The sequence below is a fragment of the Kitasatospora sp. NPDC058478 genome, assembly GCF_042720345.1.
Lineage (GTDB): Bacteria > Actinomycetota > Actinomycetes > Streptomycetales > Streptomycetaceae > Kitasatospora.
On record NZ_JBHXML010000003.1, the window covers coordinates 1 to 56,169 of the forward strand.

52 protein-coding genes and 4 pseudogenes (1 of these 56 only partly in view) are annotated in these 56,169 nt (G+C 71.2%); 25 read left to right on the plus strand and 31 right to left on the minus strand.

Annotated features, from left to right (window positions below; genetic code table 11):
* The 3 genes and pseudogenes from ACFWPT_RS02130 to ACFWPT_RS02140 form a co-directional block, all read left to right on the plus strand.
* Positions 1-1,718, plus strand: a pseudogene (locus ACFWPT_RS02130) (hypothetical protein); the annotation flags it as partial.
* Positions 1,719-1,939: 221 nt separating this feature from the next.
* Positions 1,940-2,890 carry a DsbA family protein gene (locus tag ACFWPT_RS02135; protein ID WP_380478829.1) on the plus strand — a complete coding sequence of 317 codons (951 nt, stop codon included), beginning with the start codon at positions 1,940-1,942 and terminating at the stop codon, positions 2,888-2,890.
* Between the two features lie 237 nt (positions 2,891-3,127).
* Positions 3,128-4,006, plus strand: a complete 879-nt coding sequence (locus ACFWPT_RS02140; protein ID WP_380374388.1) for a DsbA family protein — start codon at positions 3,128-3,130, stop codon at positions 4,004-4,006.
* Positions 4,007-4,055: 49 nt separating this feature from the next.
* Here the strand turns inward: ACFWPT_RS02140 and ACFWPT_RS02145 are convergent, their stop codons facing one another.
* Complete coding sequence (locus ACFWPT_RS02145) at positions 4,056-4,529, minus strand: STAS domain-containing protein (RefSeq protein ID WP_380478831.1); 474 nt, start codon at positions 4,527-4,529, stop codon at positions 4,056-4,058.
* Between the two features lie 166 nt (positions 4,530-4,695).
* Positions 4,696-5,025: a helix-turn-helix transcriptional regulator gene (locus ACFWPT_RS02150; protein ID WP_380478833.1), complete on the minus strand. Its 330-nt coding sequence runs from the start codon at positions 5,023-5,025 to the stop codon at positions 4,696-4,698.
* 406 nt (positions 5,026-5,431) lie between these two features.
* Here ACFWPT_RS02150 and ACFWPT_RS02155 point away from each other — a divergent pair, with 406 nt between their 5' ends.
* On the plus strand, positions 5,432-7,576 hold the full coding sequence (locus ACFWPT_RS02155) for a catalase (RefSeq protein ID WP_380478835.1): 2,145 nt from the start codon (positions 5,432-5,434) through the stop codon (positions 7,574-7,576).
* Between the two features lie 140 nt (positions 7,577-7,716).
* Here the strand turns inward: ACFWPT_RS02155 and ACFWPT_RS02160 are convergent, their stop codons facing one another.
* The 11 genes from ACFWPT_RS02160 to ACFWPT_RS02210 all read right to left on the minus strand — a co-directional run bounded on the left by ACFWPT_RS02160 (position 7,717) and on the right by ACFWPT_RS02210 (position 16,638).
* Positions 7,717-8,175: an SRPBCC family protein gene (locus tag ACFWPT_RS02160; RefSeq protein ID WP_063352569.1), complete on the minus strand. Its 459-nt coding sequence runs from the start codon at positions 8,173-8,175 to the stop codon at positions 7,717-7,719.
* A gap of 121 nt (positions 8,176-8,296) precedes the next feature.
* Positions 8,297-9,106 (minus strand): YhjD/YihY/BrkB family envelope integrity protein, encoded by an 810-nt coding sequence (locus ACFWPT_RS02165; RefSeq protein ID WP_079136563.1) that lies wholly within the window; start codon positions 9,104-9,106, stop codon positions 8,297-8,299.
* Positions 9,107-9,362: 256 nt separating this feature from the next.
* Entirely contained in the window at positions 9,363-9,788 is a 426-nt protein-coding gene (locus ACFWPT_RS02170; protein ID WP_380478838.1) for an ATP-binding protein, read from the minus strand.
* Between the two features lie 145 nt (positions 9,789-9,933).
* Positions 9,934-10,299 carry a hypothetical protein gene (locus ACFWPT_RS02175; RefSeq protein ID WP_380374374.1) on the minus strand — a complete coding sequence of 122 codons (366 nt, stop codon included), beginning with the start codon at positions 10,297-10,299 and terminating at the stop codon, positions 9,934-9,936.
* A gap of 130 nt (positions 10,300-10,429) precedes the next feature.
* The gene (locus tag ACFWPT_RS02180; RefSeq protein ID WP_380478840.1) at positions 10,430-12,754 is read right to left on the minus strand and encodes a PP2C family protein-serine/threonine phosphatase; all 2,325 of its coding nucleotides are present in this window, start codon (positions 12,752-12,754) and stop codon (positions 10,430-10,432) included.
* Complete coding sequence (locus tag ACFWPT_RS02185; RefSeq protein ID WP_380478842.1) at positions 12,751-13,317, minus strand: response regulator; 567 nt, start codon at positions 13,315-13,317, stop codon at positions 12,751-12,753. Before ACFWPT_RS02185 ends, ACFWPT_RS02180 begins: the two co-directional genes overlap by 4 nt.
* A gap of 185 nt (positions 13,318-13,502) precedes the next feature.
* Positions 13,503-13,880, minus strand: a complete 378-nt coding sequence (locus ACFWPT_RS02190; protein ID WP_380478844.1) for an STAS domain-containing protein — start codon at positions 13,878-13,880, stop codon at positions 13,503-13,505.
* 37 nt (positions 13,881-13,917) lie between these two features.
* Positions 13,918-14,076 carry a hypothetical protein gene (locus ACFWPT_RS02195; RefSeq protein ID WP_380374365.1) on the minus strand — a complete coding sequence of 53 codons (159 nt, stop codon included), beginning with the start codon at positions 14,074-14,076 and terminating at the stop codon, positions 13,918-13,920.
* A gap of 103 nt (positions 14,077-14,179) precedes the next feature.
* Entirely contained in the window at positions 14,180-15,169 is a 990-nt protein-coding gene (locus tag ACFWPT_RS02200; protein WP_380374363.1) for a SigB/SigF/SigG family RNA polymerase sigma factor, read from the minus strand.
* A gap of 416 nt (positions 15,170-15,585) precedes the next feature.
* Entirely contained in the window at positions 15,586-16,071 is a 486-nt protein-coding gene (locus ACFWPT_RS02205; protein ID WP_380374360.1) for an ATP-binding protein, read from the minus strand.
* Between the two features lie 12 nt (positions 16,072-16,083).
* Positions 16,084-16,638 carry an STAS domain-containing protein gene (locus tag ACFWPT_RS02210; RefSeq protein ID WP_380478846.1) on the minus strand — a complete coding sequence of 185 codons (555 nt, stop codon included), beginning with the start codon at positions 16,636-16,638 and terminating at the stop codon, positions 16,084-16,086.
* 347 nt (positions 16,639-16,985) lie between these two features.
* On the opposite strand from ACFWPT_RS02210, the gene ACFWPT_RS02215 reads away from it, so the two are divergent.
* The 3 genes from ACFWPT_RS02215 to ACFWPT_RS02225 all read left to right on the plus strand — a co-directional run bounded on the left by ACFWPT_RS02215 (position 16,986) and on the right by ACFWPT_RS02225 (position 19,721).
* Entirely contained in the window at positions 16,986-18,128 is a 1,143-nt protein-coding gene (locus ACFWPT_RS02215) for an AI-2E family transporter (RefSeq protein WP_380478848.1), read from the plus strand.
* A gap of 183 nt (positions 18,129-18,311) precedes the next feature.
* The gene (locus tag ACFWPT_RS02220; protein ID WP_380478850.1) at positions 18,312-18,842 is read left to right on the plus strand and encodes a hypothetical protein; all 531 of its coding nucleotides are present in this window, start codon (positions 18,312-18,314) and stop codon (positions 18,840-18,842) included.
* A 153-nt stretch (positions 18,843-18,995) separates the two neighbouring features.
* Positions 18,996-19,721, plus strand: coding sequence for a dienelactone hydrolase family protein (locus tag ACFWPT_RS02225; protein ID WP_380478852.1), 726 nt, complete (start codon positions 18,996-18,998; stop codon positions 19,719-19,721).
* A 400-nt stretch (positions 19,722-20,121) separates the two neighbouring features.
* Here the strand turns inward: ACFWPT_RS02225 and ACFWPT_RS02230 are convergent, their stop codons facing one another.
* Positions 20,122-20,721: a cysteine hydrolase gene (locus tag ACFWPT_RS02230; protein ID WP_380478854.1), complete on the minus strand. Its 600-nt coding sequence runs from the start codon at positions 20,719-20,721 to the stop codon at positions 20,122-20,124.
* Positions 20,722-20,905: 184 nt separating this feature from the next.
* On the opposite strand from ACFWPT_RS02230, the gene ACFWPT_RS02235 reads away from it, so the two are divergent.
* Entirely contained in the window at positions 20,906-21,841 is a 936-nt protein-coding gene (locus ACFWPT_RS02235; RefSeq protein WP_380478856.1) for a LysR family transcriptional regulator, read from the plus strand.
* A gap of 107 nt (positions 21,842-21,948) precedes the next feature.
* Here ACFWPT_RS02235 and ACFWPT_RS02240 read toward each other — a convergent pair whose 3' ends face one another.
* From ACFWPT_RS02240 to ACFWPT_RS02250, 3 genes are all read right to left on the minus strand, one after another.
* A complete protein-coding gene (locus tag ACFWPT_RS02240; protein WP_380478858.1) occupies positions 21,949-22,377 on the minus strand; it encodes a hypothetical protein in 429 nt (142 codons plus the stop codon).
* 273 nt (positions 22,378-22,650) lie between these two features.
* Complete coding sequence (locus ACFWPT_RS02245; RefSeq protein ID WP_380478860.1) at positions 22,651-23,112, minus strand: nuclear transport factor 2 family protein; 462 nt, start codon at positions 23,110-23,112, stop codon at positions 22,651-22,653.
* A gap of 322 nt (positions 23,113-23,434) precedes the next feature.
* Positions 23,435-24,481, minus strand: a complete 1,047-nt coding sequence (locus ACFWPT_RS02250) for an alpha/beta hydrolase family protein (RefSeq protein WP_380478862.1) — start codon at positions 24,479-24,481, stop codon at positions 23,435-23,437.
* A gap of 291 nt (positions 24,482-24,772) precedes the next feature.
* On the opposite strand from ACFWPT_RS02250, the gene ACFWPT_RS02255 reads away from it, so the two are divergent.
* On the plus strand, positions 24,773-25,192 hold the full coding sequence (locus ACFWPT_RS02255; RefSeq protein ID WP_380478864.1) for a VOC family protein: 420 nt from the start codon (positions 24,773-24,775) through the stop codon (positions 25,190-25,192).
* 74 nt (positions 25,193-25,266) lie between these two features.
* On the opposite strand, the gene ACFWPT_RS02260 is transcribed toward ACFWPT_RS02255, so the two are convergent.
* Complete coding sequence (locus ACFWPT_RS02260) at positions 25,267-26,187, minus strand: LysR family transcriptional regulator (protein ID WP_380370966.1); 921 nt, start codon at positions 26,185-26,187, stop codon at positions 25,267-25,269.
* Between the two features lie 130 nt (positions 26,188-26,317).
* Between ACFWPT_RS02260 and ACFWPT_RS02265 the strand changes: the two genes are divergently transcribed.
* Positions 26,318-27,919 (plus strand): bifunctional 3-(3-hydroxy-phenyl)propionate/3-hydroxycinnamic acid hydroxylase, encoded by a 1,602-nt coding sequence (locus tag ACFWPT_RS02265; protein ID WP_380478866.1) that lies wholly within the window; start codon positions 26,318-26,320, stop codon positions 27,917-27,919.
* A gap of 12 nt (positions 27,920-27,931) precedes the next feature.
* Here ACFWPT_RS02265 and ACFWPT_RS02270 read toward each other — a convergent pair whose 3' ends face one another.
* The 4 genes from ACFWPT_RS02270 to ACFWPT_RS02285 all read right to left on the minus strand — a co-directional run bounded on the left by ACFWPT_RS02270 (position 27,932) and on the right by ACFWPT_RS02285 (position 29,807).
* Positions 27,932-28,327, minus strand: a complete 396-nt coding sequence (locus tag ACFWPT_RS02270; protein WP_380478868.1) for a hypothetical protein — start codon at positions 28,325-28,327, stop codon at positions 27,932-27,934.
* 334 nt (positions 28,328-28,661) lie between these two features.
* Entirely contained in the window at positions 28,662-28,931 is a 270-nt protein-coding gene (locus ACFWPT_RS02275) for a hypothetical protein (RefSeq protein ID WP_380478870.1), read from the minus strand.
* A 265-nt stretch (positions 28,932-29,196) separates the two neighbouring features.
* Positions 29,197-29,568, minus strand: a complete 372-nt coding sequence (locus tag ACFWPT_RS02280; RefSeq protein WP_063352546.1) for a hypothetical protein — start codon at positions 29,566-29,568, stop codon at positions 29,197-29,199.
* Positions 29,565-29,807, minus strand: a complete 243-nt coding sequence (locus tag ACFWPT_RS02285; RefSeq protein ID WP_063352545.1) for a plasmid mobilization protein — start codon at positions 29,805-29,807, stop codon at positions 29,565-29,567. The genes ACFWPT_RS02280 and ACFWPT_RS02285 overlap by 4 nt, the downstream gene beginning before the upstream one ends.
* Positions 29,808-30,784: 977 nt before the next feature.
* Here ACFWPT_RS02285 and ACFWPT_RS02290 point away from each other — a divergent pair.
* The 3 genes from ACFWPT_RS02290 to ACFWPT_RS02300 are packed head-to-tail and all read left to right on the plus strand — an operon-like array spanning position 30,785 to position 33,890.
* The gene (locus ACFWPT_RS02290; protein ID WP_380370956.1) at positions 30,785-31,888 is read left to right on the plus strand and encodes a bifunctional DNA primase/polymerase; all 1,104 of its coding nucleotides are present in this window, start codon (positions 30,785-30,787) and stop codon (positions 31,886-31,888) included.
* On the plus strand, positions 31,885-33,489 hold the full coding sequence (locus ACFWPT_RS02295) for a phage/plasmid primase, P4 family (RefSeq protein ID WP_363373991.1): 1,605 nt from the start codon (positions 31,885-31,887) through the stop codon (positions 33,487-33,489). Before ACFWPT_RS02290 ends, ACFWPT_RS02295 begins: the two co-directional genes overlap by 4 nt.
* Positions 33,486-33,890: a DUF6009 family protein gene (locus ACFWPT_RS02300; RefSeq protein ID WP_063352543.1), complete on the plus strand. Its 405-nt coding sequence runs from the start codon at positions 33,486-33,488 to the stop codon at positions 33,888-33,890. The genes ACFWPT_RS02295 and ACFWPT_RS02300 overlap by 4 nt, the downstream gene beginning before the upstream one ends.
* A 78-nt stretch (positions 33,891-33,968) precedes the next feature.
* Here ACFWPT_RS02300 and ACFWPT_RS02305 read toward each other — a convergent pair whose 3' ends face one another.
* Complete coding sequence (locus tag ACFWPT_RS02305) at positions 33,969-34,517, minus strand: hypothetical protein (RefSeq protein ID WP_380478872.1); 549 nt, start codon at positions 34,515-34,517, stop codon at positions 33,969-33,971.
* A 240-nt stretch (positions 34,518-34,757) separates the two neighbouring features.
* A complete protein-coding gene (locus ACFWPT_RS02310) occupies positions 34,758-36,263 on the minus strand; it encodes a hypothetical protein (RefSeq protein WP_380478874.1) in 1,506 nt (501 codons plus the stop codon).
* Between the two features lie 2,697 nt (positions 36,264-38,960).
* On the opposite strand from ACFWPT_RS02310, the gene ACFWPT_RS02315 reads away from it, so the two are divergent.
* The 3 genes and pseudogenes from ACFWPT_RS02315 to ACFWPT_RS02325 all read left to right on the plus strand — a co-directional run bounded on the left by ACFWPT_RS02315 (position 38,961) and on the right by ACFWPT_RS02325 (position 41,530).
* Positions 38,961-39,242, plus strand: a complete 282-nt coding sequence (locus ACFWPT_RS02315) for a hypothetical protein (protein WP_380370950.1) — start codon at positions 38,961-38,963, stop codon at positions 39,240-39,242.
* 757 nt (positions 39,243-39,999) lie between these two features.
* Positions 40,000-40,370 (plus strand): annotated as a pseudogene (locus ACFWPT_RS02320) (IS5/IS1182 family transposase); the annotation flags it as partial.
* A 980-nt stretch (positions 40,371-41,350) separates the two neighbouring features.
* Positions 41,351-41,530, plus strand: a complete 180-nt coding sequence (locus tag ACFWPT_RS02325) for a hypothetical protein (RefSeq protein ID WP_380370947.1) — start codon at positions 41,351-41,353, stop codon at positions 41,528-41,530.
* A 713-nt stretch (positions 41,531-42,243) separates the two neighbouring features.
* On the opposite strand, the gene ACFWPT_RS02330 is transcribed toward ACFWPT_RS02325, so the two are convergent.
* Complete coding sequence (locus ACFWPT_RS02330; protein ID WP_380478876.1) at positions 42,244-43,536, minus strand: MFS transporter; 1,293 nt, start codon at positions 43,534-43,536, stop codon at positions 42,244-42,246.
* A gap of 79 nt (positions 43,537-43,615) precedes the next feature.
* Positions 43,616-44,209, minus strand: a complete 594-nt coding sequence (locus ACFWPT_RS02335; RefSeq protein ID WP_063352539.1) for a transcriptional regulator — start codon at positions 44,207-44,209, stop codon at positions 43,616-43,618.
* A gap of 546 nt (positions 44,210-44,755) precedes the next feature.
* Here ACFWPT_RS02335 and ACFWPT_RS02340 point away from each other — a divergent pair.
* The gene (locus tag ACFWPT_RS02340) at positions 44,756-46,033 is read left to right on the plus strand and encodes a M4 family metallopeptidase (RefSeq protein WP_380478878.1); all 1,278 of its coding nucleotides are present in this window, start codon (positions 44,756-44,758) and stop codon (positions 46,031-46,033) included.
* A gap of 413 nt (positions 46,034-46,446) precedes the next feature.
* A complete protein-coding gene (locus ACFWPT_RS02345) occupies positions 46,447-46,749 on the plus strand; it encodes a hypothetical protein (RefSeq protein ID WP_380370936.1) in 303 nt (100 codons plus the stop codon).
* 117 nt (positions 46,750-46,866) lie between these two features.
* Here the strand turns inward: ACFWPT_RS02345 and ACFWPT_RS02350 are convergent, their stop codons facing one another.
* A complete protein-coding gene (locus tag ACFWPT_RS02350; protein WP_380478880.1) occupies positions 46,867-47,235 on the minus strand; it encodes a hypothetical protein in 369 nt (122 codons plus the stop codon).
* Positions 47,236-47,247: 12 nt separating this feature from the next.
* On the opposite strand from ACFWPT_RS02350, the gene ACFWPT_RS02355 reads away from it, so the two are divergent.
* The 3 genes from ACFWPT_RS02355 (at position 47,248) to ACFWPT_RS02365 (ending at position 50,018) form a co-directional block, all read left to right on the plus strand.
* Complete coding sequence (locus ACFWPT_RS02355) at positions 47,248-47,580, plus strand: alpha/beta fold hydrolase (RefSeq protein ID WP_380478882.1); 333 nt, start codon at positions 47,248-47,250, stop codon at positions 47,578-47,580.
* 516 nt (positions 47,581-48,096) lie between these two features.
* Positions 48,097-48,735 carry a ParA family protein gene (locus ACFWPT_RS02360; RefSeq protein WP_279634975.1) on the plus strand — a complete coding sequence of 213 codons (639 nt, stop codon included), beginning with the start codon at positions 48,097-48,099 and terminating at the stop codon, positions 48,733-48,735.
* Positions 48,735-50,018, plus strand: coding sequence for a ParB/RepB/Spo0J family partition protein (locus ACFWPT_RS02365; protein ID WP_380478884.1), 1,284 nt, complete (start codon positions 48,735-48,737; stop codon positions 50,016-50,018). Before ACFWPT_RS02360 ends, ACFWPT_RS02365 begins: the two co-directional genes overlap by 1 nt.
* A gap of 115 nt (positions 50,019-50,133) precedes the next feature.
* Here ACFWPT_RS02365 and ACFWPT_RS02370 read toward each other — a convergent pair whose 3' ends face one another.
* Together ACFWPT_RS02370 and ACFWPT_RS02375 are read right to left on the minus strand one after the other, a co-directional pair.
* Positions 50,134-50,814 (minus strand): hypothetical protein, encoded by a 681-nt coding sequence (locus tag ACFWPT_RS02370; protein ID WP_380478886.1) that lies wholly within the window; start codon positions 50,812-50,814, stop codon positions 50,134-50,136.
* Positions 50,815-50,964: 150 nt separating this feature from the next.
* Positions 50,965-51,218, minus strand: a pseudogene (locus tag ACFWPT_RS02375) (hypothetical protein); the annotation flags it as partial.
* 306 nt (positions 51,219-51,524) lie between these two features.
* Here ACFWPT_RS02375 and ACFWPT_RS02380 point away from each other — a divergent pair.
* The 4 genes from ACFWPT_RS02380 to ACFWPT_RS02395 all read left to right on the plus strand — a co-directional run bounded on the left by ACFWPT_RS02380 (position 51,525) and on the right by ACFWPT_RS02395 (position 55,240).
* The gene (locus tag ACFWPT_RS02380) at positions 51,525-52,007 is read left to right on the plus strand and encodes a hypothetical protein (RefSeq protein ID WP_380478888.1); all 483 of its coding nucleotides are present in this window, start codon (positions 51,525-51,527) and stop codon (positions 52,005-52,007) included.
* Positions 52,008-52,270: 263 nt separating this feature from the next.
* Positions 52,271-52,498, plus strand: a complete 228-nt coding sequence (locus ACFWPT_RS02385; protein ID WP_380370922.1) for a hypothetical protein — start codon at positions 52,271-52,273, stop codon at positions 52,496-52,498.
* Between the two features lie 232 nt (positions 52,499-52,730).
* Positions 52,731-54,536, plus strand: a complete 1,806-nt coding sequence (locus tag ACFWPT_RS02390) for an ABC transporter ATP-binding protein (protein WP_380478890.1) — start codon at positions 52,731-52,733, stop codon at positions 54,534-54,536.
* A gap of 62 nt (positions 54,537-54,598) precedes the next feature.
* The gene (locus ACFWPT_RS02395) at positions 54,599-55,240 is read left to right on the plus strand and encodes a nucleotidyltransferase domain-containing protein (RefSeq protein ID WP_380478892.1); all 642 of its coding nucleotides are present in this window, start codon (positions 54,599-54,601) and stop codon (positions 55,238-55,240) included.
* A 97-nt stretch (positions 55,241-55,337) separates the two neighbouring features.
* On the opposite strand, the gene ACFWPT_RS02400 is transcribed toward ACFWPT_RS02395, so the two are convergent.
* The gene (locus ACFWPT_RS02400; RefSeq protein ID WP_331744967.1) at positions 55,338-55,910 is read right to left on the minus strand and encodes a dihydrofolate reductase family protein; all 573 of its coding nucleotides are present in this window, start codon (positions 55,908-55,910) and stop codon (positions 55,338-55,340) included.
* A 146-nt stretch (positions 55,911-56,056) separates the two neighbouring features.
* Positions 56,057-56,169, minus strand: a pseudogene (locus tag ACFWPT_RS02405) (hypothetical protein); its annotated part runs 105 nt beyond the window's last position; the annotation flags it as partial.

The following is a 56,169-nucleotide window of genomic DNA, read 5'->3' on the forward strand; positions in this document are numbered from 1 at the left end:
GGCCCGGCGGTAGCGGCCCCTGGGCCGGCGTCACCACCCTCCCGCCCGGCGGCACCGCCTACTGGCGCATCACCGTCACCAACACCGACGGCGTCGACATCAACGGCATCACCCTGACCGACACCGTCACCCCGGCATGCGCCACAGCCGCCGGCACCTTCAACCTGACAGCAGGAGCCAGCAAGCAGATCTACTGCAACCTCCCCAACGTCACCACCTCGACCACAAACGTGGTGACGGCCACCTTCCCGGGGCCGGGCGGCACACCTCCGATCACCACACCGCCGTCGGAAGCAACGGCCAACGTTCCGTCGCTGGCCATCGTCAAGGAGGTCTGCACCTCGGCAACCGCCGCCGACTGCGGGCCCGGCGGCAACGGCCCCTGGACCGGCATCACCACCCTCCCGCCCGGCGGCACCGCCTACTGGCGCATCACCGTCACCAACACCGGTGCGGTCCCGGTCAACGACATCACCCTGACGGATGCCGTGACCCCCGCGTGCGCCACAGCGGCAGGAACGTTCAACCTGGCGGCGGGAGCAAACAGGCAGGTCTTCTGCAACCTCGCCAACGTCACCAAGCCCACCACCAACGTCGTCACCGCGACCTTCCCCGGACCCGGCGGCACCCCCATCACCACACCGCCGTCGGAAGCGACCGCCAACGTTCCGTCGCTGGCCATCGTCAAGGAGGTCTGCACCTCGGCAACCGCCGCTGACTGCATCGAGGGTGGTAACGGCCCCTGGGCCGGCGTCACCACCGTTCCGCCCGGCGCCACCGCGTACTGGCGGATCACCGTCACCAACACCGACGGCGTCGACATCAACGGCATCACCCTGACGGATACCGTCACCCCGGCATGCGCCACAGCCGCCGGCACCTTCAACCTCGCAGCAGGAGCGAACAAGCAGATCTTCTGCTCCAGCTCGCACCTGACGGAGTCGACGACGAACACCGTCACGGCCACGTTCCCCGGTCCCGGTGGGACGCCCATCACCACCCCGCCCTCCGAGGCCACGGCGAACGTTCCCTCGCTGGCCATCAACAAGGAGGTCTGCCAGTCCGACGTCCCCGGCAACTGCGCCGAGGGCGGGTCCGGTCCGTGGGGCAAGGAGACCACTCTCCACAAGAACGACGGCAAGGAGGACTGTGACCGCGACAAGTGCAAGGCGTACTGGCGGATCACCGTCACCAACACCGGCACGGTCGACATCAGCGGCATCACACTGAACGACCAGCAGGAGGCCTCCTGCGTCGCCGCTGCGGGGACGTTCAGTCTGGCCTCCGGGCAGGAGAAGAGGTTCTTCTGCTCCAGCGTCATCACGGAGGACACGACCAACACCGTGACGGCCTCCTTCCTGCCGCCGAACGCCGCGCCGGGTACCCCGCCGATCACCACTCCCCCGTCCTCCGCGATCGCACGCTGCACCCCGCCCTGCGACAGGGACAAGTGCAACGAGCACAAGCCCGAGCCGGGTGACGGCCACGGCCACGGCGGTCACGGCGACGGGATGGAGGTCGGCCACGGACCGGAGCCGGCCGGCTACCCGCAGCCGGGTGGCGGCAACGTCTCCGGCCCGAACGGCGGGGTCCTGCCGCACACCGGCGCCGCTGTGGTGCCCTTCACCCTCACGAGCGCGCTCCTGGCGGGCCTCGGCGCCCTGCTGGTCGTGGTCGTCAGGGTTCGGCGGAACCGGAAGGGAGTGAGGAGCGAGTGATCGCAGCCTGACCGGGGTCTGATCGGCCCCGACCGGTGGCCCGGGAACACCCGTTTCCGGGCCACCGCCCTGTCGTGGCGTTGCTGCGTTCGCATAATTGCTGATTGACGATCGGTACGGTGAGCAGCTCATCGCTCTGCTCATGTCTATAAACGGGGGGGGGAACAAGGCAATCACTCGACATCCGGCCGTCGAGTGTCGAACCGATTGGAACGAATCCCATGGCCTTCTGGGACGACGAGGATGTCCCCAATCCGACAGATGACTCCCCCGCGCCGTCCGATCGGCGGCAATCCGTCCGGACCGGGTCGGCGCACCGGACCCGCAAGCGCGTCCTGCTGGCCGTCACCGTGGCGGCCGTGGTCGTCGGCGGCGGATTCCTGTTCCGTCCGGGGTTCGGACCCGACCACGCCGAACCCCCGTCCGGGTCCAGCGGGGACTCGATCCCGGTCGGCTACCAGCAGGCACCCGCCACGCTGGTGGTCTACGAGGACTACGACTGCGCCGCCTGCCGGAAGTTCGCCGAGCGGTTCGACCCGACACTCCGCCAGCTGGTCGCCGAGAATCGCCTGGTCATCCAATACCACCCGGTGACGACCGACGGCCGCAAGACCTCGGCCCAGGCCGCCAACGCGGCGGCGTGCGCCCAGGACGCGGGAAAGTTCACCGCCTTCCGCGAGGTGCTCGTCGCGGAAGGCAAGCAGGATCCGGACGCGAAGCAGGACCTGCGCTCGCTCGCCGACCGGGTGAGCGAGCTGCGGTCCGCGGCGTTCGACCGGTGCGTCGACGACGGCACGCACGCGGGCTGGGTGAGCCGCGAGAGCGGCACGTTCGCGAAACAGTTCCACACGGACGCACCGGTGGCCGTGCTCAACGGCGACCGGGTCGAAATCGACGGTGACGGGGCTGCCACCAAGCTGTGGAAGACGGTCGAGGACCTCGCGCTGAAGGACCCTGGCTTCCACCCGCCGGTGAGCACCCCGTCGCACCCGCGCGCCTCGACGGGCCCGGCCGCCACCGCCTCGGGCTCGGCGCACGCGGCCTCCTCCGCCTCGGCAGCCTCCTCCGCCTCGGCGTCCGCCTCGCCCAGCAGGGCGAGGACGGCCGAAGCGTCCGGGCGTACGGCGGCGGCTTCCGGCGCCAGGGAGTCATCACACGCTTCCGACGACTGACGACCAGTCGCCCCGGCCGTTGTCGCGCGACGGAACACCCCCGCCCGGTTCAGCGCCGCGCGTCACTCCCGGTCAGGACCGACCCGGCGGCTGAGGGCCACTACGAGACGGCGGCCCGGAGTAATTCTTCCGGTGGACGCGGAAGGGCGGAGAGGTATTCCGTCCCCTCCGTGGGCAGAACTCGCACCGAATAATTCGGGTTCAACGTTCAGAAACCAACCAGCGAACGAGGGGAACATGAGCCGGGCAAATCGAAATGGAAAGCTGATTGCACATGAGCGCAGGCGCGCGGAACGCGCGGCACGGGAAATTCTCGCGAAGCGTCGACGCCGTTTCATGGCATTCGGCCTCGTGCCCGCCGTCGTGACCTCTGCGGTGATCACAGGGGTCGTCGTGCAGACGTACCGGTCCCAGGACGACCGGCCCGCCCTGGCGCCCCTCGGAACCGTGGCCGGAGGCAAGGCCATCGAGGTGGGGGCGGAGAAGGCTCCGGCCACCCTGGAGGTCTACGAGGACTTCCGCTGCCCCGCCTGCCAGGCGGCCGAGGCGCGCCTCGGCGAGGTACTGCAGAAGTACGTGCAGTCCGGACGGCTGCGCCTGGAGTACCACCCCCTCGCGGCCATTGACGCCGGCCTTGGCGGGAAGGGTTCGCTGCGAGCGGCCAACGCCGTCGCGTGCGCGCAGGACCTGGCCAAATTCGCCCATTACCATGCCGTCCTCTTCTCCAACCAACCCGAGGAGAAGAACGACAGGTTCGCCGACCGTGCGGAACTCCTTCGGCTCGCCGAAAATGTCCCCGGACTGCGGACACCGGCTTTTGAGCAATGCGTCAACAAGGGAACGCACGAGGCTTGGGTGCGCACTGTCACGGAGGAGTTCCGCGACCACGAATTCCGGGGGACGCCGGCCATGCTGCTCAACGGCAAGCAGCTCGACGGGCATGCCGGTGGGGCCATGGCCTCGAAGGAGGCGTTCGAGGGCGCGGTGCTCGAAGCCGTCGCCGAGGCCGGCGGGCCCTCACCGTCGCCCTCGGCGTCACTCCCCTCTTCGCCTGCGCAGCCGCCCGAGCATGCGGCCCGTCCGCGTTCGACGCCGAGTTCGGCCCCATCGCCCTGATCCGTACCGGCAGGCCCGCGCCAGGGGGGAGGGGGGAGTCGGCGTGTGGCTATGGGTCTGCGTTCTCGGTGTGCGGGGAGTCGGCGGGGCGTTCGGTGGCGGCGGGGGTGAAGAGGCCGGTCGTCTCGGTGATCGCGAGCAGGCGCTCGACCTGGGTGCTGGCCGCGGTGATCGCGAGGGTGCGGTCGGTGCGGTGCGCGGTGCTGCGCAGGCCCAGCAGGAGGTTGAGGCCGGAGCTGTCGCAGAAGGGGACGGCGGACAGGTCGACGTCGAGCCCGGTGCCGCTGGCCCGCAGCGCGCGTCCGAGGGTCTCGTCCAGGCCGCCGACGACGTCGAGGTCGATCTCGCCGCGGACCGTCGCACGGACCCGGTCCCCTTCGACGGCGAGCCGGACCAGCAGGCCCTTGGCGACGTGCAGGTCCGCGGGCAGGCTCCCGTCGGCCGGGGGTGGCGGGGGCGGCGCGGGGGATGGAGGAGTCGGGGTCGGGGCAGCGGGACGCGCCACGGGCGGCTTACCGCGCATGGTCTCTTCTCCTGCCTGTGAGCCATGGGACGACATCTCCAGCGTCTGCCGAATCCCTTCTCACGTCAACCAATACGTGAACGGAAATTCGTCAATGGCAATGCGTGCAATCGGGTTCGGCCATGCGTGCCATCGGGGTGTCATCGGCCTGTCATCGGCGGCGTGGTCAGCGCAGCAGGACGGCCAGTAGCTCCGCCAGCGTCGGGCCGCTGTCGGCGGGGTGGCGCAGCTGCTTGCCGTCGATGACGCGGTAGACGTTCGAGCGCCCGACCCGGTGGTGGCTGAGATAGCCCGCCTCTTCGAGGTCGACGATGATCCGCTGGACCGCTCGCTCGGTCAGCAGGCAGCTGGTCGCGACGTCGCGCACCCTGATGCCCGGGTCCCGGGCGATCTGCACCAGGACGCGCGCGTGATTGGTCAGGAACGTCCACTGGCGCCCGATGGCCGGCTGTTCTTCCACGCCCTCAGGATAGGGCGGTCGCGTTGGCTGAGACATGAGAGGAATTCGCGTGCTCCTTCCCGCTTTTCGTGGTCGCGGCGCGGTCTCGCGCACGGCCTGCATCCGCTCTCCGATCTCCCCCCTTGTGGTCCTCCCGGTGGTCCTCCCGCAACAGGACGATGGCATCGTTCGACATTGCCCGTCTCCTCACTCAGAGGCTTCCCCTCCCGACTCCGGCGTGTCCCCCGCTGCCCCTGTGCCAAACACCGCACTCAAACACCGCACTCAAACACCGCGCTCAAACATCGCGCGCCTCTGCCGAACACCGCTGACCTCCTGCTTCGGCGCCGACGGCCGCTCGCGCGCGGTTTGCCGGGCCGCCCATCGGGCAGCCGCCCCGCCGACACGAGCCGGGGCCGACGGCCCGGCCGCCCCGCGCCGTTCCCAGGACGGAGACCGCGACATGCCCATCAACCCCGAAACCCCCCAGCCCGAGCCGCCCGCCGACCCCGGACCCGACGCCAAGGACACCACCGACGCCAAGGACGCCGCACTCGACGCCTTCCGCGCCCCGGACCCGGACGGCCCGCTCACCACCGACCAGGGTGTGCGCGTCGACGACACCGACAACTCGCTCATCATCGGCGACCGCGGCCCCACCCTGCTGGAGGACTTCCACCTCCGCGAGAAGCTCACCCACTTCGACCACGAGCGCATCCCCGAACGCGTGGTGCACGCCCGCGGTGCCGGCGCCTACGGCTTCTTCGAACCGTACGAGTCGCTCGCCGGGTTCACCTGCGCCGACTTCCTCCAGGAGGCCGGGCGCCGCACCCCGGTGTTCGTACGTTTCTCGACCGTGCAGGGACCGCGCGGCTCCGCCGACACCGTACGGGACGTCCGCGGCTTCGCCACCAAGTTCTACACCCGGCACGGGAATTACGACCTGGTGGGCAACAACATGCCGGTGTTCTTCATCCAGGACGCCGTCAAGTTCCCGGACTTCGTCCACGCGGTGAAGCCCGAACCGCAGAACGAGATCCCCACCGGCGCCTCCGCGCACGACACCTTCTGGGACTTCTGCTCGCTCCAGCCCGAGTCCACCCACATGCTGATGTGGGTGATGTCCGACCGGGCGATCCCGCGCAGCTACCGGATGATGCAGGGCTTCGGTGTGCACACCTTCCGCCTGGTGAACCGGGACGGGCGCGGCACGTTCGTCAAGTTCCACTGGCGGCCGCGGCTCGGCGTCTGCTCCCAGGTGTGGGACGAGGCCCAGGTCACCGCCGGGCGGGATCCGGACTTCCACCGCCGGGACCTGTGGGAGGCGATCGCGGCGGGGGACTTCCCCGAATGGGAGCTCGGTGTCCAACTGGTCACGGCGAAGGACGAGTTCGCCTTCCCCTTCGACCTGCTGGACCCGACGAAGCTGATCCCGGAGGAACTGGTGCCGGTGCGTCCGGTGGGGCGGATGGTCCTCGACCGCAACCCGCAGAACTTCTTCGCCGAGACCGAGCAGGTGGCCTTCCACACCGCCAACATCGTGCCCGGGATCGACTTCACCAACGACCCGCTGCTCCAGGGCCGCAACTTCTCCTACCTGGACACCCAGCTGATCCGCCTGGGAGGCCCCAACTTCGGCCAGCTGCCCGTCAACCGCCCGCTGGCCGACGTACGGACCAACCACCGCGACGGCTACGGCCAGCAGGCCATCCACCCGGGGACGAGCTACGCACCGAACTCGGTGGGCGGCGGCTGCCCGTTCACCATGGGCGGCGGCCACCTGCCGGAAGGGGTGTTCCAGCACTACCAGCAACGGGTCAACGGCAGGGCGATCCGGCGGCGCAGCCCCAGCTTCGCCGACCACTACAGCCAGGCCGCGCTGTTCTGGCGCAGCATGGCGGGCTGGGAGCAGCGGCACATCATCGCCGCGTTCGCGTTCGAGCTCGGCAAGGTGGGCGACGAGGAGGTGCGGCGCCGGATGGTCGGCAACCTGGTGCGCGTGGACCCCGACCTGGCGGCGGAGGTCGCCCGGCGCATCGGCGTGCCCGAACCGCAGCCGTCACCCGGAGACCGGGCGGCAGCGAAGGGCGGCGAGGCGGCGGGCCCCCGGGTCTCCCCGGCGCTCAGCCTGGAGAACCTGCGCGGCAGCGGCATCCGTACCCGCAAGGTCGCCGTGCTGGCCGCGCCCGGGGTCGACGGCGGCCAGGTGCGGGCCGCGCACGAGCGGCTGGGCGCGCAGGGCGCCGTCGTGGAGACGCTGGCCGCGCACGGCGGTCACGTGGCCGCCCGTGGTGGTGACCCTCTGCCGGTGGACCGCCCGCTGCCCACCACCGCCTCGGTGCTGTACGACGCGGTGGTGGTTCCGGACGGCGCCGGGCCCGCGCTGGCCGCCGATCCGGACGCCGTCCGCTTCCTCGCCGAGGCGCTGCGCCACGGCAAGCCGGCGGCGCTGCTCGGCTCCGGCGTCGACCTGGCCCGGGCGGGCGGTTACGACGCGCCCGGGAGCCTGGCCGGCGTCGCGCTCCACGACCCGCAGGAGCCGGCGGATCCGGCCCTGTGGGACGGCTTCGCCCGGCTGGTCGAGCGGCACCGCTTCCCGGACCGCTGACCCCGCAGCGGCGCCACTTCCGTGCCCGTGCCCGCCGGCGGGGCACGGGCACACGGCGGCCCCGACCGTTCGAGCCGGGGCCGCCGCCAGGGGGGTGCGGTCAGGGGGGCGTGATCAGGGGACGTGGACCGTGACGGGGCTCAGCCGGGGGTGATCCGGCCGCGCCAGCCACCCTCCTCCCGGCCCTGGTCCTCGATGAAGTCCTTGAAGCGCCGGAGGTCCCCCTTGACCCTGCGGTCGACCATGCCCAGCATGTCGCCGGTCTTCTCGGCCATCCCCTCCGGCTGGAAGTTGATGGCCAGGTTGATCCGGGTGTGCCGGTCGTCCAGTTCCTGGAAGGTGACGACGCCCTTCTGCCGCACGTCGCCGTCCGTCGTGCGCCAGGCGATCCGCTCGTCGGGCAGCTGGTCGATGATCTCGGTGTCGAACTCGCGGGTGACGCCGCCGATGCTGGTCCGCCAGTGGTTGTGGCGCTCGTCCAGCTGGGTCACCGCGTCGACGCCCTCCATAAAGCGCGGGAACTCCTCGAACTGGGTCCACTGGTTGTACGCGGCGTGCAGCGGCACGTCGACGTCGACCGTCTCCTTCACCATGCTCATCTGGGGCCTCCTCACGTGTACGGTGGCCGAGCCTTTCCCGGCCGCCCGCGCGCCTGCCCGCTGCGCCGCGCCCTAACCCACCCGCACGCCGTAGCACCGGCCACCCGGCCTGGCGCCGGCGCTACGGCGTGCGGCGGGCCTGGACCACGGCGCGCCCGGCCAGCGCGCCGCCGTAGACGGTGTAGCCGACGCCGATCAGCCAGGACTGGACGATCAGTACCGTCCCGACCGTCCCGTAGGAGACCGCGTTGGACACCAGCAGCGGCGCGAAGACCAGCCGGGAGAAGAGCCGCAGGCCCGCCAGCGCCACCATGGTCGCGACGGCTCCGGGCAGCAGTTGCCTCGGCGGGACGCGTCCGGCGAGCAGCAGGTGCTGGAGCCACCAGAACAGCAGGAGGCCGCCGACGGTCGTGACGGCGATGCGGAAGGAGGGCTGGACGGCCGAGTGGTGCCAGGGCATGCCGCTGGAGGCGGCCAGCACGATGTACCCGATCAGCCCGGCCAGGCCGAGGGTCTGGCGCCAGACCGCGTGCCACGGGCCGCGGTCGAGCTCCCACACGCGCTCGTAGACGCCCTGGACGGACGCCATCAACGAGACCCCGAAGACCGCCAGCGCGGCCAGGCCGAAGCCCGTGGTCGTGCTGAGCACCTGGCCCCGGGAGGCGAAGAGCCGGTGGACGGCGTCGGCGCCCGGCCCGCTCAGGCCGAGGCCGTCGGTGATCCACTCGGAGATCCCGCTGCCGCGCGAGGGGAAGGCGGCCGCGATGACGATCAGCAGCGGCACGAGGGTCACGAAGAAGAGCGCCGCGAAGGCCATCGAGCGCTGGAGCAGTTCGATGGTGCGGCCGTGTTCCCACACGCCGACGACGGCCGCCCGCAGGACCTGCCACCAGCTGCGGGCGATCTCCGTCAACCGGCTGCGGCGGCGCACGCCGCTCAACCCAGGACGCCGCGCGGCGACGGCGACGGCGGGGACGGGGACGGGGACGGCGACGGTCGGTTCACGGCCACTGGATCCTCGCTGTGCTCGACGCCCACGGACGGACCTGCCCCGTCAGGATGCCACCGCGCGTGGCGCGTCCGGCGCTCCGGCGTCGCGACCGGCACCCGGTGGCGCCGGGTGGCCGCGCGCGGACACCGCTCCTCCCGGACGCGGAACACCCGCCCGGCAGGCCGCCGACAGACCATCAGCTCGCGGCCAGCCGCAGGTCGCACCACACCGTCTTGCCCGTCCCCGACGGGTGCCAGCCCCAGCGCAGGGTGAGCCGGCTCAGCAGGAACAGGCCGAGGCCTCCCGATTCGTCCGGGGGGTGCGGGGGCCGGGGCAGCGGCGGGCGCGGGCTGGCGTCGCTGACCTCGATCCGCAGCCGGCCGGTGGCGCGGATCAGGAGCAGCGTCCCGGGCTCGCCGGCGTGGCGCAGGGCGTTGCCGACGAGTTCGGAGACCAGCAGGACGGCGTCGGCGACCAGCAGCGGGTCGCCGACGTCGGCCAGGAACTCGGCGGTGAAGGCCCGGGCGTCGGCGGCCGCCCCGGGGTGGGCCCGGAGCGGCAGCCGCTGCGCCCACGGCCTCGTGGGGAGCGGGCGTCCGGCGGAAGGCCGTGGTCCGGTCATGCGGTCGCGTCCTTCCCCGGCCCGGTGAGGGGCCCGTGGTCGTCGTGGGATCGGCTCCGGGGGCGTCGCCGCCTCAGTGGCCGAACAGGTGGCGGATCCGGCCGCCGCGCGGGGGCTCGACCGGTAGGCCGACGTCCTGGCCGCCCTACTGGGCGGGGCGTTCCTCGGGCGGCGCGGGCTGCTCGCCCCCGTCGGGCGGGAGGGGTCGCTCGGGCGGGTCCGGCCGCACCACCGGCTGGGACCGCTGGTGGGCCGCCCGGTGCGCGGCCGGCCGGACGGGGCGTCGGGTTCGCCGGGACCGCCGGACCGTCAGGACCATCAGGGCCAGGCCCAGGCAGAAGAGCAGGGCGAGGGCCAGCCCGGCGAGGAAGATGCCCAGGCTGTCGAGCGCCGGCAGGCGGATGCCCAGCACCGTCGCCTGGTAGTCGGGCCCGCCGGAGAGGTTGTCCGCGATCAGCAGTCCGGCGAAGGCACCGGCCGCCGCCATCAGCAGGAGTCCTAGCAGCAACATGGGGAGTCCTCTCCGTCGTCCGGTTCCGGTCGCCCCCGCAGGGCCGCGCCTACCCGGGCGGGCCCGTGCCTAACGCCGCGCTTCGCGGGCCTGCTCAGGGCGAGGGGACCGGGGTTCACGCGGCAGGGGGCTACCGGCTCTGGACGGCGATCAGGCAGGTGTCGTCGTCGGTGTCGGCGGGGCTGAGCTCCAGCAGCCGGTCGAGGTAGCGCTCCAGGTCGGGGCCGGGGGCTCCGGCGGCGCGGATCAGCTGGTCGACGGACTCCTCGACCGGGCGGTCCCGGCGTTCGACCAGGCCGTCGGTGTAGAGGACCAGGACGTCGCCCGGCGGCAGGTGGGCGGTGTGCTCCTCGTACCGGGCGTCGTCCAGGGCGCCGAGGAGCACGCCGTGCGGCAGCGGCAGCACCTGGGCGCCGTCCGCTCCGACCAGGATCGGGGGCAGGTGCCCGGCCCGCGCCCAGCGCAGTTCGCCGACGGCCGGGTCGATGAGCACGCAGACGGCCGTCGCGGTGATCTGGCCGGGTTCGCGCAGGGCGACGGTGTTGGCCCACTCCAGCATCCGGGCCGGGCCGGCCCCGGTGACGGCGAGGCCGCGCAGCGCGTGCCGCAGGGCGACCATGCCGGTGGCCGCGCCGACGCCGTGCCCGGCGACGTCCCCGACGGTGAGCAGCACCCGCTTGTCGGGCAGCAGCAGCACGTCGTACCAGTCGCCGCCGACCCGGTCGTGCTGGGCGGCGGGGCGGTAGCGGACGGCGGCGCGCAGGCCGGCCGGGCCGAGCGGGGGCGGAGCGGCGGGCAGGAGGGCCTGCTGGAGCCGCAGCGCCAGTCGCTCGCTGTCGGCGGTCTCCTGCTCGCTGTCGGCCAGGCGTGCCCGGGTGGCGCCGAGTGCGACCTCCGTACGGTGCTGGGCGGACACGTCGTGGAAGGCGCCGCGCACCCCGGTGAGCCGGCCGTGGTCGTCGAGGAGAGGCTCGGCGATCACCCGGGTGTACCGGTGGGTGCCGTCCTGGTCGGCCAGGCGGACGACGGCGGAGGCGGTCCGGTGCCGGCGCTGGACGGTGTCCAGCAGGCGCCGGATCGCGGGCTCGTCGTCGGGGTGGGCGTGCCGGGCGAGCTGGGCCAGCGGGACCGGGTCGGTGTCGGGCGGCAGCCCGTAGATCTCGTGCAGGCCGTCGCTCCAGCGGATCCGGCCGTCGGCCGGGCACTCCTCGAACCCGGCCACCCGGGCCAACCGCTGGGCCTGGCGCAGCAGGGCGCTCTGCTCGGCCTCACCGGCCCGCGCGGTCTCCGTCTGCCAGCCGACCAGCACGCGGCCGCCGACGGGGGCCGCCGCGAGCAGGACGGTGGCGGGAAGCGCGAGTCCGCCCTGCTGGAAGACCAGCCGGACCCGCTCGCCGGGCAACGGGACCCCGGTCTCGTGCACCCGGATCAGCCGTTCGAAGAGGCCGCCGGCGCACGCGGCCGGGTAGACCTCCAGGAGCGAGGTGCCCTCCAGCGTGTCCCGGGGGCGGCCCAGTGGATCGCGGAAGTGCGCGTTGGTCCGCAGGAGCGTGAAGTCGGCGACCTCTCCTCGGCGGACGACCGGCTCCAGCAGCAGGGCCGGGGTGGGCAGGCCCTCCAGGAGGGCGGTGTCGTCGCCGGGCGGGACGGGGACGGGGGTGGGGGCGGCGTCGGCGTCGGCGTCGGCGTCGGCGTCGGCCAGGAGGGTCGCGCAGAGGTCGGCGAGGGCGTGGAGCCGACGGCGTTGGGGCCCGCCGAGCACGGGGGCGGGGGCGGGGGCGGGGGCGGGGGCGGGCCACAGGACCTCCAGCGCGCCCCGGCGGCGGCCTGCGTCGATCAGCGGGAGGACGGCCCGGGCCGAGCCGGCCCCCACCGACGGGCCTGCGGCCTCCGGATCGCCGGGCCACAGCTCCGCGCCGCCGACCACGACGCGCTGGGCCGGGGTGGGGACGCCGGGTGGCACCCGGCTCCAGGCGTCGGCCTCGGCAGCGGACAGCCCGGCGTGCGCGGCGAGGGCGAGCACACCACCCGGCAGCCGCAGCCACAGCGCGACGGCGTGCGCGCCGAGCGCATCTGCCGTCTGCTCCAGGACGGCTTCGGCGACGCCTTGCAGATCAGCGATGGCGGCCAGCGCGGGCGTCACGGGTTCGGCTGTGCCCGCGAGCAGCCCGGGTGCCTGGCCGGGTGGCTGGCCAGGTGGCTGGCCGGACATCCCGGCGATGTCGGCGGCCAGGGCCGCCACGGGCACGGCGGCCTCCCGGGCGAGCCTGGCGAGTCGGGCGGCGGCTTCGGCGGGGAGCAGGCCGAGGCGTTCGGCCAGGATCCCGGTGGCCAGGTCGACGACGGCGCGGGCGCGGGCGTCGGCTTGCACCCGGGCGGCGGTGCTCTGGAGCCGGCGCACGGTTTCGGCGAGGGCCCGGGCCGTGGTGTCCGAGGGCTCGTGCCCGGCGGTCATGGCGTGTCCAGCCAGTGCCGCATCCGGCCGAGCAGGTGTCGGGTGTCGACGGGTTCGGTGACGTGGTCGTCGGCGCCGGCGGCGAGGCTCTTGTCCTGGTCCCCCGGCATGGCCTTGGCGGTGACGGCGATGGCCGGCAGGCGGGCGAAGCGCTCGTCGGCGCGGATGGCGGCGATCGCGGTGTAGCCGTCGAGGCCGGGCATCATCACGTCCATCAGCACGAGGTCGGTCTCGGGGCGGGTGCGCAGCAGGTCGAGCCCGGCGCGGCCGTCGGGGGCGTGCAGCAGGCGCTTCCAGGTGCCGGAGACGCCCTCGACCCGGGCCCGGCCACCGAGCCGGCCCTCGCTGCCGACCTCGCGGGCGATCCTGGTCACCTCGCCGGCGAACGCGGACGGCTGGTCGACCATGGTGTTGAAGATCGTCGCGATCTCCCCGAGCACGCCGGGCCGCTCGGGCGCGGGCCGGGTGGCGAAGTCCCCGTCGCGCACGGCGGTCAGCCCGGCGCGCAGATGCCGCAGGGCCTGCTCGGCCGGATCGGCGCCGGGTGCCGGCCGCTCGTCCATCCGTTCCACCGCCCGGGTCCGCCGCACGCCCGGGGTGCCCGACCGGGCGCCCCGACCCCGGGGCGGCGGGCCGCCGCCCTGCTCCCACTGTGCCACCGGAGGGCGAAGGGCGACAGGCAGGACAGGTGTCGGTCCGACGGGCCGAGGCCCGGGGCCCGCGCGGCCCGGGGCGACGGGCCGCGCGTTCACTCCGGTGGCGCGTCCCGCAGCACGAAGACCTCGACGGCCCCGGTCAGTTCGAGCATCCGCAGGACCAGCGGGCGGGGGCGGGCCAGTTCGATCCGGCTGCCCTCGGCGGCCGCGCGGGCGTGGGCCCGGAGCATCGCGTTGAGCCCCGTGGAGTCGCAGAACTCCAGGCCCGCGCAGTCGAGCACGATGACGGTGAGGGGCACGGCCAGGGCCGCGTCGAGGGCCGTGTGCAGGGCACCGACCGAGTCGAGGTCGAGTTCGCCGTCCAGCGCGAGCACGGTGCCGCCGGCCCACGGCCGGGCCCGTGCGGTGAACCCGCCCGGCCCCGGGGCACCCGGCGCCGGGGCACGGCCGGTCGGTGGTCGGCGGGTCATGGTGTCGGCTCCTTCCGTTACCGGCCGGTCGGGCGGTTCACGCCGTACGGTACGCATCCGCTCGGGCGGGTGCGGGGCGCAGCCCGTGGCCGGGGGCGCCGCCCGCGCCGGGGGTGACGGTGCCGCCCGCCGGGTCGGGGGCGCCGTCGAAGGGCAACCGCTCGACCCGGACGTGGTCGGAAACCTTCGGAGACACGGTGTTCCTCCTTCATCACGCTTCATCACGCTTCGCCCAGGGCGGCCCCCCGCAGCGCGGCTATCCGCTGCGGGGGGCCGGAAACGCCCGGGAGGGAGGGAAATCAGCGCGGCGCCTCGGGTTCAGCGGCTCCCTCGTCGTCCGCTCCACAGTCGTCCGCTCCACAGTCGTCCGCTCCCTCGGGTTCGGCCGGACCTGCGGGTTCGTCCGCCCAGCCGGGGGCGTCGCGGTCCTCCAACTGCTCGCGCAGGCTGGTGAGGGTGGCGGTGAGCAGGCGGGAGACATGCATCTGGGAGACGCCGATGCGCTCGGCGATCTCGGACTGGGTCCAGCCGTCCCAGAAGCGCAGCTTGAGCACCGTCTGATCGCGGCACGACAGTCGGGCGAGCAGGGGGCGCACGGCGGTGCGGAACTCCGCGAGTTCGATGCCGGGGTCGCAGGCCCCCAGGCGGTCGAGCATGGCGCTGCCGCTCTCGTCGAGGTCCTGCTCGCGCGGCGCGTCCAGCGAGTCGGGCCGGTAGACGCGGCCGGCGACCAGGCCCTCGGTGGCCTGCTCGACGGTGATGTGGAGGTCCTCGGCGATCTCGTCGGGGTGCGGGAGGCGGCCGAGTTCCTGCTCCAGCCGGTCGGATCCGCGGGCGACGGTCAGGTACAGCTCCTGCATGCCGCGCGGGACCCGGACCGGCCAGGAGGTGTCGCGGAAGAAGCGCTTGATCTCGCCGGCGATGGTGGGGATGGCGTAGGTGACGAACTCGACGCCGCGCTGCGGGTCGTAGCCGTCGACGGCCTTGATCAGGCCGATCGTGCCGACCTGGAGGATGTCGTCCATGTCCTCGGCGCGGTGCCGGAAGCGGGCGGCGATGAAGCGCACCAGTGGCATGTTGAGTTCGATGATCGTGCCGCGCACGTAGCTGTACGCGTGCGTTTCGCGGGCGAGTGCGGCCAGGCGCTCGAACAGCGTGTCGCTGAGTTCGCGCGCCTCGTACTTGCCCATCGCGCGCAGTTGCGCGTCCGTCGGGCGGGGTGGCACGTCGGGCGGCAGGCCGGACGGCGGGGCGGCCGTCCGGTCGGTGGGGCGACCGGTTTCCATCATGGTGGACACGGTGGCTCTCTCCTGGGGCATCGGGGCGAACGCCCGGCACCGCGAGCGGCTCGCGCCGAACGCGACGGGGCTGCTTTCCGGAGGACCTGTGCCCGGCTTCCGTCGGGCGACGGTCCCGGTGGCACCCGGCGAGGGTGCGGACGCGACTGGCTGCGATCCACGGCCGCGTCATGCGTTCTCTACCCGACACACGACTTCCAATTCATGCTTTGGGCGGTTTATTACCTTATCTACGGGTGCACGCGCATGCCGACCACGCCGGTCAGGATGACCATCCCGACTCCCCCGGGCCCGGACACCGAGCCGCCCCCCACCCGAACCCCGCCCCGAAGCCGGGCGAGGACCCCGACCCGAAGCCGCCGCCCCAGCCGCACCCCGGTCAGACCTGACCCCCTGTTCCCGGGGGGTCAGAGCTGGAGGGCGCCGGGATCCACCGGGGGCGCGACCTCCAGCCAGACCAGCTTCCCCTCGCCCTCGGGCAGGCAGCCCCAGTCGCGCGCCAGCCGGTCCACCACCCGCAGGCCGTGGCCGCCGGGACGGCCCGGGTCCGCGAACGGGCGCAGCCGCGGCGCGGCCGGGCTGGCGTCCGAGACCTCCACCCGCAGCCGCTCGCCGTCCCAGCCCAGCCGCAGCTCCCGGGGACCGCCGGGCGCGTACAGGCACGCATTGGTGACCAGCTCCGACACCATCAGCAGCACGTCCTCCGCCGCCGCCAGCCGCCCGGCATCCGGCGCGGGCAGCCAGTGCCAGGCGAGCAACGCCGCACGGCTGAAGTCCCGGGACCGCTGGACCGCGCTCTCACTGCCGGCCAGTACGAGCCGCCTGGTCCGGTCGGAGCCGCTCGGCCGCTGGCCGGAGTCCTTCGGCAACGCTCCCTCCCCGGAGCTCTTCATGCCGGGTTCTCCTCACTCCACGTCGTCGCAGCCGCGCTGCGGCGGGTCCGCGGTCTTCAGAGCGGCGTCGAGGTCGGGGTGGATGCGCAGCACCGTATCGGCCTCCGTGATCGCGAACAGCCTCGCCACCACGGGCCTCGGACCGGCGAGTTCCAGCCGCAGGCCGGCCGCCTCGGCGTCCAGGCGTGCGCGCAGCAGCAGGTTCAGCCCGGTGGAGTCGCAGAACCTCAGGCCGGTGAGGTCGACGACGATCCATTCCTCGCCCCCGGCCACCGGACGGGACAGCGCCGTCCACAGCCCGTTCGCGCTGCCATGATCCAGTTCGCCTTCGACGGAGACCACCCGCGCGCGGCCCTCCCGGCGCACCGCGACGCGAAGGCCGCCGGGTTGCTGCTCGGCCGGCCGTGGCAGGGCAGGCTCCCGGTCCGTTCGCGGCGGAGTCCTGTCGTCCCGACCGCCGTCCCGCGCGGCGGTTCGGGTCGCGCGTCCGGCCCGGGCCGGACGGACCGCCGCCCCGGGCAGGTCTGCCCCGGGCAGGGCCGGGCTCACCACCCGCTCCTCGTCCATGCCCCGCGTGTGCCCGCAGCCGTGGTGGCTACACGTGTGCTGGCGTTCTCCACCGTCGGGCACGTCGGCCTGTTCCTGACCGCCGCGGCAGCTGTGAACGCGAGCGTTTCCGGCCCACCGGCTGCTTCTTGCCCGTCGATCGTTTCCGGCCCGCCGACCGTTTCCGGACCCTCGCCCGTTTCCGGCCCGTCGGCCCGGGTAGCCGCGCGACGCCGGACGAAGCCCGGCAGACGCCAGGGAGGCCGCCCGTGCGAGTGAACGGCACGAGACCGGCCCGGCGGCGCCACCCGACCCGGGTGGTCCTGCCCCGGGCGCGCCCCGTCGTGTCCGGCGGGTCCGGAGGCCGCGTGCCGGCCGGGCTGCGGACCGCCGCCGGGTACACCTGGCGGCTGCTCCTGCTCGGGGTGGCCGCCTACCTGGCCGTCTCCGTCCTCGGCCAGCTCCAGATGCCGGTCATCGCCGTGTTCCTGGCGCTGGTCATCACCTCGGTCCTGCGGCCGCTCGTCGACCTGCTGGCACGGGCGCTGCCCCGCTCGATCGCCGTCCTGCTGGTCCTCGTGTGCGCCATCGTGGTCGTGGGCGGCGTTCTCGCCCTGGTGGGGACGACCGTCGCCGGCGAGTGGGGCCGGCTGGGCACCGAACTGCGCGGCGGCCTCGGGCAGATCGACCACCTGCTCGCCGGCGCCCCCTTCCACCTGCGGGCCGGCACCGTCACCGACCTGCGCGCGAAGCTCGGCGAGTTCATCACCGCACACCGCTCGGCGCTGCTCAGCACCGCGCTCAGCGGGGCGAGCCGGGTCGTCGAAATGCTCACCGGGCTGGCGCTCGCGGTGTTCTGCTCGGTGTTCTTCCTCCACTCCGGCGACCGGATGTGGTGCTGGGCGCAGCACCAGCTCCCGGCCCGGTCACGATCTGCCTGGAACCGCGCGGGGCACGCCGCGTGGCGCACCTTCGCCGGCTACACCCGGGGTGTGCTGATCGTGGCGGCGACCAACGCGGTGCTGGTCGGCATCGCGCTGGTCGTCCTGCGGGTGCCGCTCGTGCTGCCACTGATCATGTTGGAGTTCGTCGCGGCGCTCGTCCCGCTGATCGGCTCCCCCATCGCGCTGGCCGTCGCCGCGCTGGTCGCCCTGGCGGCCCGCGGCCCGGTGGTCGCGCTGCTGGTGCTCGGGCTGATCGTGGTCATCGGCCAGATCGAGGGCCATCTGCTGCACCCGCTGGTCATGGGCTGGTCCGTCCGGATCCACCCGGTGGCGATCGCGCTGTCGGTGATCGGCGGCGCCGTGCTGGCCGGTGTCCTCGGCGCGGTGGTGGCGGTGCCGGTGGTGTCGGTCGCCTGGGCGGTGATCTGCGAACTCCGCGACCACGGCCCACCACCCCGCCCGGGTCCACGCACCGGCCCCCCAACGGCACACCACGGGCAGCCGCACCGCCAACACGACGAACGCCGCCCCCCGCACCGACCCGCCCCCGGCCGGGGCCCCCGGTGATCGGACTGATCACACCACGACGGCCCGAAGGGTCGGATCTGCGCCGGGATTGCACGCGGCCCGTTCCCTTCCGGGCCGGGCGTCGTTGAGCAGGTGATTGACGTGATCCGGCCCGGACGGTCCGCGCATTGCCAAGTGACCCGCCCAGGGCTCGACCCATTGGCATGACGAGGGAGACTGACGATGAAGCTGAGTGTTCGACGCGGGCTGCTGGCGGCGGCCGCCACGGTCGGGCTGATCCTGGTGGCGGCCGCGCCGCAGGCCACGGCGGCCGGCCCGCAGCACCCCGCCTCCACCACCAGTACCGAGCAGGCGGGCGGGCAGCGGGTGGCGCCGGGGGACCCGGTCCGCGACGGGAGCCCGGACTCCGCGGTCGACCGGGTCGCCGACTTCTACGGCGCCTACATCGACGCCGTCTCCGACGGCACCGACAACCTGTCGGACGGCCTGCGCGCCCACTACCTCACGGCGGACTTCCAGCAGCGACTGGCCGCCTGGGAGCAGGCCAACCACGCCGACGGCGTCCTCCGCGCCCAGGACGTGCCCACCCACTGGGAGGTGCGGTACCACGACTCCGGAGCCGGCCACCTGTTCACCGTCGTCACCCTCACCTGGGGCACCGGCCCCAACGCCGGGCACACCAAGCTGGCCGTGCAGAGCGACCTGAGCACCAAGCTCATCTCGGACATCGAGGACGCCCCGGCCGGGTACTGACCCGACTCCCGCCGACTGCCGTCCGTGGTGGGACCGGCCCCCGAGCCGGTCCCACCACTGCCATCGCCGCATCGTCCGAGGTACACCCGCGCCGTTCTGCCGCCGGCGAAAAACCGGCCCGACCGGGCTCGACGCTCACTACAGTCCGGTCCCATGACGACGGTTACCACGCGCACGGTCGAATACCCGGCCGACGGCCTCACGATGATCGGGCACCTCGCGCTCCCGGCCGGTACCGGCCGCCGACCCGCGGTCCTGGTCGGGCCCGAGGGGCCGGGGCTGAACGACTTCCAGCGCCGCCGGGCCGACGCCCTCGCCGAACTCGGCTACGTGGCAATGGCCTTCGACATCAACGGCGGGCGCTGGTTCACCGACCCGCAGGAGATGCTGGCGCACGTCACTCCCCTGCTCGCCGACCCCGACCGGATGCGCGGCATCGGCCACGCGGCGCTCGACGTGCTGCGCGCCGAACCGCGGACCGACCCCGACCGGATCGCCGCCATCGGCTACGGCACCGGCGGCGCGATCGCCCTAGAACTCGGGCGCGCGGGCGTCGACCTGCGCGCGATCGGCACGGTCAACGCCCTGACCACGGGCCGACCGGGCGAGGCGGCGCGCATCCGCTGCCCCGTCTGGGCCGGGGTCGGATCGGAGGACCCGATCATGCCGCCCGCGCAACGGGACGCGTTCGCCGCCGAGATGCAGGCCGCGGGCGTCGACTGGCGCCTCGTGGTCTACGGCGGCGCGCTGCACGCCTTCCACCACCCGACGGTCGGCCACGCCGTGCTCCCCGGCGTCGGCCACCACCCCCGGCACGCTCAGCGCGCCTGGCGCGACATCGTCGCCCTGCTCACCGAGTGCCTGCCCGTAACGGAGTGACCCGGCCGTACCGGCGACGTGCGTCTCGGAACTGCTCGGTCCACCTCCTCTCGTTTTTCGTTCGCCTGGCCACGTTGCCCGACCTGCCGATGTACAGCACCGGATGACCGACTGCCCCCGCGTCCACCCAGACATAGATGCCCGATCCGGTCACCTCGTCCGCGCTCTCCGGCCCGATCGCCGCACGTATCGTGCCGATGTCCATGCACCCCTCCCAGGTCTCACGAAGGACGCCGACTGTACTGATCGGCCCCGGCGTACTGACAGCCGGGGCCGACCGACGTCCCCTGGCCGACCTGCCTGCCCCGACCGCGGCGGGCACCTCGGCGGGGCCACACCGTTGCCGGCGCCCACGACCGTGACCCGCACGAACTCGACTCGACCGGCTCGACGGTTCGAATCAACCGGTCCGGAGCAGGGCGCGCAGCTCGGCGGTGCCGATGATGTGGGCCCGCGAGGGGAGGACCTTCTGCAGCAGGGCGTCGTGGGCTTCGGTGTCCGGGTCGGTGACGCCGTCGGACAGGACGTAGAGGCGGTAGTCGCGGTCGGCCGCGTCGAGGACGGTGGACAGGACGACACCGCTGGTACTGACGCCGGAGACGACCAGGGTGGTGATGCCGCGCTCGCGCAGCTGCTGGTCGAGGTCGGTGGTGGACATGCCGCCGAAGCGGGTCTTGCGCACGACGAGGTCGTCGTCCCGGGGGGCCAGGCGCTCGTGGATGGCCGTGGCAGGGTCCTCGTGGTGCATGACGCGGTGTCGGGCCAGCGGGGCGAAGGACTTGTTGGTGGCCGGGATCGCGTCCCAGTCGGCCTCGGTGAAGCCGACGCGTACGTAGGCGACGGTGCCGCCGCTTGTGCGGACATCGGCGATGGCCGCTTCCACACGGTCGAGCAGGGCTTCCCGGCCTCCGCCCTCGGACAGAGCGGCCAGGATCGCGGGCTGGCAGTCCAGGACGAGCAAAGCGGTGTGCTCGGGGTCAAGTGCGGGGGCGGTACTCACGCGAGTGTTCTCCTTGCTTGGCGGCACCCGGTCGGTGCGGGGACACGATTCGGCGGACCGACAGCCACTCCCACCGCACAACCGATCGGCGATCGGAAGCATCAAAGTGCGCCTCATCCCCGGGGATCAAACAACCCCAGGACCATCAACCCACAACCACCAGTTGTACCTATAGAGTGCCGCCATGGACCTCGACACCGTTCGGACCTTCGTCGCCGCCGCCGACGCGGGGCAGTTCCAGGAGGCCGCCGCCGAGCTGGCCGTCACCCAGCAGGCCGTCTCCAAGCGCATCGCCGCGCTGGAGCGCAACCTCGGCGTGCGGTTGTTCACCCGCACCGCGCGCGGGGCCGAACTCACCATCGACGGGCAGGCGTTCCTGCCCCACGCGCGCGAGCTGCTGCGCGCCGCCGAGCGCGCGGTCGAGTCCGTGCGCCCCGGCCGCCGTCCGCTGCGCGTCGACGTGATCAACTCGCGCGGCGCGGCGTCGGGCCTGATGCGCGGCTTCCACCACGCGCACCCCGAGATCGACCTCGACGTGATGATGCTGTTCGAGATCGAGACGGCCGTCACCGCCATCCGCTCCGGTGCTATCGACGCGTCCTTCCGCGCCGTCGTCGCGCCCGGCCGGCCCCTTCCCGAGGACATCGAGTCCGTCAGGGTGATCGACGAACCGCTCCAGCTCCTCACCGGTCCCGCCCACGCCCTGGCGGGTGCCCGGTCGGTGACCGTCGCCCAGCTCGCCGGGCACCGGATCTGGATGCCCGGCATCGTCCCCGGTACCGAGTGGGGCGCCTACTACGACGACCTCGTCGCCGAGTTCGGCCTCACCATCGAGGCGACCGGCCCCAACTTCGGCTCCGACGCGCTCCTCGACACCATCGCCGACACCCCGGCCCTGGCCACCTTCATGGGCGAGCACACCCGCCTCGCCTGGCCCGCCGACCACGGCCTGCGCCGCATCCCGGTGACCAGCCCGACGCCCGTCTACCCGCACTCACTCCTCTGGCACCGCGACAACCCCCACCCGGCCCTGACCACCCTCCGCACCCACCTCGCCGCCACCACGACCGGCCACGACGCCGCCGACACCTGGACACCGGACTGGGTGCGCCCCCACTGAACGCCACCGCAGTTGGTTCCCACGTCCGGCGCCGGGCGGTGCGGTGGCCGCTCGGGAGCGGGACCGCACCGCCCGACGCCGGGGGGCTGTGGGCCGAGGGCCGTGGGTCAGCGCACGGTCACGGTGAACACGGGGGAGGCGACGTCTCCGCTGACGATGCGCAGCTCGTTCAGGCCCTTGATGCCGAGCTTCACGCCGAGCAAGTAGGAACCGTTGTGGTTGGTGGGGACGGAAGCCGGCAGGGTGACCCACTTGCCGTGCTGCTTCTGCTGCAGGGTCACCTTGGTGCCCGCCTTGAGGCCGGTGGTGGTGCCGTTGACCCGGAACAGCTGCCAGGCCTGGACGGACGTGACGGACGGCTTGGCGGTGATGCCGGCCTGCGCGGCGGCCTGCTGCGCCGTCGCCTGCTGCGTGGTGGACGCGGGGTAGGCGGTCGGGGCGGCCGCCATGGCGGCGGTGCCCGCCAGCCCGAGGGAGAGCACGGCGACGGTGGTCACGGCGGCCAGGCGCAGGGAGTTCCGCTTGGAGACGATCACGGGTGCCCCTTTCAAGGGGAGGTGATTGCTCGGCCCGAAGAGCACGGTCGGCGCGATTCGGGCTCTGTCATCTGTAGGGACGCCGCGCTCCACACTTCGGTTGTGAGCAGATCGTCACCGCCTTGTAACAGTCGGCGATGCCTCGGAGTTCCCAACACCCGCGCACACGAGCGGAATTGGCGCATCCTCTTCTGCGAACGCGACGGCCCCCTCGACGACCCGCGTGGGCCGCCGGGCAGCCGTCCCTGGGTGAACAAGTCCGAAGTCAGGCTCTCAGTGACGGTCGCCGAGGCTGGCGACCACCGCGGCCAGTCGGTCCATGGCGTGGGCTACGCCGAGCCCGTCCATGTAGTCGCGGACGTGCACGATCCGGCCGTTGCGGACCCGGATCACCAGGAGGCCGGGAATGCTGAAGGTCTGGCCGGTTGTGGTCACGGTCCCGGTGACGACCTGCTCGACGGTGATCACCTCGGGGTCGGTGCTCTCGTGCACGGCGACTTCGCGGATCTCCTGCGGTTGCGCCGGGCTTGCGCCCCAGGCCGCCCGGTAGCCCGCGCGGATCCCTTCGCGACCCTCGTAACACGCCGGCATGCCGGGGAAGAGGAACGGGAACTCGTGGACGGCGTCGACGGTGTAAAGATCGGCCAGGTCGTCCGCTGACTTGTCGAGCATCGCCCGCTGGTAGCGGGCCAGGACCTCACGAGGGCCAGGGCTGGCGGGGGTGGTATCCGGCATGGCGCTTGAGCTCCGTTCGGTCAACGCAGGGCTGAGCTCTTTCGAGCGATGGGCCGGGACTTCGGGCGCACGGATGCGACGAAGGCCCCCAAGACCCGGTTGTGACACCCGACTTGGAGACCCGCTTGACCGCACTCTACGTGAAGATCGACGCCGAGATCGGAGGAACGCGACGGATGGGACGACCGCCCCGGTCGAGAGTGCCGTCGTCGTGCTGGAGTGCGCGGTGCATGGACGCACCGTCCGCAGCGGGCAACCCTACGACAACCACCAGTGGCCTGATGAACGTCAATGCGAAGGCCACGGCCGCGCCGGCCCGCCCCTACCGACACCGCGCCAGCCAGGTCGCGATCTCATCCACCACCGCCGGCTCCACGTGCCCCGGTCGCGCGTATTCGGCCGGGGTCGCACGGCCACTGCCGGGGAGGAAGAGGTGGTTGGCGTCCTGGTGGATCCTGATCGCCACCTCGGGCCGGTCCGCCAGGGCGGCCTGCCAGCGCGTCAGATCGTCGGCGACGGTGACCTGGTAGTCCCGGCCGCCCTGGAGGATCAGCATCGGGCGGGCGAGTGCGGCCGCCGTGGCCACCGGGTCGTACGCGCGCAGGTCGAGCCAGTAGGCGGCGGAGAGTCCGAATGGCAGCAGCTCCGACGACGTGTCGGGCATGAGTTCGGGGCCCGCCACCAGCGCGGCCTGTCGGGCCAGCGCCGCCACCGCGTCGTCGATGCCCGGGCCGGGGGCGAGCGCCGCGAGGTGGCGGGCCACCCGGACGGCCGCCTCGTGCATCGGCTGGGCGTCCGCGGCGAGCAGCACCAGTCCCGCGATCGACGGGTCGGCGGCGGCGATTCGGGGCGCCACCTTGCCACCCATGCTGTGGCCGACCAGGTGGATCCGGTCCGCGGCCACCCCGGGCTGTCGCCGGAGCAGTTGGACGGCGGCGAGCGCGGGCGGCAGGTACTCGTCGGCCATGGTGAAGTCCGAGGGCAGGTGGTCCGGGTGCGCGAAGGTGGCCTTGTCGAAGCGCAGCACGGCCACCTGTCGGCTGGCGAGCCCCCAGGCGAGGTCCTTGAGCGGCTTGTTGGGGCCGCTGCTCTCGTCCCGGTCGAACGCGCCGCCGCCGCTGAGCAGTACGACGGCGGGCCACGGTCCGGGGCCGGCGGGCAGGCTCAGCGTGCCGGGTACGGCGAGCGGACCGGCGCCGAGCCGGACTTCCCGTTCGGTGAACCGGGCCTGGTCCGCGTAGGGCGGCGGCTGCCACTCGGCGCCGTCGTCCTGGGCGAGCCGCAGACCGTGCAGCAGGCCGTCGGCGCCGACCGACGTGACCACGGTGAAGCTGCCGTCCGCGCAGGTCACCGGGATTCGGACGCGCACCGGGTCGGCTTCTCCGGGCCCGCTCACCGGCTCCCCGATCGCCCTGACCCCTCCCCGTCCCGCGGCCTCGGCCGCCCAGGCGAGCCGCAGCGCTTCGGCGGATACGGCAGCGCGCAGAGGAGGTACGAACAGTTCCACGGTCTCGGCGAAACTCTCCGCGCGCAGTAGCGCGGCGAAGTCCCGGGTGAGCCGAGCCGGGGCTCGTGGCGAAAGCGCCGGTGCTGCCCAGTCGGTACTGTCCGGCCGCAATTCGGTAGCGGACCGAGCGGCGCTTCGGGCAGGCTCGCGTGCATGGTCTCGGTGTTGCAGAACGTGGCGATCGACTGTGCGGATGCCTACGGGCTGGCTCGGTTCTGGAGTGAGGTGCTCGGTCATCCGCTGCACCCGGAGGACGGCCCGGGTGATCCGGAGACCGCGGTGATGCTGCCGGAGGGCCAACTGTTGTACTTCCACCAGGTGCCGGAACCGAAGACGATCAAGAACAGGGTCCACCTGTGCCTGCGTCCGGAGACCACGCGCGAGGAGGAGGTCGAGCGGCTGCTGAACCTCGGGGCCACTCTCGTCGACGATCGCCGGGAACCCGATGGTGCCGGCTGGGCCGTCCTCGCGGACCCTGAGGGCAATGAATTCTGTGTTCTCCGCAGTGCGTCCGACCGCGCGGCGATGTCTTCCTGCGACTCCCCCGCGCAACGGCCGGCTGCCCCGCAGTAGCTGGTCACAGCCGTTCGTTGACGGCCGGGACGACGTGGTGGTCTCCGAGCAGTGACGCGGTTCTCACGTCCGGTTCAGTGCAGCGTGGCGGCGAGCGGTCGGACGGCTTCCAGCACGTGGCGGCGGAGCCACCGGGACGCGGGATCGTCGTCGAGTCGGCGGTGCCAGCGCAGTTCGATGTCGGCCGCCGGCATCTCCAGCGGCACCTTGTACCACCGGAGGGGCACCTGTCGTTCGACGAGGTGCTCCGCCACCACCCGGGGGCCGAGGCAGATGACGTCCCCCTCCAGCGCCATCAGGGCCGCCACGGCGAAGGAGGGAACCACGGCGACGACGCGGCGGGAGCGGCCCAGGCGGTGAAGTGCCTCGTCCAGCGGCCCGTGCGCGAGGCCTCGGCGGGAGGCGGAGATGTGCGGGTGGGCGCACAGGTCGTCCACCGTCAGCCGTGCTGCCTGGCCCAGGGCGGAGTTCGCCGCCACCACGGCGACGAAGTGGTCGGAGAACAGCGTTCGCGCGCGCACGTCCGGAGGGGGCGGGTCGGCGACGCCGATGTCGAGGTCGAGCGAGCCGTCGCGTAGCCGGTCGGGTTCCTTGGAGTCCTGGGCGACGAACCGCAGGCGGACCTCGGGTGCCTCGGCGGCGATCCGGTGCGTGAGGCGGGGTGCGAGCACGGGGCTGAGTCCGTCGTTGACCCGGATGGCGAAGGTGCGCCGCCACGATCGCGGGTCGCTTCCCGCAGCATCCACCCGGAGTTCGGCCGCGGCCTCCAGCAGCGCCTTGACCCTGGCGGCCGACCGCTGGGCGAACGGGGTGGGTACGAGGCCCCGGCCGGCGCGCACCAGGATCTGGTCGTTCATCGCCCGTCGCAGCCGGCCCAGGGCCCTGCTGGTGGCCGGAATGGACAGGTGAAGGCGCGTCGCGGCCGCGGACACGCTGCCTGTGTCCATCAACGCGTCGAACACGCGTAAGAGGTTGAGGTCCAACTGGTCGGCCACGGACGCCCCCTTCGTTTGCGTCTGACGCAAACTCCCTGTGCAAAGCATGCATTAGACATCGTGTCAGGGGCGTTCGAAACTGACGTCGTGGCCACCACACCCTCCGTCCCGTCCACGAGGAGCTGCGGACATGCCGAACACCAGGCACCCTGAGAACCGGACGCCGTCCCCTAGTGAAGCCACCGAATCCGCCGAAATCGCCGTAGTCGGCTGCGGGCCGGTCGGCATGACGCTCGCGGCCCTGCTGGGCAAGGCCGGGCACTCGGTCGTGGTGCTCGAACGCTACCCCGGCCTGTACGGCCTCCCCCGGGCCGCCAGCTTCGACGGTGAGATCATGCGCGCGCTGCAAGGGCTCGGACTCGTCGACGAACTGGCGCCCACCCTGCGGACACAGGACGCGTACGAGTGGCGCAACGGGGCGGGTGACCTCCTCATCCGACAGGTGTTCCGCAACGTCGGCGCCAGCGGTTGGGCCGACCTCTACCAGTTCCACCAGCCCGACCTGGAGACGGCGCTGCACTCGCTGTGCACCTCACTGCCGAGCGTCGACCTCCGTTTCGGCACGACGGTCACCGGCCTGTCCCAGGACCGTGACCAGGTCACCCTGAACACGTCGAACGGTGCGACCTTCGCGGCGCGCTACGTGATCGGCTGCGACGGCGGGAACAGCTTCGTACGGAACGCCCTCGGCGTCGAGCAGGACGACCTCGGCTTCTCCGAACCCTGGCTGGTCTGCGACTTCGCCCTCCGGCGCCCCGCGGCCGACTTGGGACTGCCGTCGATGCTGCAGATCGGCGATCCCGAGGGACCGACCACCGTCATCACCACCGGTGCCGAACGCCAGCGGTTCTGCTTCCTGCTCGACGATGACGACGACCTCGGGCGGGAACGTGCGGCGGACGGTGTGTGGTCCCGCGTAGGCCGCTACCTGTCCCGCGACGACGCCGACATCGCCCGCACCGCCACCTACACCTTCCAGTCGCTGGTCGCGAGGCGCTGGCGGGACGGCCGGGTCCTGCTCGCGGGCGACGCCGCACACCAGATGCCGCCCTTCCTGGGGCAAGGACTCTGCTCCGGGATACGGGACGCACTCAACATCGCCTTCAAGCTGGATCTCGTGCTGCGCGGAGTCCGGGGCGCCGAGGTGCTCGACACCTACCAGAGCGAGCGGGAGCCGCACGTGCGCGGTGTGACGGCCACGAGCATGGAACTCGGCCGCCAGCACACCCTGCGGGACCCGGTGCTCGCCCGCGAGCGCGACCGCACGCTGATGGCCCACCGACGCGCGCTCCGGGAGCCGGACCGGATCCGGCTGCCCGACCTCGGTCCCGGCCTGTTCGCCTCCGGCGGAGGCCGACTGTCGGTCCAGGGCCGGGTGAGCGACGGTCGGCGGACGGGCCTGCTCGACGACATCGTCGGCGGAGGTGGCTTCCGGCTGCTGGTCGCCGAGCAGGCCCTTCCCCTGCTGAACCGGGCCCCGCTGAGCGACCTGGGCGTCACGGTCGTCGGCTTCGGCCCCACCGCCACAGGCACCGCCGCCGGAGCCGTTCACACCGGAGCCGCTGCCCCCGGAACCGTCGTCGCCGACCCGGACGGCACCCACCGTCGCTGGCTGTCCGACCTCGGCGCCACCGCTGCCGCCGTGCGCCCCGACAACTACGTCTACGCGGCCGGGCCGGACGCGATCACGGTGGCGAACCAGCTACTGGCCCTCCTCACCCCCGGCACCTGAGCGCGAACCGGCTCAGCCAGACCCCGCCGCCGTGCTCCGCGCCCGGAACCGCGGCCACGCCCACGAGCCCGCGCCCGCGCCCACCAGCAGGACCGCCCCCAGCGCGTACACCGGCAGCCAACGCGTCGTCGTCGCCGCCAGGCAGACGTCGACGGCCTGGCGGCTCTGCTCCCGCTGCACGTACCCCAACGCGTCACCGGCACGCCCGGCCAGGTCCCCCAGCGCGGCCTGTGTCCGCAGGACCTCGTAGCGGCCGGCCTCGACGCACCCGCTGCGCGTCCCCGGCATGGGGAACAGCCAGTCCCAGCGCTGAAGTGCCGGAGCCAGCGCCAGCGCCACGCACAGCCCCACGACCAGCGAGTACGCCGCCAGGCTCCGCCCGTCGACCCGGCGCCGGCAGCGGCGCACGGCCGAACGACAGGACCACCGCGAGCAGCGTCACTCCGAGATAGGTGGAGAACCACTGCCATGACCCCTGCGCGAGCGAGAACGCCAGCACCACGCCGAGCGCCGTCCCCAGCACACCGGCATCACCGGCCGTCCGTCCCCCGCCCGCGCCCATGGACACGGGGCCGCGGTCACCTCCAGGGCTGTGCCCACTCACAGGCTCTCCTCGTCCGCCAACGGGGCACCAGCCTCCCGCCACCGCCTACCGCCTACCGCCACGGCTTGTCACCACACCGGTGAGCCCTCGGACGCCACCCGCCCAGCCCAGCCCGGGCCTACGGACGGGTCAGTGCCCTCACCGCTCCCAGTAGTCGACGTCGGGCAGCCGTATCCAGCTGTCGGCGGGGCCCGTGACGGCGCGGGCGTCGGTGGGGCGCAGGCCCGCGAAGGCGCAGGCCTGGGCGACGGCGTGGTGGTGGTAGAGGTAGCCGGTCAGGACCTCGTCAGGGGTGTGGTTCGGGAGGGGGGCGCCACCGGGGTGGAGGTCCCAGGCTTCGACGGTGCCGTCGCGGACGATGCTGCCCTGGTTGCCGCTGTTCCAGGTCACACCGTCCCAGCCCGTCATCGCGGCCCCCGTTCGTTCGTCGTCAGCGCGGCTCTCCGCGAGCGCCACCCGTCCACACACGATGGCATACCGGTCTGACAGTCGCTGTCCGGTGCCTTCGGTAGCTGCTGGGGCTGTGCCCTCGGTGACCGCCAATCGTCACCGGACAGCGCCGCAGGGCTCTCCCCCGGCTGCCCGACCGTCGTGCTCCGGAACCGCAGGACCGCAGGACCGTGCCGGGAGCCCGACGCCTTCCAGATCCCGGCTGACCGGTCGTCGACCAGGGTCAGCGGTACCAGCTGCGGACGGCGGCCGCCGTCTCGCGGACGTCCGCGTCCCCGGCGCGGATGCGGGCGGCCAGGTCGGCGGCCTGCTTGGGCTCCGCGGTGACGATGACGCCGGAGGCGCTGAGGTAGGAGGCGGCCACGACGGCGGCGAAGTGCTCGTTGGCGAACTCCAGGGCCGGGACGCGGATCAGCTGGTGCATGAGAGCGGCGGCCCGCTGGTGCACCTCGCCGTACACCGGCACGTCCATGACCTCGTCGAGGTGACGGGCGACCGCGGCGGCGAGGGTGCCGTAGTCGGTGATGTCCGGATCGGCGGGCAGGAACTGGTGGGCGATGTCAAGCAGCCACGCCCGGTCTATCCGGAGGATCACGCGGCGTCCGCCGCGGCGCCGCGAGTGCTCTGCGGGTAGGGCCCGAACTCGGCCTCGAAGGCCGGCGCCCACGTCGGCGCGAAGTGCGCCGCGGCTGTCAGGAACCGTTCGCGCCGCTCGTCCGCCTCCTCGGCCAACACCTTGCGCGCATAGTCCGTCAGGCTCAGCCCGGCTGCTTCCGCCCGCTGCTCCAACGCCTCGTGCACGGCGTCGTCCAGTCGCACGTTCAGCTGCTTCATAACGGCGAATCGTAGTTCGGGGTACACCCCGCTACAAGCTTGAGAACGGCGTGTCGGGCAACGCGGACCACCCCGGCGGGCTCCGGCACGTCCTGAGCGACCAACTCGGCCGATGGCCGACGGAGCCTCGGCCCGTTGCTTTCTCGACCAAGTCGGAGTCTCGGTCGCTTGGGTCGCTTCAGTAGCTGCCCTGCCGAGCCGCGTCCTGGCGCTACGGACCCTCCGCCGGCTCAGGCTTCCAGCGACTGACCCGGATCCGGTGCCACAAAAAGGCCGTACGTACCGGGACAGCAGGGCAACGGCACTGTCCTCGGAGGGCAACGGCGACCGAAGCGACTCAGCGACTCAGTGCTGGAAGTGTTCAGGCACTGAACGCTCCTGCGGACATAGTCCCAGGTCACAGCAGCGAAGCGACTCTCCAGGCCCTGCGGCGGAGCTACTGAAGCGACCCAAGCGACCCAAGTTGGGGACTTGCACGAGAACCTGGTCCGGCGACACGCCGGGGGACAGTGCCCGAGAGACTCAGTCGCTTTCAGTCGCTGAGGTTCAGTCGCTGGGAAAAACCCCAGGTCAGGACAGGTTCACCCACCCCGTCAGCGACCGAAGCGACTCAAGGTCAGGTATATGAAGACATTCCCCTGTGCGTGTGCGCGTTATAGACCCGGGCTACAGTCGCTTCAGTCGCTGTTTGCTGTTAAAACCGGCTTTGACCTGCGAAAATGCCGGAAGACCGAAACCAGCGACTGAACGGGGTCAGTCGCTGGTCCGGGTTTCGGTAGCTGAGTTTCGCCGCCGACTCCGGCAGTTCGCGTTCCCACGTCCTCGCTCGGATAGTCTGTGTGAGCTATCTTCTGGACTTCGGTCGCTTCAGTCGCTGATCCGGCGCCCACCAGTGCCCTGACCTGGCTATTTGCCCTCAGCGACTGAACGAGCGACTCAAGTCCGAGCAGCTACCAACCATGGGGAGAGGGACCAGCGTGACGGCGCCTAAGGCCGTGGGGAGCGACCGAGCGTTTCGCCAGCCGGATGCGCTGGCCGTCGCGCGCTGGTGCGCCGTCCAGGGTTGGCCCGTCCACCCGCTCGCACCAGGCCGTAAGACCCCGCCCGCCAACTGCCAGCCCTGCCAGGAGCCGGCTCACAGTCCCGCCGACTGCCCGTGCCCTGCGGCCGGTCGCTGGTGCCACGGCTTCCACGCGGCCACTCTCGACCAGGACATCCTCACCGCCTGGTGGCGCGTCAACCCGGACTTCGGTACCGGGGTCGCCTGTGGCCCGGCGGGTCTCGTCGTCATCGACGTCGACAGCCACCCCAGCACCGTCCCCGCCCGGGACCGGATCCTGCCCGGAATCCCGATCCACGAGAACGTCAACCTCGACGGCCTTGAGAACGGCTACCACACCCTTGCTCTGCTCGCGGCCCTGCGCCAGGCTCCTGACCCGGCGACCGACGCGGAAACCCTGCGCGTGCGCACCCCCTCCGGTGGCCTGCACATCTGGTACCAGGAGGACGCCCCCCGCCGGTTCGCCTGCTCCACCGGCTCCTCCAACGGCCGGGCCCTGGCCTGGCAGGTCGACGTGCGCGCCCACGGCGGCTACATCGTCGCCCCCGGCACCGTGACCACCGCCGGTACCTACACCGCGCTCCCCGGGGCAAGGACCCCCGCGCCCCTGCCCCAGTGGCTCAGCGACGAACTCGTCCGCACCGGCCACCTCAAGGACCAGCCCAGCACCCAGCGCCCCGCCCAGCCGTCCGTCCCCGACCGTGGCCGCGCGGCCGTCGTCGCGGCAGGCGGCGGCAAGCGCGGGGCCGAGCGAGTCCTCGACACCGTCCTCCAGGACGTCACCGACTGTGCCACCACCCCCGAGGGGGCCGGTTTCACCGGCAAACTCAACCGCGCCGCCTACACGATGGGAGGCCTGGTCTCCGCCGGTCACCTGACCCACACCGCCGCCGAGCGGCTCCTGCTGGACGCGGCCCGCACGGCCCGCCCCAGCCAGGACAGGCAAAGCTCCGCCGTCATCCGCTCCGGCCTCGCCGCCGGCGCCCGACAGCCCCTGCACGTCGGGAAGGCACGCGGATGAACGACAGCACCCGCAAGAGGACGGTCTTCGATCCCGTGGCCACGGCCCAGCAGATCCTGGAGTACCCGCCGGTCCCCGGCCCAGCCTCCCCGCCCCCCTGGCACGGCACCCCCGTCCAGGAGAGCCTTCTCGACACCCCGTCCGCCGAACCCGCGCCGGCCCCCGAGCCTGTTCAGGAGACCAAGCAGGCCCCGGCCGGGCCGGAGGCGAGCGCGCACGGTCTCCTACCCGACTCGCTGTCCGACCGGGGCAACGCCAAGCTCTTCGTCCACCTCTACGGAGGCGACTACCGCCACGTCCCCGGCCTCGGCTGGTACCGCTGGGCGGCGCATCGCTGGCAGCTCGACGAGGACGACACCGTCCTGTGGGCCGCTGGCGAGATGGCCGAGAGCATTGCCACCCACGACCCCCGCGGCGTCTACACCAACACCGATCTGCGTCGGCACCGCCGCCGGGCCCTCTCCACCTCGGGCATGAACGCCATGCTCGCCCAGGCCAAGTCCGCCCCGGGCATGGTCCTCAACGCCGCCCTGCTGGACGCCGACGCCTACGCCCTGTGCACCCCCGGCGGCGTGGTCGACCTGCGCACCGGCGCCATCGTCCCGCCCGACCCGAAGGTCCACCACCACTCCCGCTCCACCACCCTGGCCCCCGCCCGGATGCGGACCCCGCGCTGGGACCGCTTCCTCACCGACACCTTCGGCGACGACAAGGAAGGCCGGCAGACCCGGGACTTCCTCCACCTGCTGCTCGGCTACTCGATCAGCGGCGACGTCGGCGCCCAGGTCATGCCGTTCCTCTACGGCCAGGGCAAGAACGGCAAGAGCGTCCTGCTGGACGTCATGATCCAGCTCCTCGGCGACTACGCGGACGCCGCCCCGCCCGGCTTCCTGATGGCCAAGACCTTCGACGGGCACCCCACCGACCTCGCCGAACTCCATGGCCGGCGCATCATCGTCTGCTCCGAGCTCAAGCCCGGCGACCGCTTCGACGAGGCCCGGGTCAAGCTCCTCACCGGCGGCGACAAGATCAAGGCCCGCCGGATGCGCCAGGACTTCTTCTCCTTCGAACCGACCCACAAGCTCTGGCTGCTCGGCAACCACCGCCCCGAGGTCGGCACCGGCGGCTTCGCCTTCTGGCGCCGCATGCGTCTGATCCCGTTCGAACGGGTCGTCCCCGAGGAACGTAAGATCGACAACCTGGCCCACGTCCTCGTTGCCGAGGAGGGCCCCGGCATCCTCGCCTGGCTCATCGACGGCGCCCGCCGCTACTTCGCCGGCGAGAAGGACCTCGCCGGCCCCCAGCGCGTCCAGGTCGCCACCACCGCCTACGCCGAGACCGAGGACCACGTCGGCCGCTTCCTCAAGGAGGCCTGCATCACAGGCGAGGGCATGCGCGCCGAACAGTCCCAGCTCTTCGGCGCGTACACCCGCTGGTGCGGATTCGAAGGCGCCAATCCCGTATCCGGTCGTGCGTTCGCTGCACGAGTTCGCGAGACACTGGGTATGACCTCCCCCAAGGAGATGGTCCTGTCCAACAGTCGCAAGTACTACCCGGGCATCGGCCTGATCACCGACGACACAGAGGAGCAGAACGCGTGAGCGCGCTGATCGACCCGGCCGAGCTCGCCCACGAAACCGATCTCGTCTGGCTTGAGGACACCACCGACCTCGACTACGTGCGCCAGTCCCTGGACCGCCTCACCACCCGTCGCGGCCGCCCCGCCTACCACCGCGACGGCCGCATGGTCGGCTACGCCATCCTCGGCCCCGACGCCAGATCCTCCCGGGCCTCCGGCACCTTCCGCCGCCGCGTCTTCTGGCTCCTGCCGCACGACCGCGACCAGGACCCCGAGGGCCTCTACTCCACCGGCGCCCCCTCCGAGGCCGTCGACCCGCGCACCGTCGCCCCCGGCGTCAAGGGGTACAAGACCGAGCGCTCCGAGGGCGGCCCGGCCTCGCCGGCGATGCTCGAACTGGGGATAACGCTTCCGAAGGCGTGACCGTATCGGCGTGGGTGCACTCGCACCCACGCCGTTTTGATCAGACGGCAGTTGCTGTTGCTCGTCCGGCTCCGACGGTTACGGCTCGGCGTCCGGGCGGCGCTGCTCCTCGAAGAGGGCCGACTGCCCCGCCAGGAGGCTGTCCAGGAACCGGCCGTGCTGCGGGGGCGTGCGGTCCTGGGGCTCCAGGGCTGGGGTGAGGGCCTGAGGAACCTCGGTCTGCCGGCCTTCGGCCCGCGGCTTTTCGGCTCGCAGCGTTTCAGCCTGCGGCGTTTGGATCCGTAGGGTTTCGCTCTGGAGGACTCGGGCCCGGAGGACTTGGGTCTGCGGGACCTCGACCTGGCGGACCCGCCCGGCACCCAGGACACCGAGCGCCTCGGCGAGACAGGTCATCGCCTGACCAGTCTCGGCCTCCCTCTCCCCCGGCCTCTCCCCCGTGCTGGTCTCGTCCTCCACCTGGGCGCGGCCGCGCGGCGACGTATGTGCCTTCGCGGCTCTCGCTGCCTTCGCACCGCCCCGGCCGGCCATCGCCGCCCCCGTGCGCGACGCGGCGGACTCCTTCCGAAGCCGGTCGACCTCCGTCTCCAGTGCCGCCAGGCGCATCCGCAGGTCGTCGAGCTCGCTCATGCTCCCCCTCGTTCAGGACCGTCCCCGGCCTCCCACGGCCGTTGACGTGCCGCTTCAGCCTAGCCGGGCGCCCCCGGGCCGCCGCCCCCGGCTACGGACCTGGCCACGGGCACGCCAGTTCGCTCACCACTCATGCGTTCGCATAAGGCCACGGCACGTAGTTCGGACGCTGCCGCAATGCTGTTACTCCGCCTCATGAGCATCGGGAGCGGCCACTGAAACCTCGCGGCCGTCGGCGCCTCACCGGGTTGCGGCTCCGGGCAGTTCGCAGAGGTCGAGCAACTCGTGGAGGCGGTCAGCGGCCAGATTCGGGTTGGCTGCGGCTCCTTCCGCGTGCTCCGGGTCGTTCAGCAGGGCCGAGACCAGGTCGAGGGGAAGGCGCGGATTGGCTGCCGCGGCTTGACGGACGCTGGGTTCGGGGTCGGCGAGCAGGTGGACGGGCGGCTGGGCCAGGCCGGCGTCGGAGGCGGCCAGAGCGCGGACGTCCGGGTCGTCGTGGTCGAGCAGGTGGTCAAGGCCGGTGCGGGGTAGGCGGGGCAGCGTGAGCAGGTAGGGCCGCTGGCGCGGTGCGGCGATGAAGGCGTCGAGAACGAGTGCAGGCGGTGCCAGCGGGTGGTTGAAGGCCAACAGATGGCGCACGTCCGCGTCGGGGTCCTCGGCCAGACGGCGCACCAGCTCCGCCGACAGCAGGGGGCAGGTCGCGGAGACTCGGCGCAGCTGAGGATCCGCGGACGCGGCGCACGCCTCGTACCAGCTCGTCCCCGGCTCGACGAACATCTCGCCGACAGCACCTACGTTCTCGACGGCGTGGCCGAAGACCCGGTCGATGGCGGCGCGCTGCGGCCAGGTCCGCGGCAGCGGGTGCAGCTGGGCCCGGGCCCGTACGGCGCTGTCCGGGTCCTGGGCCAGTTCCGCCAGGAGTGGCGGGTCCAGGTCGGCTCTGGCGGCCACCTGCTTGCGCACGTCCGGATCGGGGTCGTGGGCGAGGCGGGCGACGATGTCGCCGGGCGTGTGGGGGTTGCGGGCAAGCGACCACAAGTCGCGCCGTTCAGCGAGGCACTGCTCGGCCACGGCGGGGGAGACGGCGTAGCTGATGAGCAGAAGATTCCGGGCGTGGCAGTCGCGTTCCGGCAGCTCCGCTTCCATCGCCGCCGGGTCCAGGATCCGGCGGCGGTCACGGGCGGCCTCTGCGACGGTGGGATCCGGGTCGGCCAGGAGCGCGTCGCGTTGGCCAGGAGTCAGCCACAGCCACAGGCTGGTGGCCTGCGCCCGAAGTACGGGGTTCGGATGGTCGAGCATCCTGCGGCGGAACGATGCACGGATCTGCCCGGAGAACGCCAGCTCCTGCCGGATCTCGTCTGCGCTGAGCAACTGGTCCCGGTGGTGTTCGTCGCGGGTGGTCAGCAGGATTTCCAGGACATCGTCGGGCAACGGCTCGGCCCTGCTCAGGCGCGGGCGCGGACCTGCGGCAAGGCTCGCGCGGACGAAGGCATCGGGGTCGTCGACCAGCCGGCCGCGCTGTTCGGGAGCGGCGTGCCGGTTGCGGGCGAAGGCGCGGCGGACCGTCTGCTCGGGGTGTGCGAGCACCGCCTCGACGACCTCTGGGGGAAGGGCACGTTCCTGGCAGAGGGCCGTCCAGGCAACGCGCCCCTGCGAGGCCAGCAAACGCAGCAGAACCTCGGGCGGCGCAGCCCGGTTGGCCGCGACGCCTCGCAGCCACGGTTCCGCGAGAAGAGAGGAGGACATCGGGACATCGTGGCAGCGAGTACGGCACCGCGTCGACGGGTTCGCTGAACCTGACGGCCCACCGAACCGCAGCTGCCGACTTTGATCGACCATTGCTGCCTCCTGAATTTTCCGCGGAAAATTCAGGAGGCAGTGAGCGAGTGGGGCCGACGTGTCATCTGGATCGGGCTGCCGCTCCCCCGCTGGCTCAGCTCTCCACCGCTGAATTTTCTGCGGAAAATTCTGCGCCTTCGGACTGGGCGCTGCGGAATCGGAGGCCCGCTGGCGGACCTTCGATCGTGCTTCGGCCGCAGTGGATCAGGTCGACTGACACGGCCTGGGGCAGTCGTTCTTGACGGCGCGGGCGAGGCGGGGGCTCGTGGTGATGAGCATCCGGCGGGCCGTCCGGAGTGAGTCACGGGAAGCCGATCAATCCCCCGGGCCGTCCCGGTGTCCTCTCTGAGGCTCCGAATTTTCTGCGGAAAATTCCGAGATGCGGTTCAGCAGTCCGGGCTGTCGAAGCGGCCGGTTTGGCGGAGGAAGAAACGGGAGGTCTGTCTCGACCTGGACGGCGCGGTTCAGGACGGATGGTCGTCATCCCGGCAACGCCCGCCGTCGTCGCCTACCAGAACCAGTGCGGTGGGCGCTCCTGCCCTCGGCGCGGGCCTGCGGGCAATCGCCATGCAGTGAGCTCGGAGCAGGCGATTTTCCGCAGAAAATTCTCCATGCTCAGGACAGTCGTGGGGCAGAAGCTTCTGCCGCTCCTTGTCCCGCCGGCGGATGATGGGCAGAGCAGCTGTGTGTCCTGGGGGTCATCGGTCTCATGGATTCACAGGCTCTCTGCCGTTGGCACAGCACGGCGGACACGCGCCGTTGGAGGGGGGTCCGGACGGCGTGTGACGTCATCACGGGGAACCTGTCAGTCCCCCGGGTTGTCCCGGTGTTCTCTTTGAGACCCCGAATTTTCTGCGGAAAATTTCGTGGTGTGGTTCAGCAGTTCGGCTGTCTGGTCCATGGCGGTCTGAAGGGAGCGGCACTCGGCTAGCTGGCGAACGACCCCGAGGGCGAGTCCGAGCAGACCGTGTCGGTCCTTTCCGACGGAGGGTCCCGGTATCGGCTTGCGGTTGTGGTGGGGCTCAGCTGTGTGTGAGGGAACTGTCGAAGCTGCCGGTTCGGTGGCGAGGAAACGGGATGTGTGTTCCGACCTGGACGGGCGCGGTTCAGGATGGATGGTCGTCATCCTGGCAGCGCCCGCCGTCGTGGCCTACCAGAGTCAGTGCGGTGGGCAATCGCCGCGCAGTGAGCTCGGAGCAGGCGATTTTCCGCAGAAAATTCTCCATGCTCAGGACAGTCGTGGGGCAGAAGCTTCTGCCGCTTCTTGCCCCGCCGGCGGATGATGGGCAGAGCAGCTGTGTGTCCTGGCTGTCATCGGTCTGGTGGATTCGCACGCTCTCTGCCGTTGGCACAGCACGGCGGACACGCGCCGTTGGAGGGGGGTCCGGACGGCGTGTGACGCCATCACGGGGAGTCGATCAATCCCCCAGGCCGTCTCAGTGTCCTTTCTAAGGTCCCGAATTTTCTGCGGAAAATTTCGGGACGCGGTTCTGTAGTCCGGCTTCCTGGTCCACCGCGATCCGAAGAGAGCGGCACTCGGCCGGCTGGCGAACGACCTTGCGGGCGATCCCGGGCAGACCTGTCGGTCCTTTCTGGTGGAGCCGTACCATCGGCCCGCGGTCGTGATGGGCACTCAGCCACGTGTGGGGGAGTCGTTGAGGCGACTGATCCAGCCTGAAGTAGATGGCGCGTCTGTCTCGACCTGGACGGGTATGGCTCGGGATGGACGGTCGTCATTCTGCAGCGCCCGTCGGCATCGTCTACCAGATGGCGCTTCTTCGCTCGGCGCAGGCAGGCAATCGTCGCGCAGCGAGCCTCGGAGGGCGCGTCGCGTCATCAGGGAGAACCCAGCAATTCCCCGGGCCACCCCAGCGCCCTACCTGAGGTCCGCCGAATTTTCTGCGGAAAATTTCGCAGCGCGGTCCACCGCAGTCCGAAGGGACTGGCACCCGGCCGGCTGGCGAACGACCCTGCGGGCTTGCTCGGCCGGACCGTGTGGGGCGGGCCAGCGGAGCCGCATCATTGGCTGCGGTTGTGACGGAAACTCAGTCGTGTGTGGGGGAGCTGTTGAGGTGACTGATTCAGCATGGAGGAACGGAGCGTCTACCTCGGACTGGATGGGTGTGGCCCACGATGAATGTTCGTCACCGTGGCAGTGTCCATCGGCGTCGCCTACCAGGACCAGTGCGGTGGGTGCTCCTGCGCCCGGCGTGGGCAGCTGGGTAGTCGTCGTGCAGCAAGCTCCGGATAGCACGACTGTGTCCTGGGCCAGGGGGTCGCGGCTCGGCGATTTTCCGCAGAAAATTCGTCGGCGGTCGGGCAGGGGCAGAGCCGCTGTTGGTCTTCGCCTCGGTAGCGGATGACTGGGTACGCGTCCTGCCACGGCCCGTGTCGACAGGCTCTACGACTCCGGCGAACCGGCCTACCTGTGCAGGCGCGGCATCCGTCGCACCATCCTGGAGAAGACCTACCAGATCCGTAGCCGAAAGAAGCTCGGCGGCGGCGACGGGGTACGACGAGTTGGCTGTCCGCTACGAGGCAACCGCGTTGATCGCCGCCGTATACGAGTAGCTGCGAAACGCCCCCCGCTGCGATCATGTGGCGGTGAACGATGGACTGCCCGACGGCTGGACGATCGAGCGAGCGCGCTCCGCATCAGAGGATCCTGAAGCCGCCTTGCTCACCCTCGAACGACTGGTCGTGGTCGAGGAGCACGGCCGCGCGGACTATGTCTCACTCCGACCCGACGTCATCCTGTCCCTCCACGGCCTGTGCCTCGTGCGAGCGGACGACGACTGGTACATGGGCGAGCTCGACTCCGACGGCTCAGTCATCTGCTGGGTCGCCTACGGTCCCGACTTGGGCGAAGCCATCCAGGGGTTGTGAGTATCAGGCGATCGGCTTGATCACTTTCAGCGTGCCTCAGTGGGGGAGAGGACCACCCCGACTTGCCGTGATAGGCGCTCCCCCGTAGGAGGCCGCAGGGGAGTCGAAGCCGTCGGCAATTCTTGTGTCGCGAGGGTGGGGGCCGCTTGCTGGGAACCGGCACACAGCGCTCGCGCCAATCGGAGCCCGATCTGTCTAGCAGTCAGCCGACGGATTTTCCGCAGAAAATTCGAGGGCTTCGATGGGGGAGCAGCATCAGCATCCGGACCAGCCGACTGGCAAGCGCACGCTCACGTGCTGCACAGCCACGACTCGGACCCGGGTTCGGGTTCGGGTTCCGGCTCATCAAGGGGCTTCCGTGCCGCCGATCCATGCCGTCCGGGCTGGCTCTTCCGAGCTTCTCCTCGAAGGCCGGCCAGAGTTCTCGACGGACATCCATCGTGCCTACGGGCAACGGCAACGGACGATGCCAGCAATGGACGATGCGGGGGCGGCCGATCCATGGGCCTTCGTCGAGGGACTCTGAATTTTCCGCAGAAAAGCCGATGCGCCATCGGCCAAAGCGATGCTCTGGACATCCACGGCGGCGCCGAGTTCGCCATCTCTACGTCCGCCGGTTGACCTGCTCTACGGCGCCTCTGCCTTCACGATCGAACCAGCAGCTCGTATCCGACCGGACCGATGGCCCCGGAAGTGCTCACCGGGACAGGGCCGCCACCCCCCGATCTCGACCGTACGGCTCATACCTCGGAGAGAACCCGGCCAGTGGGGCAGCGGGCCACAGCTGATGCCGGTCGTCGAACGCATTGGACTCAAGGGCCCCGGCGTGGTCATTCGCGCACACCCCCGACTGCCGCCGCAACTGTCGCTACCTGCGAAGGCGCCAGTTTCAAGCACACCATTCCGGAGAAGCAGGATCAGCGGGCCAACCGTCGGCGACGACGCAGCTGAAGAGATTGGCCGGGCTTCGACAAGGAGATGTACAAGCGCCGGAACGAGGTCGAGCGCACGGTCAAATCGGCTCAAGCATTCCCGGGCCCCGGGGCTGTGGCGACGCGCTACGACAAGCGTGCCTACGTTTTCACCGGCGCCGCCACGGTTTCCTCGATCCGGCTGTGGCTCAGGCCGTGGGTCGGTTTTTCAGGCCCGTCGCGATGCCGTCCCAATCCGGGCCGTGTAACCACAGACTCTGTGCCGCCTTCCGCATCAGTGCCGGCTCGCCCGGCCGTGGCAGAAGCACGAGCCGGTACGCCAGACTCCGCATCTGGACCGGCAGGTAGCCCCGTCAGCTAGCTGCGGGCACAGCTCCCGCAGCATGGCGAGGATCGCATCCGCGTCGGCGAAGGCCAGCTCCCCGGCGAAGTGACGAAGTAGATGGCGCTGACGGCCGGTACCTCGGTGCTGCCAGGAACCCGGGTCTACCGTGAGGCGGAGGCCCGGAGGCCCGGAGGCCCGGAGGCCCGGAGGCCCGGAGGGGAAGGGCAGAGGGTGAAGGTCCAACTTGCCGCGCTGCCGCAGCGGGCTGCGGTACGCCTGAGGTCGAGCTGGCCGGCCAGGAGGTGGCGGAGCTGGGGACGGGTTTCCGGCGGAAGGAGAAGCGGGCGCGATGGTTCGGCACCTGTCCGGCGTGGGTGTGAGCGCGAGTGGCTTCTTCGAGGCCTCGGGAGCCGACTCCTCAGCGGTCAGAGGCGATTTGCATGCCGCAGGCCACTTCACGTTCAAGGGCCTGAACACAAAAGACGTCAGAAGACCACTAATAAACAAATCTCGATACGGCGCCGTTTTCGGACGACGTGGTGCTGGGCATGTCGACCCGTAGCCTTCCGATGGTGGTCGGGCCCTTCGGCATTTAGTTCGTATGCACAAGAAAGAGGGCGGTCCGGATGCGCGGTGCGGACGCGGTGGCCGAGGTGAGCCAGGTCGACGGTCGAGACTTCGCGACGTGTCGGGTGATCGACCCGACGAGTCCGGATGTGGGGGAGAGGGCAGGATGCGGCCTGGGGGAGTGGCGGAGCATCGTCCACCAGAGCCGGGCGCCTCGCGCGGACGGGAGCCCGGTGCGCGGGGATGACTCCCGCTGTCGAGGTGTCACGGGACTCTGTGAGTCGGTGACCGAGTCCTGGAAGCTCATTGACGCCTGGCTGGCGAAGAATGCACCGGCCAGCCTGGCCGAGCTTCGCCCGCCCGCATCGCCCGAAGCCGTCGGGCGCACCGAGGAGCGGCGCGGGTTCGAGATCCCCGCCGATCTGTGCGAGTCGCTGCTGTGCCACGACGGAGACGACGCCTAGATCGCTGTCCTTCCGTGCGGCCCCTGTACTCCACGGAGGAGATCTGGGACGCCGACGATCCGGACCAGCAGGACGACCCGTGGTGGGGAGCGCGGTGGGCCTCGTTTGCCAGCCGCGACGGCGGCGAGCCCGACCTGTGGCACAACCACCTCGGAGGGCTGCCTGCGACTCGGCCTACCTCGCCGGCTGGCCGAGCTTCGCTACTTGGCTCCACGCCGTCGCCCGGACGATGCTGCATCACGACGACCGCGATCACGTCGAGCCATTCAGGTCACCAATTCGCTTTCATATCAAGGTAGTTGATCTGTAGATCTCACCGACCGGGCGGAACTCGGTTGAACTGCAAGCCCTTTGTGGGAGTCCTGCTCAGGCGTTGGGAACGCAACACCTGAACTGGGCGGACTGGTCTTCGGTGTTGCCCACTACCTGGTTGAAGAGCCCGCGATGCGGTGTGTCATCACATCCCGCACGAGGCCCGCCGTGAAAGCCAGTTGCAGGTGTCTGGTCATCGGACGCGACACGACCGTGGCGAGTGCGGTGCCGGACACCGGCCGAACTCCGCTGCCTACACGAGAAGTTCGGAGCCTGTCGGCTGGAAGTCGCCTACGAATGGCTCCCGATGGCGGAGGCCTTCGCGAAGCCGTCCACGGTGCCCGGAGGGCAGTGCCGTCAGTGGCGCCGCAGGTGACGTGAGTGGGTCGCTGCCCGGCCGGTCACACCTGGTGCCGTCGGGGCAGTTCGGCGTGCCTGACCGGGGCGGAGGCCAGGGCGAGGGCCGCGCCCAGGCCGGCGACGGCGCCACAGCCGAGGAACACCGGTGCGGCGCCCCAGGTGCCGATGGCGGCGCCGACCAGCGGGTAACACAGGGGCGCGAGACCGACCATGGTGAGCATGACGACGGAGGTGACCCGGCCGAGATAGGCGGGGTCCGCGGCGGCCTGGATGAGGGCGTTGTCCAGGGCGCCGGAGACGCCCAGGCTCAAGCCGACAACTGCGGCCAGCACCGCGGCGGTCCACAAGGTCGGGACCAGTGCCATGGCGGCCGCTCCCGTGCAGCCCACGAGCAGTGTCGCGGCCAACACGAGGCCCGCGCGCGGCAGCCACCCGACGACGGCGAGCAGCGCGGCGCTGACCGCCGCTCCGGCGCCGAAGGAACCGACGATCCACCCGTAGCCGGAAGGCTCCCAGCCGCGTTCGGCGTTGAGCAGCACCATGCCGACGTTGAGGGTGCCGGTGAGGCCGAGTTCGCAGACGGCTCCGGCGGCGACGAGCGGGCCGATGAGGCGGTGGCGGCGGATGTAGCGCAGCCCGTCGAGGAGATCGGTGCGCGCGCTGCCGGGTTGCGGAGCGTCCTCGCCGCGTGCTCCGAGGGGACGTATTCGTACCGTCAGCAGAAGCGGCAGGGAGAGGGCGAAGAGCAGGCCGGCGGTGGCGAAGGCCGCGGCCGCACCGCCGAGGCCCATGGCGAGGCCGCCGATCGGCGGGCCCGCGATCTGGCCGAGGCGCATCGACAGGGACCGCAGACCGGTGACGCGGGCCAGCTGGTCGGGGCCGGTGATCCGCGGCGGGAGGGCCCCGACGGCGGGGATGAACAGCGCGTCCACGGCGCCGAAGACGAGCGCCACCGCGACCAGGACCCACAGGACCGGCGCGGTCAGCGCGATGCCGGCGGCCACCGCGAGGATGAGCAGGCAGCGCAGGGCGTCGCTGCCGAGGATCACCCGACGGGGGTCGGTCCGGTCGGCCAGCACGCCCCCGCCGAGCATGAGCAGCGCCCGCGGGAGCGCCCCGGCGGCCATGACGAGGCCCACCTCGGTCGGGCCGCCTGCCTTCTGGGCGGACCAGCCGAGGGCGACGAAGTACACGCTGTCGCCGACGAGCGAGGCGGTGTACGCGGCGAGCCAGCGCAGCACGTTGCCGTCACGGAAGGCCGGGATGCCGACGCGTTCGGGCGGGGCCGTTTCGGGCGGGGCCGTTTCGGGTGGTGCTGTCTCCGCGGTGGCCATGATGGGCTCCAGCAGGTCGGGACACATCCGTGTCAGGTGCGGGACGGGAAGAGGCGGAAGGGGCACAGAGGAGGAGGCGTCAGGGGCGGAAGGGGAAGCCGTAGAGGTGCACGGACACGTGCTCGCGGTCCTCGGTGTCGCCGGCTGCCTTGGCGGCCTTGCCGCGCTCCCGCCAGCGTCGCCCCAGCGCCACGAGTTCGCCGTTAAGCTCGGCGAGTTCGGCCGGCGTCAGGTCGAGCATCCACTCGGAGCTGAACGCAGAGTCCGTCCACACCTTGCCCCAGGCGGCGCCCTGGTCCAGGTAGGCGCGGTACTGGGAGGCCCGGGTCTCGACGATGCCGCGGGTGACCGCGCCGACTGCGGCGGCTCCCTCGGGCGTGCCCGCGAAGTTCGAGTCCTGAAAACCCCAGCCCTCCTCGGAAGCCACCTGCCACCACCGTTCGCGGCCGTCCGCACTGCGGCCGCTCGCCGCGGTCACGAAACCGTGTTCGGCCAGCTTGCGCAGGTGGTAGCTGACCAGCGACGGGGCCGCGTCGACCTGTTCGGCGAGCTGGGAGGCGGTCGCGGTGCCTGCGGCGTACAGCAGCCGGTAGAGCTGCATCCGTAGCGGGTTCGTGAACGCCTTCAAGCGGGACAGGTCGGTGATCTGGTCGGGCTCGCGCTCGGGTTGCATGTCCCGACCGTAGGTCTGAAGGGAAAATTGCGCAATAAAGTTTTCAGATCTTCGGAGGAGCGATTCCCCAGAGGGGTGATGCCGCCACCGCGTGGCCCGCTTCGGCGGTCGCCAGCCGACCACCCCGTCGGCGCGCGCAGTTCGGCGATCTCACAGTGGAAGCGCCGCGCGACCTGGACTCGGCCGCTCTCGATCCGGCCGGCGCCGACGGCGGGGCGGGGGTGGGTGCCGGGCAACGGCCTGGTCCAGATCGTGCTGCTGGCATCGGCGGTGACGTCCGGGCGTTGGTGCCTGACGCTGTCGGAGATCTCGGAAATCAAGTGTCGGGGCATGATCCGATCGGCCTGATGACAGAGCGTCTCCCCCCAGCGCGGGATCTGTCCGTCCGGCGGGACCTCCGGGTGGGATCGCCGAGCCTGTCGCTCAGGGGCAGTTAGCCCCAGCACCTGTCACGAATACTCAGGAAACGGCTCGGAACTGCTGAAAGCGCCGCAGCCGGGATGGCCGGTGATCGTACTGGATTGCATGGATGCATAAGACACGCCCGTGCCCCGCCGTGAGATCTACGACGCCAGGAACAAAGAGAGCCTCCCGGGCGCCCTGGTGCGCTCCGAGGGCGAGGCTGCGAGCAAGGACGAACTGGTCAACAGCGTCTACGACACGCTCGGCACCACCTTCGACTTCTTCCTCACCGCGTACGGCAGGAACTCCCGCGACGGCGAGGGCGGCCCACTTCGGGCGACCGTCCACTACGGTGACAAGTTCGCCAACGTGTTCTGGAAGGGTGGGCGGCTGGTTCTCGGCGACGGCGACGGCGAGTTCATCCAGCTGCGTCCACGCGACCTCCTCGACGTCGTCGCGGCCAGCGTGAGCGGGCAGATCCTGAACCCGCAGCTCATGTACTTCGGTCAGTCGGGGGCGCTCTCCGAGTCCATCAGCGACGTCTTCGCCTCCCTCGTCAAGCAGTACTCGCTCGGCCAGAGCGCCGACCGGGCCGACTGGCTCCTCGGCGCCGGAATGCTCTCCCCTGGTCTCAAGGCCAAGGCGCTGCGCTCGCTGGCCGCACCCGGCACCGCCTACGACGATCCCCGGCTGGGCAAGGACCCCCAGCAGGCCCACATGGGCGGCTACATCGAGACCCAGCAGGACAACGGCGGGGTGCACCTCAACTCGGGTATCCCCAACCACGCCTTCTACCTCACGGCCACCGCCATCGGCGGAAACGCCTGGGAGAAGGCCGGCCGGATCTGGTACGACGCCGCGACCGGCGGCAAGCTCGCCGCCGATGCCACCTTCGCCGACTTCGCCAAGCTGACCGCGACCGTCGCCGAGGACCTCTACGGCAGTGGGACCGAACTGGACGCCGTCAACAATGCCTGGAAGTCCGTCGGCGTCCTCGGACCCCTTCCTCACCAACAGGTTGTCCGGCGGGCCCACAGGACAGGGCCCCGCCGGAAGAACGCGCCGAGCCGTTCGGCGTCCTCCGCCGCGTCGCGGGGTTTCCCTCGGCCGGGGTCACCCCGGTGGCTTCGAGAACGATCAAGTCAGCCCCCGGGGTGGGTGGCGGCGCGCCAGGACCATGGCCGTTGGACGCCCTGCCGGTTGAGGAAGTCCTGCAAGGCTGTCGGCTGCAGCACGGGCACAGGTGCCGGCGCGGTTGGGGGAGGGGCCGGGGACGGGCCGGTCAGGCCAGCCAGCGCAGCACGGTCCAGGGGCCGGCGGGCAACGGGGAGAAGACGATCGTGGGTACCAGGAGCAGTCCGGCACTCACCCACCAGTAACGCCGGCCCCGTAGGCCGGTCAGGCTGCGGAGCCCGAGGTTGACCAGCCACCACAGCAGGCCGATGACCGTCCAGACGACGACGCCGGCCACTATCCACACCATCGGGCCGTCGTTCTCGGTGGGTTCGCGATGCCCGAGCCCGAGCCAGACCAGCGGGTAGTTGAGGAAGAACACCAGCGTGAACATCAGCGGGACCATGGCGGCGAACCCCAGCGCGACGTTGACCAGTACCGGGGCCGCCCACGCCGCCCGCCTCGGCCGGGCCTCAGGCGCTGCGCAGGTGTGCATGGTGCTTCTCCAATGCCCGGTAGAGCTCGATCAGTTCGACGTCGTATTGCCCTGGCTGCCCACCGCCGAGGAGGCGCCCGGATTCGCAGCGAGAAGGGCGTCCGTTGGGGAGAGCGGGCGGGCCTCGGCTGCCTTCGCCTGATCAGCTGTTCCGGATACTTCTTCCATGGGAAGCAACAGGAAGCCATTCTGGCGCACGCTCGGAACTCCGAAGACGCTCGCCCTGTACCGCACGCCCGACCGGTGGCGGTTCGCCGTGTACTTCGAAGCGCCGGGAGGGGTCGCCGACGGTTTCCTCGATCGTCCCGCACCCTCCTGCGAGGCCGAGTTGGCCCAGTTCGCTCTGCGCCTCAGGACCGAAGAGATCACCCATCGGGATCTTGAAGTCTCGTGGCAGCCCACCGATCGACCGGACTGGTGGATCGGAGTCATCACCAGGGTCGGCCCACTCCTCGATACGGATCACTGATCCGCCCTCGGCAGCCAAGTAGCGAACCCGGCCAACCTATGCCGTCACAGCACCGGTAGGGCTGCGCCAGGAGACGAGGTCGACCTCGCCCGTGACGGCGTCGGCCGTGGTGTCGAATCAGCCGTGGGCGACGTCCTCGGGCACCGACCGGGCGAGGGTGTCGGCTACCGTCGTGCAGGCGAGCCGGGCCACGGAGCGCAACTCGGCGTCGGGGGAGTCTGCCCGGCTCAGTACGGCCAGCGACTGGTTGACGGCGACGACGAATGCGGCGAGTTCGTCGAGCGTCCGGGGGTCGGCCGAGGAGTCCGCCAGTGCTGTGCGCACCCGTTGGCGCTGCACGTCGAGCAGACGGCGCACCTGCGCGCTGTTCTCCTCCTTCAGCGTCGGCGACTGCGCGGCGGACTGGGTGATGAGGCACCCTGCGGGGACCGACGGGTTGGCGATGCGGCCCAGGACGACGCCGAAGAACGCCTCGACCGCGCGCACTGGATCACCGGGGTGTGCCGCAAGCGCCTGCTCGTACTGCGTGCCGTAGATCGACGCGTAGCGGTCGAGGCACTGGCCGCCGCCGACGACGTGCAGGGCCCCGTCCTCCCCGACTGCGGCCACTACCCGGCCGAGGAGGCCCCGCAGGCGATGCTGGCCGCGCTGACCGCGTTCCTGGCCCCGTACCGGGACGGGGCGACCGCAGAAGACGCCCTCACGGCACGCGTCGGCCCCACCACCCCGACCCGCGAGGTCGACTCCGCGGACACGGCCTCGACGACCGTTGCCCAACCCGCTTCGAACGCCCGTCGGCAGGCGTCGGATACCGACCGCTGTGACCGCTGAGCCCTCTCTTCTGACTGACCCCCATGCTTGTGGGGGAGGGGCTTCTTTCTGGCCTGCGCGGAGCAGTGATGCCTTTGCCGTTTCTTGATCAGGGCTCACGCTGCCGGATAGCGAACTGCGGTGATCTGTTGAACTGTCAGGAAACGGCAGGGAGGTGTTCCATACGCCAGGGCTGCGCGGGGGCGCACGGCTGTTCGGGTTGGCCGGTGAAGGTGAATGCGTCCTGGTAGCGGCGCCATCGCGATGCCGCTGCCCGTGCGTCACGCTCTCTTGCGATGGCGGGATTCGGGGCCGGGTCGCCGGGGATATTCGGCGGGTCCTCGGAAATCAGGGGCTCAGGGAAACGGACATTGTGCTTCATGACACGCGGGTCGTGTCGGCATCAGGCCTGATCATCTGGAATGCTGTTCCAGTCCGCCGTCACCGGCTTTGATCGGCGGGCATCCGCAGTACCGGGCAAGCGGCCCGGGAAGCCCACGGAGAGAACGGAACATCATGAAGCCATCTGTACTTGTCGTGTCCACTGACCCTCAGGGATCGGCCGTCGTCTGGGCGGAGCGGGTGGGGGACAACCTGCCCTTCGATTTCATGGCAGCGCACGACCAGGCCGATCAGCTGCTCCACCTCAAGAACACCGGTGCCAAGGTCCACGTCATCGCCAACCAGAAGGGCGGCGTCGGCAAGACCACGACCACGGTGAACCTCGCGGCGTGCACCTTCGACGTCCTCGGCGAGAAGGACGAGTACGAGCACATCTTCATCGACACGCCGGGCACCCTGGCCGATGAGGAGATCCTGCGCAGTGCTCTGGAGATAGCGGATGACGTCCTGGTCCCGATGATCACCGAGCCGTTGTGCTTCGACCCGACGGCGCGGACGATCCAGAAGGTCATCGAGCCGATGGACATCCCCTTCCGGGTCGTCATCAACAACTGGGACCCCCGGGACGGCCGCGCCGACCTGGAGGACACCGAGGCGTACATCGCCGCGAAGGGGTGGCCGCGGGCCAAGACGGTCCTGCGGCGTTACAAGATCCACTCCCGGGCGGTGGCCGAGGGAACGGTCGTCACCCAGTACAAGGAGAGCGGCACCGCCTACCGGGCCCGCGAGGACTTCTTCCGGCTGTCCCTCGAGCTCGGATACGGGGGTCGCTGATGGCCGGCCGTCGTGTTTCCTTCGCCTCGATGGCGGCCGACCCGGTCGTCGATGCCCCCGGGGTGGTCAGCAACCAGGAGACTCCGGCCCGGTGGGTCCCCACGGGGCCGGACTCTCCGGCCCGGTGGGTTCCCACCGCCAACTGCCTCCCCAACCCGCGCAACCCGCGCGACGACCTGGGCGACCTGTCGGACCTGGCGAGCATCAAGGACCGCCAGCTGCAGAGCTGCCTCGCCGTCACCCCGGACGCGTACCTCCGGCTCTGGCCGGAGGACGAGGGCCTGCTCGCTGCGGGCCCGCAGGACGTGGTCATCGTCAACGGCAACCGGCGCCGGGCCGCTGCCGCGCTGTACGGGCGCGAGCAGCTGCTCGTCGTCGTGGACGACTCGGTGGCGGACTCCAAGGCGACCCTGCTGCGCGCGGCGCTCGACGAGAACATGGCGCGCAAGGACTTCGACCCGATCGAGGAGGCCAACGCGGTCCTGCTCATCGTGGCGCAGTACGCCACCGCCAAGGAGGCCGCCGAGGCGGAGGGCTGGTCCCAGAGCTGGATCTCGCACCGCAAGAACCTGCTGAAGCTCCACCCCGAGCTGCAGCGGCAGGTGCGGGCCAAGGCGCGGGGCGAGGAGGGCGTCTCCATCAACGTCGCCCGCCGTCTGGGATCGGTCAAGGGCATCGAGGCGATGTCCCTGGCCGAGCAGACGGAGCAGCTGGAGCAGCTGCTCCAGGCCGACGCCGACGCCGTCGCGGCGAAGCGGGCGGCGAAGCTGGGGGCCCGGGCGGCGGCTCAGGCCTCCGCGGACGGGGCGACTCCTCAGCCCGCGCCGCAGCGACCCGTCGCATCCGCGAGTGGGCCTGCGGAGAGCGCGACCACGACCGCGGCTGTGACCGCGGCTGCGTCCACGGGCACCGTCACGCCGTCGCCGGTGGAACCGTCGCCGGCGGAACCGTCGGCCTCGGCTACCCGGTCGAAGCCCGCCAGTTCCGGCGCGGGTGAGAGCTCTGCTTCGGCTCCGGGCACCGAGCCTGCTTCGAGCACGGAGTCCGCTCCGAGCGCCGAGCGATTTTCCGCGGAAAATTCCGAGCCTCTCCCGATGCCGGAACAGCGAGCCGAGGCCTCCCCGGCCGAGCAGCCGTCGGCCACGCCGTCCGCGGAACTCGGCAATGTCGACTGGCACGACGTCGAGGAACTCGCCGACGCCATCTGCCGCACCCTCTCGGCCGACGAGGCCTACCGCCTCGCCGACGCCCTGGCCAACCGTCTGCTGACGACCGACAGCTGACGCGACTTCCGGTGCCCGCCCCGTCGTTCGCACGGGGCGGGCACCGGATCGGCTTCCCTCGCCGGTGCCTGCGGGAGGGAAGCGTGGACTTCTTCGGCCGTCCGAACGGTGCCGCTCACAGTCCGGCTTCGTACGTCCCGGGCGGCACGGGCGTCCCGTCGTACGGGAGATAGCACCTCATGCGGTACGACAGCAGGTGCTGTACGAGGTCGCTCGCCAGGAACGGCTCTTCCCACTCCCACTGGGCACCGCCGCGGCAGGCGGTGCAAGAGGCGTCCCGGTGGCTGCGGCACACCGCGCGGCGGGCAACGTGCTGGGTGCGCATCTGGAGTCGCCCGGACAGCCAGATCTCCGTATGGGCTCTCGCCTTCTGCGGCTTGCAGCGCAGCAGAACGCAAACCTCTTCGACGCTGAGCACCCGCAGGGCAACGCCCAGGCGGGCGTGCTGGCTGACCTGTGAGGTCGCCAGGCCGGGCAGGAGTTGCTCGGTCAGGCTCGGCTCAAGCCGCTTGATGAGCTGGTAGCTGGCTCTCTTGCTGTCCTCCCCTGCGGGGAGATCGTGGATCAGCCAGATGAGCGGGCTGTGCACCACGCTGGCCGCCTTCCGGTTCGCCCGCAGGAGGCGCGCGGCGTCCTTGAAGTCCTGGCAGGACTTCTCATCCTCAAGGTGCTCCAGGAGGTTGCGACGTGCCTCGGCGTACTTTCCGAACGGCCGGTATCCGTAGTCGACGACCTTGATCCTCGTCTCGGGAGTCGTCACCAGCTTCGCTGCTATCCAGGCCCACTCCGTCAGCATGGGACCGACCATAGCCCACGGCGGTGCTTCCGGAGGAGGCCTCGTCGCGGACCCGGGTGGTGACGGAGAGCGGTTCCGGCCGCCAGAAAGTTCGTGTGGGGAAGGTGATTTGACGCTGCGTCGACTGATGCGTTCCGCCGCGGCGTGCGGTCAGGTCTGTTCGTTCCCGGTCCACGCGCGGAGCTTTTCCGGGTTGCGGACGGCCCAGATGCGGGTGACGTGGTCGCCGCTGGTCTCGAACGCGGCGACGGTCACCGTGACGCCGGTGTGCTGGGCGACCAGGCCGGGGCGGCCGGAGTTGTTAGAGCTGCCGGAGTCCGTGCGGCGCGGATGCGCCGACGGCCCGAGGACGCCAGTTGTCGGCAGGCCGCGGGCGTCCGGTCGACGATCTCGGAGACCTCGGCGCCGCACCTCACATCTCGCGGGCCTGCGTCGTCGGACTGCCGAGTACGTGCTCGCCGCGATCTTGGCGTGGCGGCCGGGCGGCGGGCCTCCCCGCCCCATCCTGTACGCGGCGGGCTTCCTCGCACTCGCCTCGGTCCAGGTTGGCGTTGCGTCAGGCGCTGCCGGGTGCCTCTGGTGCCGACCCGCTGCGACGCACCCCGTGACGCCCGCCGAGCCTCGGGGGCCCCGCGCCGTACCGTCAGCGACCCGTCTGCGGGCTCGGGCCGGGGCGCCGCAGTGTCGGTGGTGTCTGGTACGAAGGCCCTGTGACGGAGGACGAGATCATCAAGCGGCTCATCGAGCAGAATGCCGGAGAGCGGCCTTCGCCCGCGCCTCCGGAGGCCGTGTCCGGGCTCGAAGCAGTTGTGGGGCACCCGATGCCGTCTTTGCTCAGACGGATCTATCTCGAGGTCGTCGATGGCGGATTCGGCCGCTGGGGCGGTGCCCTGTCGCTCACCGAGTACCGTGACGAACCGCCCGTACTGGAGGCGTACCTCGGGTGGCGCGAGGGCTACGGCGCGGACTATCCGACACCGGTGGTACCGCTACTGCCCTGGGGCTGCGCTATCTGGTCGCTCGTCGACTTCAGCACTCCCGAGGGGCGGATGTGGGGCTGGGACCCGAACGGCGGGTGCTTGCGCCACTCCCTCTTTCCCGAACCGTTCACCCTGTCCGAGCGGCTCACCGGCTGGCTGGACGGCCGGGAGGACTTCCCGCAGCCGTCCAACCGGGCTGACTGCTCTGAGTGAGTGGTTCGGCATGGCGGTATGGCTATGACCTGACGCGAATGATTGCTCGGGACCAATGGGTCACCCGGAAATCCGCAGACTGGTGGCGGCTCGTCACGCACGGTTTCTTGGGGGATTCTTGACCGGGAAATCGAAGCGGGCGCTCGTCGAGTTGGACAATCCGGAAAAGTCATCAAATTTTCACATTTTGCACAATCGATGCTTGTGCATTGCGGAGGTGAGGATGACGATGGACCGAGGGGGACTTCGAAAGAAGGTTGATCATGTCATTCCTCGGACAGTTCCAGTCCTTCGGGCGGTTCCGTGACGACTGGGGCGGCGGTGGTCGCGGTGGCGACTACGGCGACTTCGGCGGCGACTTCGGTGGCGACCGTGGCGGCTACGGCGGCTACGACGACTTCGGCGGCGACTTCGGTGGCGACCGTGGCGGCTACGGCGGCTACGGAGGCGACCGCGGCGGCTACGGAGGCTACGGCGGAGGCCGGTGGTAAGGATCGCTTCCCTGTGAGAGCGGGCCGGGCACGTGTGCCCGGCTTTGCCGTGTCGGCCGGGAGTGACCCCGTGCGGGCCCGCGCCGGCCGTGCGTGTGGAGACCTTCCATTTCCGGAGCAGGGCCTCTTTGATCGGGAGTTCCTCTCAATCCGGAAGTGATCTGGGCTCGGGGACGAGCGAGAAGACCGTGAGATGACGAGGAAACACAGGCTTCGGTCGGCTCTGCGACGCTTGCTCACGGTCGCCGAGACCTCCGATGTGGTCGCCGCGGCACCGCCGGTCCCGCTCCAGGCGATCTTCCGGCGGTTCTGGCCCTACACCAAGGGCGGCCGCCGATGGCTGGTGGTGCTGCTGGCCCTGGTCGCGGTGGGCCCGGCGATCGAGGCGATGGAGATCTGGCTGTTCAAGATCGTCATCGACGACATGCTCATTCCGCACCGGCTGAACCTGTTCCTGCCGATCGCCCTCGCCTATGTAGGGCTGACCCTGCTCTCCGGAGTACTGGGCTTCGCCCGCCGGGTGATCTCCACCTGGGTCAGCGAACGCTTCCTGCTCATCCTGCGGTCGGACGTGTTCCGGCACATCCAGGGCCTGTCACTGGGCTTCTTCGAGCGCCGGCGGCTCGGCGACGTGCTGTCCCGGGTGACCGGCGACGTGGACGCGGTCGAGACCTTCCTGCTCTCCGGCATCGTCAACGCGCTCGGCCAGGTGGCGCGGCTCGGCATCTACGTCGGCCTGCTGCTGGTGCTGCGCTGGGAGCTGACCCTGGTCGCGTTGGTCGCCGCGCCGCTGTTCTTCCTCACCGCCCGCCGCTTCGCCAAGCTGATCCGGGCGGCCTCGCGCGAACGCCGCCAGCGCAGCGGCTCGATCAGCGCGGTCGCCGAGGAGACGCTCGGCAACATCGCGCTCGTCCAGGCGTACAACCGCCAGGGCTGGGAGCACGCCCGATTCCAGCGCGAGAGCGTCGGCCGGTACCACGCGGCGATGGCCTCGACCAGGATCGGAGCGCTCTACGGGCCGGCGGTCGACTTCGTCGAACTGCTCGGCGGCCTGGTGGTCATGGGCCTCGGGGCCTGGGAACTCGTGCACGGCCGGCTCACCTTCGGTGGCCTCATCGTCTTCCTCACCCTGCTGAGCAGGCTCTACGGCCCGATCCAGAGCATGTCCGGACTCGGCAACACCTTCTACGCGGCCTCCGCCGCCGCCGAGCGGATCATCGAACTGCTCGACCAGCGTCCACAGGTGACCGATCCCGTCACCCCCCGGCCGCTCGGTCGCGCCCGGGGCGGCATCGAGTTCGACGACGTCACCTTCCGTTACCCGGAGGTGGAGGCGCCCGCGCTGTCGGGGGTGTCCTTCGAGGTGGCACCGGGGGCGACGCTGGCCCTGGTCGGCGCCAGCGGTGCGGGCAAGTCCACCGTCGCCAAGCTGCTGCTGCGCTTCTACGACCCGGACGACGGCGCGGTACGGCTCGACGGCCTCGACCTGCGGGACCTCGCCCTCACCGACCTGCGCGAGAACGTCGCGGTGGTGCTCCAGGAGACCCTGGTCTTCCACGGCACCGTCCGGGAGAACATCGCCTACGGGCGCCCCGAGGCGAGTGAGGCCGAGATCCTGGCGGCGGCCCGGGCGGCGGACGCCCACGAGTTCATCACCCGGCTCCCGGACGGCTACGACACCCTGGTCGGCCAGCGCGGTCGCCTGCTCTCCGGCGGCCAGCGCCAGCGCCTCGCGATCGCCCGCGCGATGGTCCGGGACGCCCCCGTCCTCATCCTCGACGAGCCCACCACGGCCCTGGACGCGGAGTCGAGCCAACGGATCATGGGCCCGCTGCGCCTGCTCATGGCCGATCGCACGACGATCATCATTTCGCACAACCTGCTGACCGTTCGCGACGCCGACCAGATCGTCCTGCTCGACCAGGGCCGGATCGTCGCCCACGGCACCCACACCGAGCTCCTCCTCCGCAGCTCCGTCTACGCGGGCCTGCACCGGTTGCACCACCCGCCGGGCGAGTCCGTGGAGGCCGTCCCCTGAGTCGTCGCCCGGGCGTACCGATCTCGGCCACGGCGCTGCAGGGCTGTTGGTAGATTCCTGGGGTGAGTGAGCAACTGCCCGGCGGTGGGGTCGAACTGTCGGCCGACGAGATTGCGGCCCTCGACGACAGGTGGTCGTCGTGCTGGACGCCGGAGGAGGTCGCGCGGCGGTTGGCGGGGGTCGGCACGCCGTGGTGTGTGGCCGCGGGGTGGGCGCTGGACCTCTTCCGGGGCGGGCAGGCGCGTGCGCACGGGGACATCGAGATCGCGATTCCGGCCGCGAGCTTTCCCGAGGTCCGCAGCCGCTTCCCCGGGTACGTCTTCGACGCGGTGGGCAGCGGCCGGATCTGGGAGGATGCCGTACCGGGGGTGCTGGCCGCCACCCATCAGACCTGGCTGCGCGATCCGGCCACCGGTGACTACCTGCTCGATGTGTTCCGCGAGCCGCACGACCGGGACGTCTGGATCTGCCGGCGCGATGAGAGGATCCGCTTTCCCTACAGCGAGATCATCCGCCACACGGCAGATGGCATCCCGTACCTGGCGCCCGAGCTGGTCCTGCTGTTCAAGGCCAAGCACCTCCGCCGGAAGGACCAGGCGGACTTCGACACGACCGTCCCGCTGATGACCCCGGCGCAGCGCGAGACCCTGGCCGAGCTGCTCGCCTGCGTCCACCCCGGGCATCCCTGGCTCGCGGACCTGTAGCCCCCGCGCCGACGGCTCGCAACGGCGGGACGTGGCCCCTGCGGCGGGGCCGGCGCCGCGCGGTGGTCGGCGCGGGGGCTTTCCGGGGCGGGGAACGTCAGCGGACGACGTCGAAGACCTGCTTCTGCAGACCGTTGGGGTAGACCTCGTGCTCGACGAGCGTCAGCTTCTGGGTGTCCTTGTCGGTGGTGCTGAACAGGCGCTTGCCCGCGCCGAGCAGGAGCGGGAAGACGAGCAGGTGGTAGCGGTCGACCAGACCGGCGTCGGAGAGGGCCTGGTTCAGGGTCGCACTGCCGTGCACGATGATCGGGCCGCCCTCGGTCCGCTTCAGCGCGGCAACCTCGTCGAGTGAGCGCAGGATCGTGGTCTCGCCCCAGTTCGACACCAGGTCGTCCTCGGTGAGGGTGGTGGAGACGACGTACTTCGGCATCACCTTGTAGTCGGCGAAGTCCGCCATGTCGGGCCACACCGAGCTGAAGGCCTCGTAGCTGACCCGGCCCAGCAGCATCGCGGTGGCCTCCTGCTGCTCCCGCCCCTTGATCTCGAAGGCCTCGGGAAGGAACTCGATGTCCTTGAAGGTCCAGCCGGAGTTCCGGTAACCGGGCTCCCCGCCCGGGCCTTCCACAACGCCGTCGAGCGAGATGAAGGCGGTGCTGATCAGGGTGCGCATCTCTGGTTCCTCGGTGTCTCGGATCTGGATTCTTCCGGGTCTGCCGACCTGGTCGGCATCGGATGCCCTGCTGCCGGCCGCCGATGTGATCAAGGTAGCCGGGCCGGTCGAACCAGGCCACCAGCCGGGGCCGCGGTGCGTTGCCGTCAGCCCCTGGGGAACTCGCCGCCGTCCACGACGAGATTGCTCCCCGTCAGCCAGCCAACCAGCCAGCCAGCCAACCAGCCGGCCAACTCGCCCGGCCGGACAGGAGGAACAG

Coding starts and splice junctions, on each gene's coding strand:
- ACFWPT_RS02135 (WP_380478829.1), top strand. CDS start 1,940: ATGGCCTTCTGGGACGACGAGGATGTCCCCAATCCGACAGATGACTCC.
- ACFWPT_RS02140 (WP_380374388.1), top strand. CDS start 3,128: ATGAGCCGGGCAAATCGAAATGGAAAGCTGATTGCACATGAGCGCAGG.
- ACFWPT_RS02145 (WP_380478831.1), bottom strand. CDS start 4,529: ATGCGCGGTAAGCCGCCCGTGGCGCGTCCCGCTGCCCCGACCCCGACT.
- ACFWPT_RS02150 (WP_380478833.1), bottom strand. CDS start 5,025: ATGTCTCAGCCAACGCGACCGCCCTATCCTGAGGGCGTGGAAGAACAG.
- ACFWPT_RS02155 (WP_380478835.1), top strand. CDS start 5,432: ATGCCCATCAACCCCGAAACCCCCCAGCCCGAGCCGCCCGCCGACCCC.
- ACFWPT_RS02160 (WP_063352569.1), bottom strand. CDS start 8,175: ATGAGCATGGTGAAGGAGACGGTCGACGTCGACGTGCCGCTGCACGCC.
- ACFWPT_RS02170 (WP_380478838.1), bottom strand. CDS start 9,788: ATGACCGGACCACGGCCTTCCGCCGGACGCCCGCTCCCCACGAGGCCG.
- ACFWPT_RS02175 (WP_380374374.1), bottom strand. CDS start 10,299: ATGTTGCTGCTAGGACTCCTGCTGATGGCGGCGGCCGGTGCCTTCGCC.
- ACFWPT_RS02180 (WP_380478840.1), bottom strand. CDS start 12,754: ATGACCGCCGGGCACGAGCCCTCGGACACCACGGCCCGGGCCCTCGCC.
- ACFWPT_RS02185 (WP_380478842.1), bottom strand. CDS start 13,317: ATGGACGAGCGGCCGGCACCCGGCGCCGATCCGGCCGAGCAGGCCCTG.
- ACFWPT_RS02190 (WP_380478844.1), bottom strand. CDS start 13,880: ATGACCCGCCGACCACCGACCGGCCGTGCCCCGGCGCCGGGTGCCCCG.
- ACFWPT_RS02200 (WP_380374363.1), bottom strand. CDS start 15,169: ATGATGGAAACCGGTCGCCCCACCGACCGGACGGCCGCCCCGCCGTCC.
- ACFWPT_RS02205 (WP_380374360.1), bottom strand. CDS start 16,071: ATGAAGAGCTCCGGGGAGGGAGCGTTGCCGAAGGACTCCGGCCAGCGG.
- ACFWPT_RS02210 (WP_380478846.1), bottom strand. CDS start 16,638: ATGGACGAGGAGCGGGTGGTGAGCCCGGCCCTGCCCGGGGCAGACCTG.
- ACFWPT_RS02220 (WP_380478850.1), top strand. CDS start 18,312: ATGAAGCTGAGTGTTCGACGCGGGCTGCTGGCGGCGGCCGCCACGGTC.
- ACFWPT_RS02225 (WP_380478852.1), top strand. CDS start 18,996: ATGACGACGGTTACCACGCGCACGGTCGAATACCCGGCCGACGGCCTC.
- ACFWPT_RS02235 (WP_380478856.1), top strand. CDS start 20,906: ATGGACCTCGACACCGTTCGGACCTTCGTCGCCGCCGCCGACGCGGGG.
- ACFWPT_RS02245 (WP_380478860.1), bottom strand. CDS start 23,112: ATGCCGGATACCACCCCCGCCAGCCCTGGCCCTCGTGAGGTCCTGGCC.
- ACFWPT_RS02255 (WP_380478864.1), top strand. CDS start 24,773: ATGGTCTCGGTGTTGCAGAACGTGGCGATCGACTGTGCGGATGCCTAC.
- ACFWPT_RS02265 (WP_380478866.1), top strand. CDS start 26,318: ATGCCGAACACCAGGCACCCTGAGAACCGGACGCCGTCCCCTAGTGAA.
- ACFWPT_RS02275 (WP_380478870.1), bottom strand. CDS start 28,931: ATGACGGGCTGGGACGGTGTGACCTGGAACAGCGGCAACCAGGGCAGC.
- ACFWPT_RS02285 (WP_063352545.1), bottom strand. CDS start 29,807: ATGAAGCAGCTGAACGTGCGACTGGACGACGCCGTGCACGAGGCGTTG.
- ACFWPT_RS02295 (WP_363373991.1), top strand. CDS start 31,885: ATGAACGACAGCACCCGCAAGAGGACGGTCTTCGATCCCGTGGCCACG.
- ACFWPT_RS02305 (WP_380478872.1), bottom strand. CDS start 34,517: ATGAGCGAGCTCGACGACCTGCGGATGCGCCTGGCGGCACTGGAGACG.
- ACFWPT_RS02310 (WP_380478874.1), bottom strand. CDS start 36,263: ATGTCCTCCTCTCTTCTCGCGGAACCGTGGCTGCGAGGCGTCGCGGCC.
- ACFWPT_RS02330 (WP_380478876.1), bottom strand. CDS start 43,536: ATGGCCACCGCGGAGACAGCACCACCCGAAACGGCCCCGCCCGAAACG.
- ACFWPT_RS02335 (WP_063352539.1), bottom strand. CDS start 44,209: ATGCAACCCGAGCGCGAGCCCGACCAGATCACCGACCTGTCCCGCTTG.
- ACFWPT_RS02345 (WP_380370936.1), top strand. CDS start 46,447: ATGGGAAGCAACAGGAAGCCATTCTGGCGCACGCTCGGAACTCCGAAG.
- ACFWPT_RS02365 (WP_380478884.1), top strand. CDS start 48,735: ATGGCCGGCCGTCGTGTTTCCTTCGCCTCGATGGCGGCCGACCCGGTC.
- ACFWPT_RS02370 (WP_380478886.1), bottom strand. CDS start 50,814: ATGCTGACGGAGTGGGCCTGGATAGCAGCGAAGCTGGTGACGACTCCC.
- ACFWPT_RS02385 (WP_380370922.1), top strand. CDS start 52,271: ATGTCATTCCTCGGACAGTTCCAGTCCTTCGGGCGGTTCCGTGACGAC.
- ACFWPT_RS02400 (WP_331744967.1), bottom strand. CDS start 55,910: ATGCGCACCCTGATCAGCACCGCCTTCATCTCGCTCGACGGCGTTGTG.